General features: G+C 50.6%; 43 protein-coding genes, 1 tRNA gene and 1 riboswitch. Of the genes, 19 read left to right on the top strand and 25 right to left on the bottom strand.

Features of this window, described 5'->3' with window-relative positions; all coding sequences use genetic code 11:
* The first annotated feature begins 319 nt into the window (after positions 1–319).
* Positions 320–1300 (top strand): DNA cytosine methyltransferase, encoded by a 981-nt coding sequence (locus tag JWJ90_RS17080; protein WP_205228424.1) that lies wholly within the window; start codon positions 320–322, stop codon positions 1298–1300.
* 251 nt (positions 1301–1551) lie between these two features.
* Here the strand turns inward: JWJ90_RS17080 and JWJ90_RS17075 are convergent, their stop codons facing one another.
* Genes JWJ90_RS17075 through JWJ90_RS17065 form a run of 3 tightly spaced genes read right to left on the bottom strand, consistent with a single transcriptional unit; the run spans position 1552 to position 4945 of the window.
* Complete coding sequence (locus JWJ90_RS17075) at positions 1552–3744, bottom strand: DUF3631 domain-containing protein (RefSeq protein ID WP_205228423.1); 2193 nt, start codon at positions 3742–3744, stop codon at positions 1552–1554.
* On the bottom strand, positions 3741–4013 hold the full coding sequence (locus tag JWJ90_RS17070) for a hypothetical protein (RefSeq protein WP_205228422.1): 273 nt from the start codon (positions 4011–4013) through the stop codon (positions 3741–3743). Before JWJ90_RS17070 ends, JWJ90_RS17075 begins: the two co-directional genes overlap by 4 nt.
* Entirely contained in the window at positions 4010–4945 is a 936-nt protein-coding gene (locus tag JWJ90_RS17065; RefSeq protein ID WP_205228421.1) for a hypothetical protein, read from the bottom strand. Before JWJ90_RS17065 ends, JWJ90_RS17070 begins: the two co-directional genes overlap by 4 nt.
* A gap of 416 nt (positions 4946–5361) precedes the next feature.
* Here JWJ90_RS17065 and JWJ90_RS17060 point away from each other — a divergent pair, with 416 nt between their 5' ends.
* Positions 5362–5838, top strand: a complete 477-nt coding sequence (locus JWJ90_RS17060) for a hypothetical protein (protein ID WP_205228420.1) — start codon at positions 5362–5364, stop codon at positions 5836–5838.
* Between the two features lie 153 nt (positions 5839–5991).
* On the opposite strand, the gene JWJ90_RS17055 is transcribed toward JWJ90_RS17060, so the two are convergent.
* The 14 genes from JWJ90_RS17055 to JWJ90_RS16990 form a co-directional block, all read right to left on the bottom strand.
* On the bottom strand, positions 5992–6339 hold the full coding sequence (locus JWJ90_RS17055; RefSeq protein WP_205228419.1) for a hypothetical protein: 348 nt from the start codon (positions 6337–6339) through the stop codon (positions 5992–5994).
* A gap of 18 nt (positions 6340–6357) precedes the next feature.
* Positions 6358–8799, bottom strand: coding sequence for a tape measure protein (locus JWJ90_RS17050; RefSeq protein ID WP_205228418.1), 2442 nt, complete (start codon positions 8797–8799; stop codon positions 6358–6360).
* Between the two features lie 107 nt (positions 8800–8906).
* Positions 8907–9236: a hypothetical protein gene (locus JWJ90_RS17045; RefSeq protein WP_205228417.1), complete on the bottom strand. Its 330-nt coding sequence runs from the start codon at positions 9234–9236 to the stop codon at positions 8907–8909.
* Between the two features lie 60 nt (positions 9237–9296).
* Positions 9297–10148: a hypothetical protein gene (locus JWJ90_RS17040; protein WP_205228416.1), complete on the bottom strand. Its 852-nt coding sequence runs from the start codon at positions 10146–10148 to the stop codon at positions 9297–9299.
* Between the two features lie 75 nt (positions 10149–10223).
* Positions 10224–10613, bottom strand: coding sequence for a hypothetical protein (locus tag JWJ90_RS17035; protein WP_205228415.1), 390 nt, complete (start codon positions 10611–10613; stop codon positions 10224–10226).
* A gap of 292 nt (positions 10614–10905) precedes the next feature.
* Positions 10906–11628, bottom strand: coding sequence for a hypothetical protein (locus JWJ90_RS17030; protein WP_205228414.1), 723 nt, complete (start codon positions 11626–11628; stop codon positions 10906–10908).
* 183 nt (positions 11629–11811) lie between these two features.
* Positions 11812–11970 carry a hypothetical protein gene (locus JWJ90_RS17025; protein ID WP_205228413.1) on the bottom strand — a complete coding sequence of 53 codons (159 nt, stop codon included), beginning with the start codon at positions 11968–11970 and terminating at the stop codon, positions 11812–11814.
* Positions 11967–14657: a toprim domain-containing protein gene (locus JWJ90_RS17020; RefSeq protein ID WP_205228412.1), complete on the bottom strand. Its 2691-nt coding sequence runs from the start codon at positions 14655–14657 to the stop codon at positions 11967–11969. The genes JWJ90_RS17025 and JWJ90_RS17020 overlap by 4 nt, the downstream gene beginning before the upstream one ends.
* Positions 14658–14660: 3 nt before the next feature.
* Positions 14661–15236 (bottom strand): hypothetical protein, encoded by a 576-nt coding sequence (locus JWJ90_RS17015; protein WP_205228411.1) that lies wholly within the window; start codon positions 15234–15236, stop codon positions 14661–14663.
* Positions 15237–15249: 13 nt separating this feature from the next.
* Entirely contained in the window at positions 15250–15573 is a 324-nt protein-coding gene (locus JWJ90_RS17010; RefSeq protein WP_205228410.1) for a hypothetical protein, read from the bottom strand.
* A gap of 119 nt (positions 15574–15692) precedes the next feature.
* Positions 15693–16520 carry a hypothetical protein gene (locus JWJ90_RS17005; RefSeq protein ID WP_205228409.1) on the bottom strand — a complete coding sequence of 276 codons (828 nt, stop codon included), beginning with the start codon at positions 16518–16520 and terminating at the stop codon, positions 15693–15695.
* A 291-nt stretch (positions 16521–16811) separates the two neighbouring features.
* On the bottom strand, positions 16812–18056 hold the full coding sequence (locus JWJ90_RS17000; protein ID WP_205228408.1) for a tyrosine-type recombinase/integrase: 1245 nt from the start codon (positions 18054–18056) through the stop codon (positions 16812–16814).
* 316 nt (positions 18057–18372) lie between these two features.
* Positions 18373–19692 carry a type II toxin-antitoxin system HipA family toxin YjjJ gene (gene yjjJ, locus JWJ90_RS16995; protein ID WP_205228407.1) on the bottom strand — a complete coding sequence of 440 codons (1320 nt, stop codon included), beginning with the start codon at positions 19690–19692 and terminating at the stop codon, positions 18373–18375.
* A gap of 742 nt (positions 19693–20434) precedes the next feature.
* On the bottom strand, positions 20435–21556 hold the full coding sequence (locus tag JWJ90_RS16990) for a Fic family protein (protein ID WP_205228428.1): 1122 nt from the start codon (positions 21554–21556) through the stop codon (positions 20435–20437).
* A gap of 334 nt (positions 21557–21890) precedes the next feature.
* On the opposite strand from JWJ90_RS16990, the gene JWJ90_RS16985 reads away from it, so the two are divergent.
* Positions 21891–22259: a hypothetical protein gene (locus JWJ90_RS16985; protein WP_205228406.1), complete on the top strand. Its 369-nt coding sequence runs from the start codon at positions 21891–21893 to the stop codon at positions 22257–22259.
* Positions 22260–22325: 66 nt separating this feature from the next.
* Here JWJ90_RS16985 and JWJ90_RS16980 read toward each other — a convergent pair whose 3' ends face one another.
* On the bottom strand, positions 22326–22901 hold the full coding sequence (locus tag JWJ90_RS16980) for a hypothetical protein (RefSeq protein WP_205228405.1): 576 nt from the start codon (positions 22899–22901) through the stop codon (positions 22326–22328).
* A gap of 685 nt (positions 22902–23586) precedes the next feature.
* Entirely contained in the window at positions 23587–23769 is a 183-nt protein-coding gene (locus JWJ90_RS16975) for a hypothetical protein (protein ID WP_205228404.1), read from the bottom strand.
* Positions 23770–24069: 300 nt separating this feature from the next.
* Between JWJ90_RS16975 and JWJ90_RS16970 the strand changes: the two genes are divergently transcribed.
* Positions 24070–24483: a PaaI family thioesterase gene (locus JWJ90_RS16970; RefSeq protein WP_205228403.1), complete on the top strand. Its 414-nt coding sequence runs from the start codon at positions 24070–24072 to the stop codon at positions 24481–24483.
* A 58-nt stretch (positions 24484–24541) separates the two neighbouring features.
* Complete coding sequence (locus tag JWJ90_RS16965; RefSeq protein WP_205228402.1) at positions 24542–25168, top strand: hypothetical protein; 627 nt, start codon at positions 24542–24544, stop codon at positions 25166–25168.
* Positions 25169–25334: 166 nt separating this feature from the next.
* On the opposite strand, the gene JWJ90_RS16960 is transcribed toward JWJ90_RS16965, so the two are convergent.
* Positions 25335–25922 (bottom strand): TetR/AcrR family transcriptional regulator, encoded by a 588-nt coding sequence (locus JWJ90_RS16960; protein WP_205228401.1) that lies wholly within the window; start codon positions 25920–25922, stop codon positions 25335–25337.
* A gap of 236 nt (positions 25923–26158) precedes the next feature.
* Between JWJ90_RS16960 and JWJ90_RS16955 the strand changes: the two genes are divergently transcribed.
* Both JWJ90_RS16955 and JWJ90_RS16950 read left to right on the top strand, forming a co-directional pair.
* Entirely contained in the window at positions 26159–26500 is a 342-nt protein-coding gene (locus tag JWJ90_RS16955) for a DsrE family protein (protein WP_205228400.1), read from the top strand.
* 18 nt (positions 26501–26518) lie between these two features.
* Entirely contained in the window at positions 26519–27226 is a 708-nt protein-coding gene (locus JWJ90_RS16950) for a flavodoxin family protein (protein WP_240195004.1), read from the top strand.
* Positions 27227–27500: 274 nt separating this feature from the next.
* Here the strand turns inward: JWJ90_RS16950 and JWJ90_RS16945 are convergent, their stop codons facing one another.
* Complete coding sequence (locus JWJ90_RS16945) at positions 27501–27875, bottom strand: hypothetical protein (protein ID WP_205228399.1); 375 nt, start codon at positions 27873–27875, stop codon at positions 27501–27503.
* Between the two features lie 580 nt (positions 27876–28455).
* Between JWJ90_RS16945 and JWJ90_RS16940 the strand changes: the two genes are divergently transcribed.
* Complete coding sequence (locus tag JWJ90_RS16940) at positions 28456–29100, top strand: pentapeptide repeat-containing protein (protein ID WP_205228398.1); 645 nt, start codon at positions 28456–28458, stop codon at positions 29098–29100.
* A gap of 517 nt (positions 29101–29617) precedes the next feature.
* Here JWJ90_RS16940 and JWJ90_RS16935 read toward each other — a convergent pair.
* Positions 29618–29707: transfer RNA gene (locus tag JWJ90_RS16935), tRNA-Ser, on the bottom strand.
* 303 nt (positions 29708–30010) lie between these two features.
* Between JWJ90_RS16935 and JWJ90_RS16930 the strand changes: the two genes are divergently transcribed.
* From JWJ90_RS16930 to JWJ90_RS16900, 7 genes are all read left to right on the top strand, one after another.
* Entirely contained in the window at positions 30011–30526 is a 516-nt protein-coding gene (locus tag JWJ90_RS16930; RefSeq protein WP_205228397.1) for an LEA/WHy family protein, read from the top strand.
* Between the two features lie 193 nt (positions 30527–30719).
* Complete coding sequence (gene amrA / locus JWJ90_RS16925; protein ID WP_205228396.1) at positions 30720–31316, top strand: AmmeMemoRadiSam system protein A; 597 nt, start codon at positions 30720–30722, stop codon at positions 31314–31316.
* Between the two features lie 63 nt (positions 31317–31379).
* Entirely contained in the window at positions 31380–31991 is a 612-nt protein-coding gene (locus tag JWJ90_RS16920) for a hypothetical protein (protein WP_205228395.1), read from the top strand.
* A 45-nt stretch (positions 31992–32036) separates the two neighbouring features.
* Positions 32037–33005: a biotin synthase BioB gene (gene bioB, locus JWJ90_RS16915; RefSeq protein WP_205228394.1), complete on the top strand. Its 969-nt coding sequence runs from the start codon at positions 32037–32039 to the stop codon at positions 33003–33005.
* A 3-nt stretch (positions 33006–33008) separates the two neighbouring features.
* Entirely contained in the window at positions 33009–34289 is a 1281-nt protein-coding gene (gene bioA / locus JWJ90_RS16910) for an adenosylmethionine--8-amino-7-oxononanoate transaminase (protein WP_205228393.1), read from the top strand.
* A 15-nt stretch (positions 34290–34304) separates the two neighbouring features.
* Positions 34305–35519 (top strand): AI-2E family transporter, encoded by a 1215-nt coding sequence (locus JWJ90_RS16905; RefSeq protein WP_205228392.1) that lies wholly within the window; start codon positions 34305–34307, stop codon positions 35517–35519.
* A 128-nt stretch (positions 35520–35647) separates the two neighbouring features.
* Entirely contained in the window at positions 35648–36826 is a 1179-nt protein-coding gene (locus JWJ90_RS16900) for a citrate/2-methylcitrate synthase (protein WP_205228391.1), read from the top strand.
* 101 nt (positions 36827–36927) lie between these two features.
* Here the strand turns inward: JWJ90_RS16900 and JWJ90_RS16895 are convergent, their stop codons facing one another.
* A complete protein-coding gene (locus tag JWJ90_RS16895) occupies positions 36928–38649 on the bottom strand; it encodes a cache domain-containing protein (RefSeq protein WP_205228390.1) in 1722 nt (573 codons plus the stop codon).
* Positions 38650–39062: 413 nt separating this feature from the next.
* Positions 39063–39244, top strand: a riboswitch (cobalamin riboswitch).
* 653 nt (positions 39245–39897) lie between these two features.
* Here JWJ90_RS16895 and JWJ90_RS16890 point away from each other — a divergent pair.
* The 4 genes from JWJ90_RS16890 to JWJ90_RS16875 all read left to right on the top strand — a co-directional run bounded on the left by JWJ90_RS16890 (position 39898) and on the right by JWJ90_RS16875 (position 47452).
* Entirely contained in the window at positions 39898–41958 is a 2061-nt protein-coding gene (locus tag JWJ90_RS16890; protein ID WP_205228426.1) for a serine protein kinase PrkA, read from the top strand.
* 79 nt (positions 41959–42037) lie between these two features.
* Positions 42038–43435: a DUF444 family protein gene (locus JWJ90_RS16885; protein ID WP_205228425.1), complete on the top strand. Its 1398-nt coding sequence runs from the start codon at positions 42038–42040 to the stop codon at positions 43433–43435.
* A 31-nt stretch (positions 43436–43466) separates the two neighbouring features.
* The gene (locus JWJ90_RS16880; RefSeq protein WP_205228389.1) at positions 43467–45101 is read left to right on the top strand and encodes a SpoVR family protein; all 1635 of its coding nucleotides are present in this window, start codon (positions 43467–43469) and stop codon (positions 45099–45101) included.
* Between the two features lie 53 nt (positions 45102–45154).
* On the top strand, positions 45155–47452 hold the full coding sequence (locus JWJ90_RS16875) for a serine protein kinase PrkA (RefSeq protein WP_205228388.1): 2298 nt from the start codon (positions 45155–45157) through the stop codon (positions 47450–47452).
* 535 nt (positions 47453–47987) lie between these two features.
* Here JWJ90_RS16875 and JWJ90_RS16870 read toward each other — a convergent pair.
* On the bottom strand, positions 47988–50459 hold the full coding sequence (locus JWJ90_RS16870) for a bifunctional aconitate hydratase 2/2-methylisocitrate dehydratase (protein ID WP_205228387.1): 2472 nt from the start codon (positions 50457–50459) through the stop codon (positions 47988–47990).
* An 89-nt stretch (positions 50460–50548) separates the two neighbouring features.
* Positions 50549–51250 (bottom strand): SphA family protein, encoded by a 702-nt coding sequence (locus JWJ90_RS16865; RefSeq protein WP_205228386.1) that lies wholly within the window; start codon positions 51248–51250, stop codon positions 50549–50551.
* Between the last annotated feature and the right edge of the window lie 115 nt (positions 51251–51365).

The raw sequence follows: 51365 nt of genomic DNA, 5'->3' as shown, positions 1-51365 counted from the left end.
TCAGAAAGTTTGGTACAAAACAACAGCAGTGCTTCGGGATTTTTCCTCAGAATGGTGAAATTACCCCCGCAAGTACCGCCTCATGGCAAATTTATAAACGCAACCGGTTCAAAGCGGGCGTGGCTGTAGAGATGCGAATGGGCATTGGGTCCAGGCTGCCAAAATAGTATCAATTTTTATTGATAGGGTGAGGCTGATGTTGTTGCTCAGCGGTAGGGCTGATGAATTTGTTGACGACAGGCTCCCCCTTTATAGCGATGCTGTTTAACGGCTCAACTTTAACCCGCTGATAACGTTAAATGCCACACCGCCATCTATCATGAGCAAGTTAAAAGCTATATCATTATTCTCGGGCTGCGGAGGATTCGATTACGGCGCGTCACAAGCTGGTATCGATATTATCTGGGCCAATGACGTTGATCCCGTAGCAGCATCTACGTATCGGCAGCTAATGCCAAACACAGAATTTATATTAGGTGATGTTCGTAACGTTAAAAAATTCCCATGCGCGGACTTACTAATAGGTTGCTACCCTTGCACCGGGTTCAGTGTTGCAGCTCGAAGACGCTGGAAGCATAAAAATGACCGCAATTTGATGGAAATTGAAGGCAACTTTCTTTACATGGAGTTCCTTAGAGTTCTTGAGACTACACAGCCTCGCTATTTCTTTGTTGAAAATGTCCGGGGGATGGTGAGCGCAAAAAATGGGTGGTTTTTTGATCAGCAACTCTCCGGTTTTAGAGAACGGGGGTATGAGGTTAGCCATTCTCTCATGAACGCAATGCACTACGGTGTTGCACAGTCTCGACAACGGGTTTTCATTGTCGGGGTACGCAAAGACATTGCCAAAGATTTTGATTATGAGTTCGAGCCGCCTACTCACGGACCAAATGCGTTACCCTTAAAAACACTCAAGGACGCCATAGGGGGGATGCCCCTTGATCCTAAAGGGGAGTTTTTAGACAAAAGGTTTCATGGTCATTTCCTCACAAGAAACCGCAAGCGTTCGTGGAAGGAACAAAGCTATACAATAGTTGCCAATGCTGCCCATGTCCCCTTACACCCGGCGGGCGACCCCATGATTTTTGTATCTAAAGACAAATGGTCTTTACAAGGCGATTTTAACAGACGACTATCATGGCGGGAGTGTGCAGCAATTCAAGGATTTCCCAGGTCTATCGAACCCGAAGGTGGGCTTGAAGCTAAATATCGTGTAATCGGTAACGCAGTCCCCCCGGCCTTTGGAAAAATTTTAATGAAACCTATCGTAACCTTTGAACGGGCGGATCTTAACGCTTGAGCTATTTGTTCCCCATCTGCAAAGGTTAAAAATTCTTGTGGTTACCTTTTGGGGCACCCATCCGTAACAGCGTAACATTTTCGATAAAACAAAAAGATAAGCTAAAGACCACCCGTAACCGTTACCGTAACACTATTCTTGTTCCGTAACATTACCGCCTTGACTGATTGCCTCGCCCCTCTGTTGTTACCCTACCTTTCCGTTACGTTACGGAAGGCGTTACGCCATAAAATGCGGCAATTCCGTGATTGTTACGCTGTTACGGATAGAACCCCATAGGCCGCCGGTATATACCGGGAAAAGGCCTCATCGAATCGTCTTCTTTCATAGCCCTTGGCTGTTCCTACATGGCGGAAGCGGAGTGTGGTGCTGGTGATGCCGTACCCTTTCAGCTTGTTGGCCATCTGGCGGGGTGAGATTGATTTTCCTCGGTTATAGGTCAACCAGGGCTTTTCTTCGTCCTCGCAAAGGGCCCTGATCAGGTCGGCGGTGCTGATCCGGTCTACCTCTTTTGCTTCAAACACCTGCTTGATATCTGCCAGCAGCTCCACCCCGATGGTTTGCGTTGGGCTTTCGTTGCCAGAGAGTTTGATTGCCGCCCTGGTGCTTATCACTGGCCATTGACCGCCGGCGACCAGGGCAATGGCCAGGAGTGGTTCCCAGTTGTCCTGGGCCCGGTCGTTCAGGCAGTGTGGCAGGGGCGGCCTGGCCAGGCGCACCTCTTCGCTGTAATCCTCGGCAAATCTGGCCAATTTTGAGCGCAGGTTGTTAAACAGGTCGGGTTCGGCATAGCGGAGCCGGTCCACCTCCTCATGGGGCAGCTTGCGACGCAGCTCAAGGATTACCGCTCTATCCATGATAGTATCGGCAATGTGGCCGATACCAGCCAGGGCCTTGGCTCCCCAGGTGTTGAACTTGGCCGGGGTGAAGTTGTCACCCACGGTGCGGATAACATAGGCCGACTCCCTGGTGTGGCCACTGTTGATGATTCCGCGCAGCTCCTCATTGTCTTTCATGAAGGCGTCGGCCTCGTCTATAAGCAAGGTTGGCTGCCAGGCATCGATAGCCCGGTACAATGCAGCAGGTGAGATACTACTTGCTGTCAGCGCCCTGGCCGACAACCTCCCCAGAAGAAAAAGCAGCTGCGATTTGCCGCACCGTTTTTCCGGGGCGGTGATGACCGCCAGTGGAGCGATCTGCACCACATCGATAAACCAGGTCATGGCCGACCAGAGCGCTACGGCCTGGGCGATCTCATCTGTGCAGACAATGAACCGCTGGATGGTGGTGGCAATATCGGTCAGCAGCTCCCCAGGCTCAACCGGATCTGGCCACGGGTCCGGCTCGTTAAAGGGCAGGCTGTTTTCTTCTTTGCCTTGCCCCGCCTCTTTTACGGCTCGGTCAAGGGCTGAGGCCCGTACCCCCAGGGCCTCGGCAACTGCACGCCGTTTCTGTTCGTATTCAATGGCCGACAAACTCGCCAGATAGCGGACCATGGCTTCCGGGTCGTCTTCCTCTGGTTTGCTTGCTGTGGCGTCCTGCTGGTCGCTGACGGGCTGCGCGCACTCAAGTGCATCTTGTACAGCATTAGCCCCGTGTTTATGCCACAGATCCCAAAAATCAGCTTTTTTACCCATGTCTGGGACTGCCAGTAGCCCGCCGACAGCTTTTGCCGCAGTAGTTGCCGCCTCGATGCCTGGATTTTTCTTTGAATCTGCTTTCCGATCATCGTCGGCGCAAACAATAATTGTGCTCCCCGGGTGTCTTGCACGGATAATTTTGGCAACATGCCTGAGGTTCGATGTGGAAAAGGCCACCGCCACCGGATAACCGGTAGCGGCGTGGATTGCGGATCCCGTGGCCCAGCCCTCGGCCAGGCACACGGTTTTTGCAGTATCATTGCTTGTACCAATGGAGCAGCACAAGCCAGTAACGGGGATTCCCTTTAAAAAGAGTTTCTGGCCATTGGGGTTGATCGTCTGCAGGGAGCAGACTGCCCCCGCCTTGTTGCACATCGGGACCAGAAGCAGGTTCCCCTCTTGGCGTAGCTCCGGAGCATTGAGCCCCTTCCGGACAAGGTAGGGATGTTCCTTGCTGGCCGGTGTGGCAGCGGCCCACCGCTTGGCAGCCCTGGCCATCATTTCATCTTGATCAGGGCTGTTCTGCCTGTTTCGTTCTTTGGCCCGATTCCTGGGACCAGCCTCCTTAGCGGCGTTACCCGACGTTGGATTTTCAGGCCAGAGCCCGCGGATCCGCAAAGCGCTGATGACATCCAGCTGAGAGCAGCCAGCCCAGCACTTCACCACTACCTTGCCGTTGTCGCCCGGGTCGACCGATAAAGAAGGATTCTTGTCGTCATGGGCCGGGCAATGGCAGATCCAACCACCACCTGTTTTTTGTTTACCACCCAGGGCCTCACCGATGCGGTCAACATATTCTCTCATGGCTGAACCTCATCCTTTGACGATAACAGCTGAGCATGCAACGAATCAACGTGCTCCTGTGCTATATCAGCGAGGAAAAGAGCCGCTTCAACCGCTCGGGTGACATCCCCGGAGAAAACCTCCATGCTGTTGAAATCAGAATCAGTAGCGCCGCGTAAAACACCGAGGATGCCCCGGACCATGTAAAGCGCCTCGCTGGCCTTGCCGTAGTAATTTTTTGCGGAAGGATCTTTATGCAGTATGGAGAAACTGGGCTCATTTGTGATCATCTGTCCACCTCCTCGATTTCCATGTGTGGTATGGGCAAGGCGGTTTCTTCCGCTCCTCTGCGGGCATATCCAACCAGGGTGTTGATAAATCCGCGTTCGATGTCGGCGTTCTTCTTTTTCCCCATGGCCGCAAAAATATGATAGATCAGAGGGCTGTCTCCCTGGCCGGGTGTAAGCAGGAACTGAAGCGTCTCCACGGCATAGGCCCCTCCAATAATTTCATCTTCATATTTGTGACCGGTCGACCGCACATACCACCAGTCTATTTTTTCTCGACCGCGCTTAAGTCGGACAGTGATAAAGGGTAGGTCCAGGAGGTTTCGCTTTTCTGGTTCTATTGCCGCGTACAGGCCATAGCAGTGATCCCGGTAGCCAATGGCCCGTTGTTCAGACTCCTCAATCAGGTCAGACATAAGCATGGTCGCCCAGTTGACCTGGTTGACACTGATTGTGAATTCTTGCGTCTCTTTGTCTTGACTGGACCAGAGCAAGGTTAAAAGCGTTTTCAGCTTCTCGATAGGTTCATAGGGTTCTTTCAAGTCTTCCCCACCAATGGTCACGCCTGGATGCAGCCCCTTCATGAGCTGGGCGGTTGTGCAGGTGTTATCTTGAATGACCTTCTGCGGGCTACTCTGCTCCTGGGCGACCAGGTCGCGGTAGTCCATCAGGCGTGCGCGGGAAATGGCCAGCGCCTGGGTGATCAGCTGAGCGACGTTGTTCGGGATGCCTTCTTTACCCGCCTTCTTGGCTTTCTTGGTGCGCCGGTGATGCCGGACCCGTTCCAGGACGACATCAACCAAGGTGATGCTCTCGGAAATCTGCAGTACCTTGCGACATCCGCAAGAATGGTCAGTGGAGTTGGGGGAAAGATCGGACTGGGTGGAAAGACTGTTTTTGGGCGTGTCAGTGGAGGCACTGGTGGCGTGATGCATAGCTTACTCCTGGGGTGATGGGATATTTAGCCCCTGTTGCGCGACCAAACGCAAAAAGGGACGGACTATGTGGGTTGGTCGACCGGCCCCAGGACCGGCAGGGGTTGCCCCCTCCCACATAGCCGCCCCAAAGAGAAGACAAGCTATGTTGCGAACGCACTGCGCCTGTACTCAGGGCGCAAAAAAACCGCCGAACTGGAGTTGTGGCGGTGCGTCCGCCTGGGGTTCGGGCGACCAAGCCCGGCAGACGTTTTTTGCGCCTGCGTCCTTATCTTTGCCGGGAAGTGAGGCAGTTGTCAAGTGTTGTTTGCCCTATGCCGTTCGATGAAGATGGTGGAGTGGTACTAATCCTGCTACGATGGCACCTATTAGCTGTCAGATTGTTTAAAAGTAAAACAATAGACACAGGAGACGCCATGTTTGGATTATTTAAGACAACTAAAAAATTCCCTGTCATGAGGCTTGATATGTTCCAGCCAGCTGGGGAGCAACTGAGCAAGTGGACTGACGTAAAAAGATGCCTCATCAGCTATCTTGATCAAATTGGGTATTGCGGTAAGGAAGATGCTATTGCCCACTATGAAGAAATTCGCCATGAATTCGAGTGCCAGCTCGACGAGCTAAAATACGAAATTAGTGAAATAAAAGAAGATATTCGGGATTCAAAAAAAGAAATAACCAGCTTCCGCAAAGATTTGAGAAAATGCAGTGAGGAGCAAGAACAAAAATACATCGAACGTGACATACAGGATGAGAACGACGCTATTTCTGAAATGTTGAACCGAATCGAGAGTATCAACAAGCAGATAACTACACTTAAAGCGGATAAACGAGAACTTGTTATCAATTATGTTAACTGCATGATCCTTGGCGATAATTGGCGCTCACAATGAAAAAGCAAGAAATGTTCTGGGAGACACACCTGTCTTTAGGATCCGATGGTCCTTTTTATCTCATTTATTTTGGCCCGGAAGCAGGGCAGTTCTCAAGTATTGGTTGATAACTGCCCTGGGCGTGATCAGTTGTTCAGAGTGAGGAAAGGGGCTTTACGGAGTTGCTGGTGGAAAGTCCTCTTTGTGTTCAATAATCCCCCGTTGAGCCTCATGGGCCAACAGGTCGGAATATAGACTAAGAGCACTTAGGGCCTGGTGCAGTCCGCCAACAACTCCAGGTCCAGCAATGATGTCGTGCCATTCTCCACAGGTCTCGCAGCGTGGCCGCGCCTGCATCAAGGCGATAAAATCCAATATCCTGGTGATTGTGCCAATAGCTGCGCTGTTGTCCTGAATCTGCTCCAGGTGTTGTCTGGTCTCTTCCGGATCGATACTAAAATCGAAAAAGGCATGATAGCCGCCATGCTCTTCAGGGAGGTTGTTTGTTTCGGTCGTTTTCATAAAATCCTCTTTTTGGGGTTAACGGGAGCGCTTTCCACTGCTGTACCGCTGCATTTTTCTAATTTCACGCTCGAGCTGGTTGACATGTTCACTTCCAATTTGCATGGGTACCGCCTGGGTACTTCCTGGGAAAGTGAGGTTGACGTTGATCGTTCCACTACTGCTGTTCTTGTCATTGGTCGGCAAAGCAAGTCCACCTTGCTGAAAGCGCTGCTCCCGTACAGTGGTGGCTTGGGAAATCAGCCCACCGACACGGGCCTTAATGGTGTCGAGATTATTCAGGCGCATGCTGTTCAAGGCCTGCATGACGGCCACGCCATAGTGGGAAACGGCCTCCTTGCGAACAACGAACTCTCCTGGCTCCAGAAGGGCACGGACCCGGTCGCCGCCTCCATAACCCGGCAGTTTTCCGCCGCGAGCATAGTGTTGGACCTCGCCACCGGTCTGGTACCCATTGATCAGCCCGCCCCACCGGTTTTTCTGCACCGATTCAACATACACCTTTACGTGCCTGTTTTTGGTGAGTGCGGTTAACTGACGTTCCAGTTCCTTGATGTCCTCACTTCCTGAGGCAAGGAAAGCATCCCACACCTGATCCCAATCGCTGGTTACAGATCCGGCAGCCTTTGTGGAGCCCGATTCCATGGCAGCCCACAGCTTGCCCCAATCACCATCTTCCGGAGGCTGAAAAGCGTCGGCAAAGGCATTTTTCATCTTTTCTTTGATGCCGTCTGCGTTTTGGCCAATGCTATCTACCTGCTCTTTGATGAAGGTGATTTTTTCGCCGGCATCGTTCTTCATCTTCTCCCAACTGGTGAGCCACTGTTTCTCAGCGGCGGTCATGCCCTCGGCCAGGTTGGCAAAACCGGATTTCTCGGCGAGTGCGTTCATAGCCCCAACCGTGGCCTCTTGTTGCTGCTTGGCAATTGATACCGCCAACTCACCCGCTGACTTCACTCCGGACATGGCGGTTTGTAATGCCTGTTGCTTGGAGATCAGGACATTGTCGCCTTCTTTGACCTCTTCGTTGAGATTTTTGTAGGACTGCTTGGCGTCATTGGCGTAGCTCACGGCCTCTTTCCATTTCGCTATGGCCGTGATGGTGTCGCCAGTCGCCATGGCTGCATTCGCCTCTTTTGCCGCTTTCTTGGCCGCCTCCTCATATTCCTGGGCTTCCCTCTTCTGGTCATACCAGGCGGACGAATCAGACATACCGGAACGGGCCATATCACGCAGCTCAGCGGCAAGGGATCGCTCCATACCGCTAATCTCTTCTTGCAGCCTGCGTACTTCTTTGGCGTAGTCCCGGTACTGCTTTTTCATATCTTTGAGGGCTTCACCGGTGGCTTGTTTTTGGGTCTTAGCCGACTGCTGGGCAGCCTTTGCAACTTCTTTCCCCGCCTCCTTAGCGGCATCGCCTGTGTCTTCAAGAGCCTCGACGTTTTTCACCAGCCACTCATGCATCTCTTCAACACTGGTCATGCTGAGATACTCAAAGAAACCAAGATTCCCCTTGGCGACCTGGCCAAGTACTTCCAGCTCGGTGCCGATGCCAGCCACCTGCTTGGTTACCCATGCGCCACCCTCGATGAGGCGAGTAAACAGAGAGATAATCCCATCCCGGTTGCGGTCGATGGTTTCGGCAAGATGGACGATGGATTGAGAAACGGTCCCGGTGCCACCGGCTGCCCGGTTGGATTCATCCACGATCCGCTTGAAGCTGTTCTCCAGCATGGTCATGGCCCGGCCAATCGTTGGGGATATATTGCCGAATTCCTCATTAATTGCCTTGCCCATATTTGGGAAAGCAGAGCGTAAAACGTCAGCGGTCAGCTTTCCTTCTCTTGACATCTGGCGTAGCCCGGCAATGTTGGTACCAAGGGCTTTGGCAAGCTCTGCGGCGAAATAGCCGTTATTTTCCAACGTGGAGCGGAACTCATCACCCTGCAGCACACCAGAGCCCATGGCCTGGGCAAACTGCAGCATAAAGGCGGACGCCATGGAAGTAGTGGAACCATTGATGGTGAGTGACTTATTCACCATCTCGACGATCTCAAGGGTGTCGTCAGAGTTCCCGCCCAGGTCCTTCACCGCCCTGGCTAACTTGCTGTAGCTGTCGGCGTTACCGGCATACTCGGTACCTGTCTCCTGGCTGATTTTGAAGAGCTGCTCACGGACCTTGGTTAAATCTGCTTCATCCTCGGTGACCAGCTTAAGGCGGGAATTGAGGTTGGTGTACTCGTCGGCAATCTTCCGCACCTCGTTGGCATAGTAGGCTGCCCCACCAGCGGCCAAGCCACCTATGGCCAGCTTCATTGCCGATAAGCCCACCAGCTTGACTTTCAGGGTGTTGGCCTCTTTTTGTAGCCCCTGCAGCCCTTTTGTGGCTTTGTTGATGCCGCTGGACATGTTGGTGTCTTTCAGGGCGAGTATGGCTTCAATTTTAGTCGCGTTTGCCATGTGTTAACCTCTTACGGGTGTTTCTTTGAGAGCGGTCAGGAAAAAATTGAAACCATATTCCCAAACCCGGTGATGACCGATGGCAATCAGGAGGCAAATTGCCTTGTCTAGTTCTTGGCGGAATGAGCGATAACCTCTTGCAGGCGGTCGGCGGCCTCGATGCGCCTTCTTATCATCGAGGCCAAGGAGGGGTTTAGGGTTGTTACCTCCTGGCATAGGGGGATGAGCTCCGATGGTTTAGTGTCCTCCAGCTCGTCGAGGGGGATTCCCGTGGATTCACTGACCGCCAGGATAGGAACCGGTTGATCAAGCAGATCCTCAATAAACAGTGGCTCCCCCCTTTGCATCCGTTCAAACAACTCACGGACCTGTTTTACAGTGAGCTCCTGAACGGTTACGGTTTTCCCTTTAAAAATCGTTGTTGTGTTGTCTTGCATGGGTTGTACCTCGTTGTTGTATGGTGGCGCCTGGTGCTTGTTTTTCGCCTCAGACTGATTTTATGATTTGAGAAATTTCTTCAGGGTCTCGTTGAATATTTTCTCGAATTCTTCGTCAAAAACCCGTTGCGCTATGTGATAGAAAGGAAGCAAAGGAATAACCGGTGCACCTCGGCCTTTCAGGAAAATGGGCCTCACTCCCTGGGCACGCACAATGGATTGTAGCTGGCGGTTTTTAGGGTACACCCACCGAATGATGCGGCCTGTTCTAGGGTCGCGCACGGGAATTTTACGACGGCCTTTTTGATAGGATCCAAAGCGGGCAATGGTCCGTTTGGTTTTGTGGCCAAATCCAGTCCCTGTTTGGACCCGTTGGTACACTCCAGGGTAAAGGCGACCATGCCGATGCCTAAGGACGAAATAATCTCTGCTCCTGAAGTTTCGCCTTACTGAGGCTACTGTGAGATTAGCGCTGTAGCCAGCCGATGTTTCCGCCATACCTAAGACAGAGAGGATCTGCCTGATCTGTCCGGCACTGACGTTGCCGTAGATATTTTTCCGGATGTATTGGGTCGGATACAAGTGGCCAAGACCAATGGCCCGTTCATAGCCAGCCAATTTCCTTTCTCCCCCCTCAACCTGCGGCACCAGGTAATGCTGTGACATTCGGTCCGGCTCTTTCAACCAAACCTTGGCCTCAAGCTCCCCCTTGCGAGCAGGAGTAAGTTGCATGCTGTTCAGGGTGTATGGCGTCGGCCTTTCAAAAACCCGTTCCATTTCCTTGCGGATCTCTTCTTTGATTGCCTTACCGGTTTTGTTGAGGGCCACGTTTGCCGCGCGACGGGTTTTTCCTGGTAAGGATTTCAGCTGTTTTTCCAGCTCTTTGATGCCCTTCATCTTCAATGTGAACATGAACCGTTTCCTCGTTGGGGTGAGTAAATCGCTCTGTTTCTCACAGGCCTATCATTGTGCCTGGGTGTTACTGAGCTAGTGAATTGTTCCATGGAAAGTGGGGGCTATCGGCTGCCCTTGCTCTTCCTCATTCATGTCCTCCGCCAAGTATTCTCCAATCATAGAAACCCGTTCCAAAGCAGCGGAGAGCATATACATGCACTGAACAAGGTGATCGCGGTAATCGTATAAAATGTTCATGGTCGCAACCCACTCATCACTGATGCACGACGTGTCGCTTTTGTATGCCTCCAGCAGCGCTTCACTGTCTTTGGTTAAGGGGGTCAGCATAATCAAACGAGCGCTATCCCAATCCTGGCAATTGATAATGGTCTGGTTAAACTTCTCTTCTGAGATGGATGCCTCAAACCGGGGAGGCTTGCTCTGTTGCTGTTTCACTGTGTTTGACTTGTCGTCCTTCTTCATAGATTCGCCTCTATCTTACTGAGAATGTGTCATTAAACGTATCCAGCCTGTTATTGCCCTTTGATTCCCCGCACCCCGCTGATGCATCTGTTAGGGCCACTGGAAAGAAAAAAGGTCGGTTTAAACGGGTCCTCCTGGCGGTTTTACCAGTCACGGGTACTTCTCACCCCGCTCGTCGCGCGCGGAGAAAATTGTGATTTGGGCGGAAAAACGGAACAATAACCCCTCATGTTGTGGTGCAGTAAAAATATTGCACGATATATCGACACTGTGTTCCCTGCTAAAAAATGCATTATGTGTTGGCCTTGCCGGTACTCTGGGGCGGCCAGGCTGTCTGCTTGATCGTGCGCCCCGTAGATTGGAAGGTGAAAATGATTTCTCCATGGCGGCCAATGGAGGCTCTCAGATTTTTCCTGGACCAAACAGAAAGCCAAGCGACACCAAACCCTATGGGCCAACGATATTTTGACCTCTTGATCAGGGACGCCATGGTCCACCCTGCAGCTCTGAGTTCTTCTTTATGGGAGCTGATCCATGGCCAGGCTGCAGTGAAGTTGGTTTGCTGCTTTTCAGTTGGCTGATTCCCCCTGGGGGGCGTATTCGCTGGCTCATCGGTGTCACTATCTACCGGGAGCCGTTCAGTCTTCACGGTCGATGCCTGCCGATCCGGGCCAGTAGCTAAAACCGGATATCCTACATTCCAAGGCTGGCAGGTACGGCACTGGAAGCCAGAGCCTTCCAGGTGCATGAATTCCCGGCCTCTACAGACCGGGCATGGCTGCAGGAAGGACAGCCTTTCCGGTTTCTTCTGCAAAAGCTTTCTCCTCTCGGCAAGTGCTTCGGGATCTGCTCGCCAGATTTCAAAGGTGTTGTTGTTGCCCTGGTGGTGATCTGGTGCGTCTGGTGCTACGACCCGTGGTTGCTGCTTGAAGAAAGGTGTAGACCATCTGTTTTCATCATCGACAGTGGCGGCTGTTGCCTCGTTTTTTTCATCGATGTCGTCTAAAAATCCCATTTTGCTGTCACCAAATTGATCCTTGGTGTCACCAATTTAAGGCTTGGTGTCACCATTTAAGCATCAGCTGTCACCAGTGAAACTTTTATATATAATTGAAATTATTATATATTTATTATTTTAATTTAAATTGGTGACAGTGGTGACACCTGTTTTTTCTCGCGCGAGGCGTGTTCACCTCTTTCACGTGTTTTCAATATCTACCCCCTGCAAAATGGTGTCACCACTGTCACCACTGTCACAATTTCGCAATTTCAGATAGTTACGGTTAATTTCTGGTGTCACCATGCTGTCACCAGGTGTCACCACTTTCTGGAAAATCGGCCTGATCGCCTCTTTCACTGGTTGATGATCTCCAGAACCTCCCGGGAGTTCTCCGAAAACCAGGGGAGCCGGAACGCCCATACTCGTCTTTGGGGCTGTCGCCCTGAGGGGGCGCGTTCGCGGTCATAAGGGAACCGAAACCGCGTGGAGTTGGCTACGTAGGCCGGATGCTTTTGGAGAGATTCCAACAAATAATTGTTCACCTGAAGATTAAAACTCTTATCCCTCAAAGCGCGCTCACAGGAAGGGAGGTTGACCAGCAGGAGATCGCGCTTCTCATCGGCAAAATATGCGGAGGTGTGTTTGTCGCGCCCTTTGTCGTCTTTCAGGTCATGCTCGTCTTTGGGAACCTGGATGTGGTTAAGCATTTCGAAGAAATGGTCTGAAGCTTCAGCGTTGCGTAACGCAGAAGAAATACATTTTTTCCGGCCAATATCTGCAGTGAAATCGAGAACGGCTGGTTCTGGTGCTAGGTCAAAGCACCCACAGGTGAGAATGTAGAAAGCGTAGCAGAGTGCATGGTTACAAAGAATTCGGTGTTCCGGTATATTGTCCTCTAAGAGGCCTTTGGCCGTTTCGTATGTCTCCTTCCATTGAGACTCAAAAGCATTTCGGTTGGTCAGCACCGCCTTGATAAATCCAGCTCTAATGTGCTGATCAATTTGCATTAGCTGGTCGTATGCTTGCTTGGTTTTAGGTGTTAGATCCTCATTCCTGAAAAATAGAGAAACAATGCGCATTTTCTCGGCGCGGCTTTGAAACGGTTCCGTATTGGCTGACCAAAGCAATGTCCCCAGCATTGGGGTTTCTTTCACTCGGAGATCATTGGAAAACGCCGCGCTAACGCTGCCACCTGATGTGTTGTAGGCGGTGAGAACCAGCCCTTGATCAAAATTTTTCCCGTCCCGTGAGTTGTCCTCGATGATAGCGGAAAAGAGGTTGCTCACGCCTGATAGGGACCTCGATACCCCCTTGCGACTATTAAGAGATGAGGACGCTATTCCCTCTCCAGACCTGCCCTGCAGGCATTGCAGCAAAATAAGGACGCTCGACTTTCCGGACGCAGGAGAACCGGAAAATGCCATGTGGGGGTAAAAGTTCAACTCGGCCTTGATCTGCGTAACGAACATGGACCCAACCACCCAACCGAGAGCAAGAAGCCCACGTGACCCCCAGCCTTTTCCAATAAGTGAAAGTATTTCTCTCACCTGTTGCGGCTCAATGTCGGCTGGGTTGATACTTTTTTGTTCTGCGTGAGCGGGCGGCTTGACATACTGGCCCTCGGATCCTGGAGTAGCCGGAAAATGCCCATATTGATCAGGAACTAAAGCTTTGCCCGAAGGATCGATGCCCCATGAAGCAAAAAAGTAGCTATCAAGGTTTTGTTGGTATCCAAGCACAGGCAGGACTGTGATAATTGGCGCTTTCGCGTTAACGATTTTATCTTGCAGGGCCCTGGCTGCAGTATGGTCTCCGGAAAAAAAAGTCACCATTTTGCTGAGCAAGAACTCGTTAAGATTTGCTGCTTTGCTTAAGTTGGCTCCGGTCGCAGCTGCAGTAATTGGCTTGCGTTGCCGGTTTGCTGGTGAGAACTTCAGGTGATACTGGGTGTTGTCAGTCGTTTGATCACGATGGAAGGCGATGACATCAATGGTGCCCTGGAGAATTTTGGTGACTTCCAGGTACGGTTCTTGGTTCGAGCCTCTTGGTACTTTTTGTTGGCTGAAAAAAGTTTCACCACGAAATCGAAAGAGACCAGGCGCGGTGCCATGGAAGGACACCCAGCATTCTGCATAGTCCTTTGGCGTCTTGGCCAGGGCGAGTTGAGCGTTAAACTCGTACTCCGGACGTTTTTTACGGAAAATCTCTGCTGCCTTCTCTTTGCCATGACGAACAAGTAGGTCATTGGCATCAACTCCTTGCGGCAGGAGAATCGGTGTCGCTTGGGGGTAGGCCCGAAGCCACCGGCGCATGGCTTTTTGTCCAGCTCCGTTGCGGTCCTGGTCAAAACAGAGCACCAGTCTCTTGCATTGCTCAAAAAAGTCTTGTTTTGTCTCCGGGTTTGCAACCGCCGAAAAGACTGCAGCGCTTTGAGTTCCCATATCCCAAAGGGACATCTCTGAAATCCAGCCCTCGACAATGACCAATTCAGCGTTGAAATCTACTTCTTGGGCAACATGAATGAATTCACCGATTTTTCCTTCGGTGTGTCCCTTCTTTCCGTCTGGTGGCGTGACGAAAAAACGACCATTAGCGACTTCATTACCTGCGCTGTCGGTCCCGATCCGGAGTAATACACCACCTTGGCCCGTCCCCCTGATCGAGGAACGATAAAAAATATTTTGTCCCTCTATTACCTCGGGGGAAAGCCCGCGTTGCTGGGTGAGGTAGGCAATTGCTGGCGAGTTCTTGTTGGTGGCGCTTGGGGGATAACTTTTCTCGTAGTCGATGCTTATCCCGAAATACTCGTCAACAGAGATTCCGCCATTTCCTTTTGAGGCCTGGCACGAGCCTGACCAGCAATAGAGTCGGCCAGGATTGTCGGCATGGGCACTCGCCTTTATTTTTCCGCAGAGCGGGCACCGCAAGTTGACCCAAAAATCTCCTTGCCGCTTGGTGCTTGGTGTATGCAGTGGCCCAATTGCATCATTGCGCATGGCAGCCAATTCAGGGCTGGCAGCTGCTCTGTCAAAGCGCTTCCTCATGCCTTACCCCTCGACCATCGCTTTAAAGACCACTGTGCGCAGCGCCTTGCTGAACTCCAGGCGGGCACCAATAACAAGTCTCAGGAGTTCTTGAATTTTTCTCCTCTTTCCTTGGTTCGTAATCTGCTCTGTCAGGCTATTGATCTGCAATTCGACTTTGCTGGTCAACGCGGTGTCGAGAAAATCAGCTATCGCTAGAAAATCGATGAGATTGAAAGCGGGTTTCTTTTTTCCGTCTTGGTAAATTTTGCCGTTATACGATTTGATAAAAGCAGAAGCTAAGTCCGGATCCGCACAAACGAGGATACCGGGGGCACGGGTGGTGTGGCCGAGGGCATACCAATCACATGCCTGCGAAACGGTGAAGTCTCTGGCGGCAACTTTGTCCTGAAGAAACGCCCGCAGATCATCCAGGCGTTGCGCCAGGTTGTTTCTGCAGACGATGGCTTTTCTTTTCTCTTTATACGGACGTATCGTTGCGAGAGTATGGCCAACGAGGGGCAGCAATTGCTCTCTTGCGATAAACAGATTTTTACCCAAGAGTTCGTGCTCTGATTCTGAGAAGGTCGGGTTTGCCATGCTTCGACCTCCCTTAATTTTCGGAAGGATCGTAGATCTTGATCTCCACGCCCTGGGCGTACTCCTCAAGAAATGCAACAGTGTAGAAAACGCGGCTACCAATTTTTTTGTATTTTGGGCCCCTTCCTTGCGACCGGAATACCTCTAAGGTAGATGCAGCGATTGGAATTCCTATGGCGTGAAAGAAAGCACTGGCGTGCTTTGTGTTGAGCGCCATGGGGTGAGACGCGCCTATATCATCGAGGATTTTTTTGACTTCTGGAGAGATAGCCGGAATGGCCGTAACAGGAGGGTGGTGCAGATTTTTGCGTGATGTGGTTGTGCTGCTTGCTTTCATTTGGTTGCCTCATTAAACAGGATAAAAACGAACAGGAGCAACTCGCCCCTGCATGCCTGTTAAAAATGATAACCAGCTGAAATAAAAAGTCTTTATTGAACCTAACTTAGGTTTCGAACCTAAGTTAGGTTTGATTTTTTCAGATTACTCAACCATTCGTTGAAATTTTTTTTCGTAACTCCTAATTTTTTCAGATATTCAATTATATGAGTGTTTGACCTGTCAAGCTCCACGGCTGTAATGTCAGTGAACTTGCTGAAAGACAATGGACGGCCTCTTTTTTTATTTGCAACTTCGATGAACACTTTCATGTATTCTTGCTCTTCTCTTCCAAAAAGATCTGGCCTTTTCAATGCATTGGTAATGTTAGTGCCTGTGGTAATTTTTACGCTTTCCGCTGTTTTTTTTCTGGTTGCCACCGCTGAGTATATTTCTTCTCGAATAAAAGAAACCTCTCTGTCAATCCTCAAAATAGTAGAAACGTCATCGTTGATAGAAAGGTTCTGGCCTTCCTTTGTTCCGAATTCACGGTAAAATCGAAAAGCGCCAGCAAGGAAAAATATTTGTTCACCAAATGTTAATGTGCTCTGCCCCGTGCACTTGGTTAATGAAAGGAAATCTTGGTAAGCTTTGTCATCTGTGATCGGTGCAATAAGTGATTTGAGCTGATCGTAACTTTCAACCCATGAAAATGAAAAATGTTCATCCTCATAGTTTTTTAAAAACTGATTGAGTATATACCCCCAGAAATAATCTTGGTCTCGACCACTGATTGAATTTTTAAACGTAGGATATTTGCTGTCGTATATCTCGCATGTGGCTTTTAGTGTTTTTACAAGTTCTGCGTCAAACATATCCGCCGCATCTTGTAATGTTCTGCCAATAGTAAAAAACATTGCTTCCCTGTGACGTTCCAACTCTCGGCAAAGTTCGCTAAAATCTTCCATTATTTCCCCTTGGATCCCCTCAAAAGAAAACAAGCACGGCGGCGGCAGGGGATAATGCAGCTTTTCTATGGAGTGATCAGCTCCACAGGCCGTGCCTGAAGCTCATTTCTTGATGTCTTTGTCTCTCCCTTATTCCAGGTTGATTAACTTTTTGAATTGTGTCTCACCAAATATACACAAACCAATTTGTGGCTCATTTTTTCGATTTTATGAGCCACAAACAGGATAAGCTATATCGGTGGGGGCAAAATAGCCCTGGTGGAGTTTCCGTTGTCCTTGCCATAGCTTTGTTCATTTTTTATCGCGCAGGTTGACCACCTTTTGTTCTTCTTTCTCTCCGGCTGTCGCCGTATGGGCGGTGATGATCTCCGCTGCCCGATCTGCAGCCCGCTGCTGTGCTTCCGGCAGGAAATGGGCGTACCTCCTGGTGATATCGCTGCTTTTGTGGGTGAGCAATTGCCCGATCTGGTCTAGGTTGAATTCACCGGAGCTGGCCAGGAGAACGGCGTAATGGTGGCGGAGCCCGTGAAAAGGTCGGAACTGTTTGGGGAGGTCGGCTGCTTCCTTGATTCGGTCGATGGCGCCGCACTCAACCCGCTGATTCCCCCGGACTCCTGGAAAAACATAGCCGTGATCTTCCCAGGCCGGGGCGGGGCGGGTTGTGTTTCGGTATCGCTTTTTCCGACGGTCCTGTTCATCTTCCAGGAAGGTGAGCTGCTGTTCAAGCAGCTCCCGCACCGGTGGCGACATGGGAATAGTGACATCCTTGCCGCCCTTAGGCCCGGCAATGGTTATCAGGCTATGGTGAAAATCAAGATGCTCCAGCTTCAGCCGAAAGAGTTCACCGCGCCGCAATCCGGAGAACATGGCCAGCTTGACCATACGGGCTATGTCCTGCCTGGGCCAGCTGTTCAGGATATCGAGTAGGCGGGTAGCCTCATCAGGGGTAAGAAACTCGGTTTTGACGTTGTTGACTTTGGGAAATTTGATTTTGAAGGCAAGCGCTGGACAAAGGTTGTGGTCTGCACCATAGTTTACCACCCTTCGAAGCAGTCGTAAGGCATGGTCAGTGGTGGCCGGGGCTAAGCCCTTTTCTTTCATAGAGCGTTTTATTCGCTCGATGTCGAGTTGGGACAGCTCCTTGACGCTCTTGCCTTCAAGACTGGTCAAGTAGAGTTCCCACCTGCGTATATCTGTTTGCCGCCCTTTGAGTGCAAGCCCCCTGGTGCTGTTGAAGTAATGTTCCTTTACTTCTTTCAAGCTGCGATTGCTTTTTCGTTGTTCAGCCCGAATATCCCGGCTGGTTTTGACTTCACCCTGGTGGCGGGCGTCTCTAAGGCGTTTTGCTCTTAACTCAGAAGCAAGCTGTGGCGTGTAACCTTCGGAAGCCCATCCCACCTTTTCGGTTTTGTTTTTCCCATCAACGGTGACAACAAAATAATAACAAACGTCAGGCTTCCCATTGAATCGATTGGATGTAGAGTCGTAGCCATAGACGCCTTGATATTTTTTAATACGGTATTTTTTCCCCGCCACAATGACTCTCCCAACGGGGCCAAGAATTGCCCGAAGAATGATTTTTGTGAAGCTATTGTGAAGTTGAGCCGCAAAAAACGTAAAATCTCATAGGCTCTACAGGAAATATGGTAAACCGTAAGTTATGAAAAAACAATGAAATAAAAAGGCGTTAAACGCTATAAAACTCTATAGGCGATTAAAAACACAGGGCCTTCTAAGCCGTAGGTCGCAGGTTCGAATCCTGCCTGGCGTGCCATTAATATCAGCCACTTAGCAACTTTTCGCTAAGTGGCTTTTTTTGTTTTGAGCCCCAAGTCCACTCAAAAACAACAGATCACTTTATAAGATCAATAGGGTTGCCACCCTGTAAATAAGTTTTGAATTCGTCAGAAATTCGGCTATCTGAAGCAACCCTATCCCAAAAATCCCATGCCATTTTCAGGATCGATACTTTTACATCTTCACCAAGGAACGGAATCTCAAGATCAATAGGGCTAAAGGCATAAGGCTGAACTTCTCCTCCACTTTTGGGAGCAAAGCCCATCGAGCACATATCATATAGCGGCAGAAGCCGAAATACGCCTCCCTCTATAGCCATGCTCAAATTCCCCAAGTGCATATCGGTATTATTTATCAATAGTCCAAAATGCCATAAAAATGTTGCGTCATAAACATGCTGCCAACTCACTAATTTTTGTTCAAACAATGCGTGCATTACTTGTGGCCAATTTCTCCCTAAACCGGTGAATTCAGCATCAATTGATGCCAAAGAAATCATTGACATTCGGCCATATTCACCCGTTCTGTCGAACCGCTGTGATTCTAAAAAAAATCTTCCGTCTAATTCTATCAACCTAGTTTCGGCGGCAGGGAAATTCTGCGCGTGAATTGCCTCAGTTGCATGGAACTCAGTTATCAGAATATCTCTCCACCTTTTAGCAATATCACTTGTCCCTTTAGGAGAAAATTTGACAATGACATGTGCAGATCGTTGTCCACAAAAAGCTGTGAATTTGGGCTGCTCACCACCCGCTGAAGAACCTGGAATTTCACCACTCATAACACCATCGGCTAAATCCGGATAATCACCCTCGGATGTCACGGCTGGACTTCGCCTAACACGTAGCAACGCTTGCTCCCCAAATTTAAAATTACCGGGAAGATCCTCACCATTGGAAACAAGATATCGCCCTATATGACTTGTACTCCATCGCCTAGGATCTGAAGGGAAATCGCTATTCTGACTTGCCATAGCCTCAGCTATCTGCCTCCCTAGAAATCCTTGTGGGCATAAATCCGCTAAAAAATAAGGCAAATCATCGTAAATTCCCTTTCCGCTTTCACCTAACAACAAAGAGGGCATTCCTGTTTCCGGCTCTACAAAAAAACCACCATGGGCTAATGGCCTGATATATGCTGCTAAAACAGTATTTCCATGGGCATCCATCATGCACAAGGGGAGCTTATCATTACCTCCAAAGGCATTGCGAGTTAGGGCATAACTTGGAGTCCGGCCATTCTGAAATCTAATAACGCTTTCACCCAAATTTTTGAGTTGCCGGGAAACAGCAGCCTGGCTCGAGCCGGTATGAAGTTGTATTTCTTTGGATGTTGCCGGGCCACGCTTTAAGTATTCTGTGATTGATTGTGGCATAATAAGTTATGTCGATGTATGAATAGAATTCTGAATAGAATAAAGCAACCGAAATGGACGAACAAAGCATGAATATACAAAGAGTTGCATCGAACATTCACATGAATATGAATAGAATTCTGAATAGAATATTCTAACCAGAAATGGCTTAAAAGCAAACGGTAGAATCTAAGAAAACTAAATTGAATATGTCGTACCGTACGAGTACGGTTAAGCCTAAAAATTAAAATTTGGGAGCAGATCCCATACTGACTGTTGCCTTGGCTTTTACCTCAAGGGGATCTCCACGGGTGATTTTCAGGAAGCTCTCCAAGCTCTTCCTTACCGGTAGATGTGGCCGTGTGGTCGGTAATAATCTCAGATGCTCGGCCCCCCGCTGCCCGATCTGGTCAAAATTAAATTCTCCAGAGCTGGGGCTAGGAGAACAGCATAATTATACCGGAGCCCATGAAAAAGTCGGAAATGTTTGGGGAGATGGCAGCTTTCTTAATTCGGTCGATGGCATCACACCCAACCCGCTGATGCCCTCGGACTCCAGGAAAAACATGGCCGTGTTCTTCTAAACCGTAGGCCGCAGGTTCGCCCCCTGCCTGGTGTGCCAGTAATATCAGCAAATTAGCACATTTTCTCCAAGTGGCTTTTTTATTTTGAATTGTGTCTCACCAAATATACACAAACCTATTTGTGACTCATTTTTTCGATTCTATGAGTCACAAATAGGTTTAATCCTCATCTATAATCCTTAAAAAGCCTTTCGCCCTTCAGCTATATTTAAAAGCGCAGGATATGCTAGCACTGCAGCTCTATTGCCGCTGCTTTCTATCATGGTGCTTAAAATGTCATTAGCTTTCAGTACGTTCAATATTCTTTGAGCTGTTGGCTTTGGGATCATCGAAGAGTTGACAAAGTCCGAGCTTTTGAACATGGGCCGTTCAAATATCCAATCAAGAGCATGGATGGCATACTGAGAATGGGACAGCTCAACGAATCGGGTCTTCTCCTGATTGTACCGATCCAGAATCGCTCCTGCTTTTTTCAGGTTTTCTTCTGCCTGCTGTTGAACTGCAGAGAGAAAAAAAACGCACCAGCCCGTCCAGTTGTCGTCTCGGGACACTGCCAGTAGCTTATCATAATAGGCGTCACGGTTGGCTTCGAGATAGGCACTTATATAGAACATGGGCTGCTGTATAAGTCCGGCCTGGTGCATAAACAATGGAATGAGCATGCGGCCAAGACGTCCATTTCCGTCAAGGAATGGGTGTAGAGCCTCAAATTCTGCATGGAGAATAGCGAGCTGAACCAATCGATCCGGAGCGGAGGCGTGCAAATAGCGCTCCCAGGTAGACATGGCTTCGGGAAGTGCATCTGCACCGATAGGGACAAAGCGGGCCTCTTCGATGCTGCATCCATGTGGGCCGATCCAGTTTGGGATGCGCCGGTATTCTCCAGGTGACTTGCCGTGCCCACGAACGCCGGAAAGTAAAATCTTGTGGGTTTCACGAATAACACGCTGCGACAGAGGAAGTTCTTGCAGCATGCTTTCCGCAGCTCGCATAGCTTTTCGGTAATTGAGAACCTCCCATATATCAGCCTCTTTGGCCGTAGCTGGAGTTTTATTTTCCCCCTTGGCCTCGTACTCCAGGACCTCGCCCATGGTGGCTTGTGTTCCTTCGATCCGAGAAGAAAGTACCGCTTCCTGTGTAGTAAGGGGGCTCATCAATACCGCGGCATTCGGAATGGCAGCCAGTAACCCATCATACCTGGCGACAGCGGCATTAGCTGATCCAATGAGGGTTATGAGCTGTTGCCAATCCAGCGTATCCGGCGGAAAGTTTCCTTGATGATAGTGGACGGTTGTGGACATCATTTGGTCTCTTTGGGCTTCAGAAATTTATTTGTTTCTTCTCCAGCTGCCGCCGCGTGTGCGCGGTAAAAATCTCCGCTGCACGATCTGCAGCCCGCTGCTGGGCTTCCGGTAGAAAGTGGTCGTCGGTGTTATGCTTGTCAGGCCAATTGAAAAAAGAATAGTTTATTTTTATCGAAATTGATAAGCAAATAGAATACGCAGCCCCCCAAAAAAAGAGCGGTTTCCGCTGAACTCTTCATTCTCGACGCCGGCATCGCCGAAAATAGCGGAGGGACTTCGTCAAGCAGCGAGATTAACAGAATAGAGCACTGAGGCTTGTAAAGGTCGTGGCATGGAATGGGACATTGTAATACATGATGAGGATGGGTACGTCGAAGTCATTACAAGCGGCCTTGCTGATAAAGACGGCTCGCTGAATATGGCCCATGCGATAAAGGATACAATGCGGTCCCATCGAATTATGAAAGTTCTAATCGACCACAGAAACATTGAAGACGTGGCTGGTGATTCCTTCGATATCTATGATCGGCCAAAAATATTCCGACTAATCGGGGTAATCCTGAGAATCAGGATTGCAGAAATCATCAAGCCGGAACATTTGGATCACTTTGTTTTTTTTGAAACTGTATGCCGCAATCAGGGGTTTAAATTATCTGTATTCCAAGACAAGGACAAAGCCTTAGCCTGGCTACTTTCATAGGAAAGTGTCAGCGAGATTTGACGATGCGAATGAGATAGTGCCCATCCAGAAATTTCTTCCAGACTTCTAACACCTCTGATGAGCTGTAATACGATACCCTGAACCAACCTTCTCCACTGTCCAGCTCCCCTTGGAGCCATAAACTGTCCATTTATCCCTGCCGGAGGACTGCACTCTCCATAAAGAACTGTTCACCGGCGGAGGTGTTGGGCATTGCCTCAAAATCTGGGTTGATTCCGTTCTGGTTACTGTTTTATAGCCAAATCCATAGCCGCCGGTTCCACGACACTTGCCTGCGTTTGGATTTCTTTTTCCGATTGGATCGAAGTCATCATCTTGCTGGCTGCAAGGCATTTGCTTTGTCACTGGTCGCTGTTCAAAAGTCGTATATTTTTTTCCAATCAAATGTTGGTAGACGGCCGTTATTACATCAGCATTTGATGATGATGAACCGCTGCCTCCGGGGGGGTGAGGCTTTGGTTTGTTTCCTATTGGGCAATCAATCTGCCCAGTGATACAGAGAGCACCAACAATTAATGCGCCCAAGACACCTACCCCGAGAACAAAACGCCAAAGTTTCACGATGAGAAAAAGAGCTATTCCACCCGCGGCGATTGCAATAATTAATTCAACTCCGTTCATGTATTGCGCCCCCTATTTTAAATTCTCTAAAAAAGATGAGTGAATATGAGGTTACGTCTGATAAAGAACAGCAGATTCATGATGCAGCCGCCTTTCGGTAGCGTCAGTTGACACTGCTCATGGATTCAGAATTGAGATATGATGCTACCTTCATGTCCATCGCACAATCTCAGGTATAGTTCTTGTCTGTGGCCGATTTTGTTCGCTTTTTGGTGGTTTATTTACCGATCAATCATTTGGCATAATGTGTTTCTTCCTTAAAAGAAACGTATTTCTGAAGTTATAGTCGGCCTGTTCATTTTTGTTTGACCAAAAGGAAGCGTAGTGCTGATTACTGGTCATTGAACACCGATTCCCAATGCAATGGCCAGCAGGAGGCTTTAAGCATTCCCAGGCATGGTCGTTCAGGCAGGATGGGAGGGATGGTCTGGCCAGCTTTAAGCGCAGGTTGTTCAACAGGTAAGGTTCGTTGTCTCAACGTTCCTGGATCTTGCCCGGATAAAAAAAATCCCCCGCCGGTAAACCGAGCGGGGGAAATGACATTGCACACAAGCAGGAGGGGAAGCCTAAAGCCTGAAGCCGTGACGGCGGGTGGTCACTGAACAGCGTATTCTATGATTGATTCATTTGTTGTTCAGCTTCGCCTGACGCACCGATAACTGCTCACGAATTCAGGTAAAATATCTTATTCTTCATAACAGGGGCAAAGTGGGTTGGAGGAAACACCACCATCTTCACAACAGCTACAGAGAAGATCAGGGACTCCTTTACTGCCGCCCTGAGGACCTTTGGCCATTACCGGTGCAGCAAAGAGCATTACGATTCCAGCGATGAGAAGGGACTTACCGAGATTTTTCAAAATAGACATATCGTTTCTCCGTTTGATTACCAGTACAGGTGGAGCAGGATATCCGCTCACAAACAATGACCTGTTCTGTGGTGAAAACGGAAAACGTCCGTGAGGGTTACAAAAAATTCGTCTTTTTTTTTGTGACCATTGAGGCTATAGAAATCACACTGTTTATTTGATAGGTGACAGGGAGGGATTGCCAAGATTGCCTGTAAGGAGAAAAGAAGGAGGCGTCATGCCGTCCAGCAGCTCTCCCCTGATCAAAACTGAAGAGAGAAGTCCATTCTTTTCAAACAAAACAACGAACACTGCAATTGTATGGATACCGATACCGCAAAAAAAATATTTACCCATGATCGATATGCAGCACTCACAGGGGTGGAGATTGTTGAGGTGAAAGCTGGCTATTGTAAGGCCCGGCTTGTCATTGAAGACAAACACATGAACGCCGCAAATGTCGTTCAGGGCGGAGCTATTTTCACGCTTGCCGATCTGGCATTTGCGGTTGCATCAAACTCCCATGGTCAGCTCAGCCTCGCTATTAATGTCAATATCTCCTTTTTGAAAGGCGCAACCGCAGGCACACTCTATGCCGTGGCAACAGAAGTGACAGAACCCGGCAGACTTGGTGCCTATGATGTGTTGGTGAGCGACGAGGCAGGTGAGATCATCGCCCGATTCAACGGAATGGTCTACCGGAAAAATCAACAGATTCCAGGGCTTCCATCTTGATCCAATCAAACAGGCTATCCCCAGTGTCATGCTAAGGCATTGTCTAGGTTACGGAATATTGGCAGTCCTCCTGCTCGTCCAGGCAGGTCCATGTCATGCAGGGACAACCTTCACCTCCAGTCGGTCGTGGAGCAGTTCGATTACCACGAGGAGCTATTCCACCTCCTCGCAACGAAGAATTGCACCGGCGCATATCGCCCGAAAAAAATCGGTCACCTCTTCTCCAACCACACGCAATGGTTCTGCTGCCCATTCCGTTATTAAAAAAGTTGGCAATGGTAAAAACGATAATAACTGCGTGTTGTTTTTACGACAGCAACGAGGCCTACACCTACCGAGAATCAATCTCACCACCTTTGCAGCGAAACTCTCGATCATTAACGCCCGTTTTCCTCGCCCACACAGCGTTGCCATTATTCGAACCCCTGGGGCAAACGCAGGTATTGGTCACCTTGCAGAGGTGATCGATGTCGAGCAGAAAAACGGCAGGGTGAGCTTACGGCTCTACGAGGCAAACAATCCCAGACGTGGATATTATGTGCGGACCATAAGAGGAAGAAGCGTCAGAGAAATTGAAAAAACAGCAAACATAGCCGGGTATTACGTCGAACCTTCCCTCCCTCACAGTATGCAACGCAGGCCCATCACCATCACCGAAAAACCATACTCCCGGGTGCGCCCATAACTGTTCAAGACGTTCCCCGTTCTCTTCATCAAAGCAAGACATGAACAAAATTAGGCTCTAGACTACGTGATTCATGTTTTGCCGCTAAGCCCCACGTAACCAGGCGAACCTGGCTTCTCCAAGATCCAGCAGCCTCCATTCATCCCCCCCAACTAGCTGACCCAATTTATTCTTTTTTCTGCATGTCGTGCTGATCCCATGGCAACCATGGCAGCCCCTGTCGAAGAGCAAGGCGCATCCGTTCTTCCGGGAGTCTTTGATAGCCATAGACCCGTAAGCCAAAACTATGCAGCATAATGCTTGCCGCTCTGCTGCAACTCAGCTCGGCATCATATTCACGTTCCAGAAAGGTTTGAAACAAGGACTCTATTTCTGCAAGTTTGCGTACCGCATGGGCATATAACTCGTTGCCCTCTCCGGCCAGTTCAAGCTGAGTTTTGACAAGAAAACAGCTTTTAAAATCATTATGGCCAGCCTCTTCCACGAATTGATCCAGATGCCTGCAGATCCCCTCCCCCACGCTTGGCGCGCTCTCAAGCGTTTTGCGAATTCGACTGAGCCCTTTTTGGGCATACCTCTCCAGCGCCTGCTTGAACAGCGCCTCTTTATTTCCAAAAGAATAGTAAAGGGAGCCGGGCTTTAACCCCGTTACAGCAACAACGAGCTGCATGGACGCCCCGCTGAATCCACGACTCCAGAAAAGATCAATGGCCTTGTCGATTATTTCTTCCCTGTCAAATTGAGCCTTTGCCATTCTTCATCCTTGTGCTTTTCCTTTAATCTTACACTAACCGAAAGCAAAAACAATTTTTCGCCCCAGAACTTGAACAATCATTCAAAATATTATTGACACCTTCGCTTTCACCCTGTAACTTTAATGACCGTTCAAGTTAAAAACAAGCTGATTAAGCACACTTCAATCGTTTTGACCCATGCTATGCCCCTCACAACGATGTAGACTCACCAATTCAAATCCCATGAGGAAAGACAATGCACGAAGATAGATTGAATATTCTTTGGACCAACAGCGACCCGGTGACCTCGGAATTAATGGTCCTGATGTATGCCCATAACGCTCTGCTCCATAAATGTTGGAAACAGGTCAGGGTCATTCTCTGGGGAGCGGCAACGAAATTGGTAGCCGAAGATACACACATTCAGCACCTCATAAAGGCGGCCCAAAAAGAAGGCGTCTGTTTCAGTGCGTGTATTGCCTGCGCCAAGCAACTCAATGTGAAGAACGAGCTTGAACGACTCTCTATTGAGGTCAAGTCGTGGGGAATCCCGCTGACCGAGCTGATCAAAAACGATGAAAAACTGATCACTATTTAGGCGGAGCAAACCTTGCTTATGCACGGACTAGATCAAATCAAATCAGTCAAGAAAAACACTGCAGCGCACACGGTACCAAAAATGAAACAGTTGGTGGTCGGTATTTCCGGAAGCCCCGTTCAAAACTCCAATACAGACCGGCTGGTCCAAAAGGTATTGCAGCACACCGGTTTGGAGAACGTATTTTTCAAATTATCCGATAACACTATACAGCCCTGTAGGGCCTGTCTTGGTTGCGTGCGCGATAATGAGTGCAAAGTGCGGGACGATTTCCAAAAGCTCGCGGCTCAAATTAAAGTTGCCGGGGCTCTCGTTGTTGGCGGCTATCCGCCCTACGGATCATTGGACGCATTTACCAAAGCCTTTTTGGAACGCATGTTTTCTCTACGACATTGCAAAGGACTGAATCGGGGCAAGCTGGCTGTTACAGTTATAACAGGCAACGGCAGAGGAACGCCTGGAGTTGATATAGCCAGCACACAGCTGCAAACAGCGTTAACCCACGAAGGGATGGAAGTCATTGGCCAGCTCAAAGCAACAGGGAACGTGAAATGCGTCTCCTGTGGCCAACTGACCACCTGCCCCATGAGCGCCTTGTCACGAATTTTTAATAACAATCCAGAGTCTGCCCCCACCGACTACTGTCGGGTGGAAAACCAAGTAGAGACATGGCAAAAGGCTCAGGATCTTGGGGAGGAAATAGGTCGCAGACTTCTACGGCAATAAATGCAAACTGTGGTCCTGCTTCAGGAGACACCGGTTGAGCGCCAATTTTACGAGTACCACGAGAAACTTTTGCACTGCCGCGAGGAGTGGAGCGGAACAACAAATGAATTAATTAAAAAATCTTTGTCTCATTAAGAGCATACGCTGTTCAGTGACCACCCGCCGTCACGGATTCAGATGTATGACAAAGCCTGATCATAGAGGGAGACGTATCGCTTCGACTTTCGCCCCCCTCTTTTAAATAAAGTGCGCCACCAGAAACCCCCCGCGTTGCTCATCTCCCAGAATCGACCACATCATACATGATCATGGCGGCGATCACGGTCCAGCCGACAGTATGAAACATTATGTTCCCCACCGGATCAAGAACATCAGCAATGGTATTGAGTACAGCACTCACCAAAAACACGGTACCTAAAAGCATTAACATACTAAGCACATGGGTCGCGATGATCAGTGCTCTGCTGTCGAGTTCATTGTAACTGTACGAGGTCCAGAACTGGCAGATGCAGGTCCAGACCACCGGAATAGCCACAAAAAAAAGCAAGAGATTCTCTTCATCAGGAAGCCGGTAATTGAGATGAAACTCAAAAACCCAAACCCCAAGGAAAAAAATCAGCAGATCTCGGACAACGACAAATTTTCTCATAATTTATTGCTCAGACGCAGTTTGCTCTCAAGGTTGGGTAGAGGTGTCGACTTCGACGCATATTCCGGACCTGACAACCCCAGGAGATATTTGTCCCCTACAGCTTTGTCCGTTTCCGTATAACAAGGGATCAATCCTCCCCCACTCTCCCAAACTGGCATTCTCAAAACATTCCTTTCGATTTTATCAGGACCGGGGAAAAATTAACTGTCGTTCTTTTCATCTGGCGCCCACGACTCGGCCCTCTGGGCGCCCAACTTCTTGCATCAGGCTACAGAATGCACAATTTTTTTCGGAACCGCCCTCGCTCATCTGATGTCACACTTTCGACAATTTCGTCCTTCTTTTTTGTCATTCCTCCCTCAAGGGCTATCTTTTACAGAGCAAGCCCCAAAGAGTAATTTTAAATATAACTAATATTACGAGTCAGTTACTCTATTTTTTATAAAAAATAGCGACTGGCATCTATATTGTTTAAACTATACCGAAAGGGAATCGTCGTTTCTCCAAGGATACTATTCGATAATTCAAGATTCCCAAAAGAGCATCATGCTCCCAAATTTCTCCCCAAGAGGTGCCCATGGTCACAATGCAACGTAAAAAAGAATCCAATCGTCAATCTTTTAACCAGGAACAGTATAATCTACTCATGGAGTGTTCTGCAAAACACGACATGACAGCATGGAATACGTTTCGAGCAGAGAACCCGGAACAGCCAATTTTACTCCGCAATGCATGTCTGGAAAAAGCCTATCTTCGAGGAGCGGATCTGCATAAAGCAGATTTGAGCGGTGCAAGCCTACGTGGGACGGATCTAAGCGGAGAAAAACGCGCTGATTTCAGCCGCAAGTGGGCTGATTTAAGTGAGGCCGATATGAGCAGAGCTGATCTCTGCGGAACAGATTTCCGCGGAGCAAATCTCAGTGGAGCAAATTTCTCCCAGGCATACCTCTTTTACACCAATCTCAGCTGGACGAACCTCAGCGGAGCAAATTTCAACAAAGCGGATCTCTGGGCGATGCTCTATGAGGCCACTCTGGTGTCCGTTGATCTTGACCAGGCACATCGACGGTTGTACCAATTCACCAGAGTGGGCTCCAAGTATGAAAACCAAAAACTCGCCGCCCCTATTTTGCGTGTCCTCCGTCCTAACAGTGGAGAAAAATTCATGCCTAAACAACAGAGCGATATTACCCCAGAGACAGCTCTAACGCTCGCTGTCTGAGAGTTGTCACCTCCGCCCCGCACTATCCGGCCTGAAGGAGCTACAGACAGCCAGTAAGGTTCCCTTGACCAACACACTTCAAAGCGCAGCACCCGCTTGAAGAATATTGTGCACACCATGAAGTAACGGTGCTCGTCAACCACACAAGCAATACATACGCGCTGAATGAAGCGTACACTCTGTGTAGAGTGGAACGCTTTTTAAGCGCGTCCCTTTTTTTCAGGGTACGTTGAACCGTGAGCATCCATCGGGGCGGCGGGGTGAAACTGGATAAAAAAACATTCTTTTCAATAAATCCCTGTTTACTCAAGAGGATAAACCTCCAGCATGCACAAGCCGTCACGAATACAGGTACTGGTTATGGCTCGATAGCACTATTGCATCGACCACCTCCGACCCCAGCGTCCCGAACGCTGTGCTTTTTGCTGATTCAGCAACGTACCAAACAGCACCCCATACGCACCAAGCAAAAAAAAAGTCCTCGCACCTCATTGAGGCTACAAGGACTTTTGAAATTTGGCGGAGAAACAGGGATTCGAACCCTGGGTGGAGTTGCCCCCACAACGGTTTTCGAGACCGTCCCGTTCAACCACTCCGGCACTTCTCCGTGTGGCGTTATTGATACCGTTTTCCGTGGCATGCGTCAACACTTCCATGAGCAAACACCTGAATCCGTGACGGCGGATGGGCACTGATGAATGCTCACGGATTCAGGAAACAATCAACAGAGGAAGAGCCTACTATGTGAGCAACCTGTTTATGGAGAGGGTCACTCCAGAGGACGATGCCTTGTTCCCTCCTTGATCGCCTCCTTTCCATGGAGCTGTTGACTTTGTTCCAGCGGCTGGGTAAGAATGAGCATTCAGCATTTCACCTGATTCACGGATTCAGGTTTTTTCAAGGAGCAACCATGTTTTTCAACGGCTTGCAGTCAAAATGTCTCTCTTTCTTCGTCCTCATCCTCGCAATTTTCTGCCTGACTGGCTGCAGTGGCCTCTACGGGTTGAAGGAGGATCCCAAAATTTCCCTTGCCGACATTCGTATCCAGGAAGTCAAGGCGCTGGAGGGAATTTTCCTCATCAAGCTGCGCATTCTCAATCCCAATGATGTGGCCATTGACCTGCGCGGGGTTAACTGTGATCTCGAAATTAACAAACGTCATTTTGCAAGCGGCGTAGGTGACAGCAGCCAGACGGTGCCTGCCTATGGCACTGCTATCATCCCGGTTGAAGTCTACGCCTCGGTGCTGGATCTGATTTCATCCGTATCTGATCTTATGCATTCCGCTGGCAAGCTCCCCAGTAAAGACCACCCCCTCCCCTACACCCTCCGAGGTTTTGTTCGCGTCGGACTCCACGGTTTCAGTAAAGAAATCCCCTTCACCTCAACAGGCGAACTCTCGCTTAAGGGGCTCAATAAAAGTTAAACACCCCTTTCTTCGAATCGTCAGGTCCGGAAGGCCGGAAGAGCGCCCCATAACCCGTGCGCATTCATTGGTGCTTTAGTTTCGTTGTTCGTAGCACGCCATCACGGATGCAGGTACACCATATTTGTATTGACAGGTTCAGAGGTTGCAATAGAGTACAGCCCTTTATGATCAGATTTGTGGAGGCATTACCATGTTGAGCGCGCAACAGGGACGTACACTGGTTCGCTTGGCCAGGCAGAGCATTGAGCAGCATTTGGGAAAGACTCCAAGCCATCCCGTCAGTGACGAAGAACTCAATCAGCCCGCATTTACAGAAAAACAGGGAGTGTTCGTCACCCTGCACAAGGGGGACAACCTCCGTGGCTGTATAGGCAGCCTGATTGGGGTGGAATCCATTGTCGATGGCATCAAACGCAATGCCCTGAATGCCGCCTTTCATGACTTCCGTTTCTCTCCGCTCACGGAAGAGGAGTTGCCTCTACTCCATGTGGAAATTTCGGTGCTGACAGAGCCCGCGCCGCTTCCCTACGAGCGGGCTGAGGATCTCCTCACTCTGCTCACTCCCCATCAGGACGGGGTGATTTTGGAGGGGCCGGGACAGGCACGCGCGACCTTTCTTCCCCAGGTCTGGCAGCAATTACCCGGTGTTGAGCAGTTTCTTGAGCATCTCTGCCGCAAAGCGGGCCTGGATGCGTTCAATTGGCGCAGAGGAGAAGTACGCATATCAACCTATCAGGTGCAATCCTTTGAAGAGCCGCCTGAATCCGTAACGGCTAATGATCATTGAACAATACAACTTGTGCCTCTCCAGAAACGATGTTCTTGGACAGACACTAACGAACCAATATCTATGAAAGAACTGTTTTTGCCCCCGGAACTCTCCTGTGAGATTGGGGAAATATACGAATCCATGGTCGCTGATTACGATGAGGTCGCCCAAGCTATTGGCCTCACCTGTATGGGATGCCCCGACAACTGCTGTGACTCCTACTTTCTCCACTATACCTACTGCGAATGGGCATATCTCTGGGAGGGTATCCGCAAGCTCGACGATGCCCAGATCGATCGTATTGTCAAACGCTCCCGAGATTATGTGGAACAAAGCCGTGCCATGATCGCCCGGCAGGAACGACCGCAAATCATGTGCCCTCTTTGCGATGATGGGCTCTGCTCGGTGTACAGTCATCGTCTGCTGGTTTGCCGTACCCACGGCGTACCTGCAACCCTGACCCGCCCGGATGGCAAACAGATGCGTTTTCCCGGCTGTTTCAGATGCCAGGAAATCGTCCAGGAAAAATATAAGCAGGAAACCGATGCTCCGGCCATGGAACGCACTGTCCTCTTTCAGCGATTAGCGCAACTGGAAGCACGTTTTCTAGGTGACCGACGGGGAAAAGTGCCCCGTATCAAGCAGACCATCGCCGAAATGATCGTCAATGGGCCACCCAAGGATATTAAATAACACATAAAGACCGACGGGGAATGATCCCCAAAAAACAGATACATTATGGATACCACCGTACAGCAGGCTCTTACGACCATTCTTGACGGCGGCCAGATCGATTGGGCCACAGCAACCGCTTTGCTCTCAGCTGACAAGAACGATCTTTATCAGGCAGCGGATCAGATCCGCAGCCATTTCCATGGCAATCATTTTGATCTCTGTTCCATCATTAACGCCAAAAGCGGCAACTGCACCGAAAACTGTCGGTTCTGTGCGCAATCCGCTCGCCATCACACCGGCGTTGACACCTACACCGCCATCCCTGAAGAGGAAGCCCTGGCCCAGGCCAAGGACAACGACCAGCACGGGGTGCATCGGCTCTCGCTGGTGACCAGTGGCCGCAGTCTTTCGCCTGAAACAGTGGCAGAGCTGACCCATCTCTATAAAAAAATCGAGGAGTCGACCTCCCTGGTGTTCTGCGCCTCAGCCGGTTTTCTTGATGAGCAGATTGTCTCAGCCCTTTATGCCGCAGGCGTGCGCCGCTACCATTGCAATCTGGAGGCATCAAAAAATTACTTTCCCAAGGTCTGCACCACCCATACCTGGGAAGAAAAAGTCGAGACCCTGAAACTGGCCCGGGCTACAGGCATGAGTCTCTGCTCAGGCGGTATTATCGGTATGGGCGAGGCCATGGAAGACCGATTGGATATGGCCTTTGAGCTGCGCGAACTTGAGGTGCTCTCCATTCCGATCAACATTCTCACCGCCATCGAAGGGACACCGCTAGCCGAACTCAAACCACTGACCACCGATGAGGTGCTAACCACAGTGGCGCTCTATCGATTCATTAATCCCCTGGCCGTGATTCGTATGGCAGGTGGGCGCCAGCAACTGGGTCAGGATCAGTACCGCTGTTTCGCCTCCGGGGCGAACGGCGCCATTGTCGGGAACTATCTCACCACCAGCGGCTCGGGTATTAAAGGTGATCTGGAACAGCTCAGCGCACTTGGTTACACCTTTGAGCGGAGCTGAGCCATGAGCACAGAAGATCTGCTCCAGTTCGACCGGGACCATCTCTGGCATCCCTACACCTCCACCACGCAACCGCTGCCGGTCTATCCGGTGGCCTCGGCATCCGGAGTCCGTTTTACCCTCGCCGATGGCCGAGAGCTGATTGACGGCATGTCCTCCTGGTGGTGCGCGGTTCACGGCTACAGCCATCCCAAAATAGTGGCGGCGATTCGGGAACAGGGCGAGCGCATGGCCCATATCATGTTTGGCGGTATCACCCACCAACCCGCGGTGGAGCTGGGTCGCTTGCTGGTTGAGCTCTCTCCAGAACCGCTTGATAAGGTCTTTCTCTGCGACTCCGGCTCGGTCTCGGTGGAGGTGGCATTAAAGATGGCCCTCCAGTTCCAGCAGGCCGCAGGCCGCCCGAAAAAGCACCGGCTGCTCACCGTACGTGGTGGCTACCACGGGGATACGTACCACGCCATGTCCGTCTGCGACCCGGTTACCGGAATGCACACCCTCTTTGAAGGATCGCTGCCCAGCCAGTTTTTTGCGCCCCGCCCCAACTGCCGCTTTCACGAAACCTGGGATCCCACAGACCTGGATGCTGTCCGGACGATCCTTGAAGAGAACCACGAAGAGATCGCCGCCTTCATCATCGAGCCCATTGTCCAGGGTGCCGGGGGGATGTGGTTTTACCACCCCGAGTATCTGCGGGGCCTACGGAGGATCTGTGATCAGTACCAAATCCTGCTCATCTTTGACGAGATTGCCACCGGCTTTGGCCGTACCGGCAAACTCTTTGCCGCAGAGCATGCCGGAACTTCACCGGATATCATGTGTGTGGGCAAAGCCATCACCGGCGGCACCATGACCTTGGCCGCCACCCTGGCAACCACCGAGGTGGCCACCACCATCTCCAATGCACCTCCCGGTGTATTCATGCACGGGCCCACCTTTATGGGTAATCCTCTGGCCTGCCATGTGGGCTGTGCCTCGATCAAGCTGCTTTTGGAAAACAACTGGCAACAGCGGGTGGAGACAATCAGTGCTCAGCTTCAAAGAGAGCTGGAACCCGCTCACGAGCTTTTTAATGTGGCCGATGTCCGTGTTTTAGGGGCCATTGGTGTCATTGAAACCAAAGAACCGGTGGATATGGCTGTGATGCAACGGTTCTTTGTTGAACAGGGAGTCTGGATTCGTCCCTTTGGCCGCATGCTCTATGTGATGCCGCCTTTTATCATCGAGCCCGAAGACCTCTCCCGCCTAACGAGCGCCCTGATTCAGGCGGCTGATATGGTTTAAGTCAAGGTCTTGCCAATGAAACGGGAACTGATCAATAAATCTGTGCTTCTTGTATTGGTGCTGAGTATCTCGGCCCTGTTTCTGGACATGATCCGTCAGTTCCTGATGCCCATGTTCATGGCGGGTATTTTTTCCGCCATGCTCCGCCCGACACATCGATGGCTGACGTGTAAAGTCGGCGGGCGGCACAACCTGGCCTCCATCCTCGTTTTACTGGGTATGATCATTCTGGTTTTAGCCCCCCTCTCTCTTTTGATCGGGGTAGTGGTCAGCCAGGCGCTCAGCGTCAGTCAGTCTGTGACGCCCTGGGTGCAGACCTTTATCAATGAACCCACGTCCCTCTCCACCTACCTGGAAAAGCTGCCGTTCTATGATCAAATCCTGCCCTATCGGGCGGTGATTATAGAACGAGCCGGTCAGGTGGTGGGCAACATCTCCACCTTTTTAATCAACAGTCTCTCCTCGGTGACCAAGCTCACTGTCAACGCTGTCTTCAGCAGCGTGATTATGCTCTATGTGATGTTTTACTTTCTCACCATGGGGGAGATTCTGCTGACCAAAATTCTCTATTTCCTCCCCCTCCATGATAGGGATGAACGCTTGCTGTTGCGGCGCTTCACCTCGGTCACCAAGGCGACCTTAAAGGGGACACTGATTATTGGCGCCCTTCAGGGCTCGATTTGTGGTATCGCCTTTGCCCTGGCTGGGATCCAGGGACCGGTCTTCTGGGGCACGATCATGGCAGTCATGTCCATTATCCCTGCCTTTGGGACCGCCATCGTCTGGGGCCCGGCACTGATTATTCTGCTGCTCAAGGGAAATTTTGTCGGGGTGGGCATTCTTGGTGTTCTCTGCGGTGGCGTAGCCGGCAACCTCGACAACCTGATTCGACCACGGTTGGTGGGGAAAGATACAGAGATGCACGATCTTTTTGTCCTCTTCGGCACGCTTGGTGGCATCTCCATGTTTGGTATTTTGGGCATCATCATCGGACCAATAGTGGCGGCGCTTTTTATCACCATCTGGGAAATTTATGGCAAGGCCTTCGAGGCCTATCTTCCCGATGTCGGCCCCTTATTCTCACACCCTGAAAATAAGGAAGAGAAGGAAACATTTCTCCCGGATCCCGACCTTGACTCCTCACCTGCTCCTTCTTCCCCATCCCAGGAGCCTCCACAAAAGCCAAAACAGTCCCACCAATCCGAGGAAGCGGAAGGGAAAAAAAGTTGAACTTCAGTTTTTTCTTCAGTAAAACGGGGTGATTGACATACACCTAGTCAGATGACTTCCAGGCTCTACCTTTCTGTTCGAGCCTGAGCAAATCTTCTTATTTTTTATATTCTCTTCCTGGAGGCACGATGAGCGAAGAAACTCGACTGAAAAACACCGGTCTGCGCGGTGTCACCGTTGCCGATTCTGCGATTAGTTTTATTGACGGCGAAAAAGGCGTGTTGATTTACCGGGGCTATCGAATCGAAGATCTGGCCGACCGCTCCTCCTTCATGGAAACCGCTTTTCTTCTCCTCTTTGGAACCCTGCCATCAAACGAACAGTTGGCGGGTTTCACCCAAGAGGTCAAAGACAACCGCACAGTGCCTGATTTTATTATCGAAAGCATGCAACAATGGCCCAAAGATGCGCGGCCTATGGATGTACTGCAAGCGACAGTGCCCATGCTGGCCATGGCCGACAGCCAATCCGATGTCTTGGACCGTGATCTCTGCCTGAAAAAATCCATCGCTCTGATTGCCAAGCTACCGACACTGGTGGCGGCCTGGCACCGGATTCGTCACGATCAGCCTGTCCTGGCACCGGATCCTGAGCTTGATCACGCAGGCAACTTTCTCTGGATGTTGCATGGTGAAAAGCCGACCGAGGCTACCGCTCGTGATCTGGATGTCTGCCTGATTCTCCACGCCGACCATACCTTCAATGCCTCCACCTTTGCCGCCCGCGAGGTGGTCTCCACCCGAGCAAGCCTCTATTCCGGTGTAGCTGCGGGGTTGGGTGCCCTTTCCGGTAGCCTGCACGGTGGTGCCAATGCCAAAGTTATGGAAATGCTTTTGAAACTGGAAAATGAAGCCGATGTGGAAGGCTGGGTGAAAAAACAGCTGAGCGATGGAGACCGCATCATGGGCATGGGCCATGCCATTTATAAAACCGGCGACCCCAGAGCGGCCTATCTCAAGAAAATGGGGCAACGACTGGGGGAGGAAACCGGCGGTAAATGGGCCTCAATTTCCAAACGGATCGAAGAAACAGCCCTGGCGATCTTTGCCAAACGTGGCAAGACCACCATTTTACCCAATGTCGATTTCAACTCTGCTCCGGTCTACTACCTCATGGGCATTCCCACCGACCTGATGACCCCGATTTTCGCTATTTCCCGCGTCTCCGGCTGGTGTGCCCATATTATTGAAGAGCAATTTGCCGATGCGCAAGGGAAACCGGCCCTTTACCGCCCGCAAGCCCAGTATGTGGGCGAGTATTGCGGACTCATGGGCTGTGAGTATTCTCCCATGGACTCAAGAAAGTAAACATTGCTCAATCACTGGCTGCTTATCATCGATTGCGGACTGGAAAAAAGAGAGGCTTTGGCCGGGATGGAATCCATCCTTGCCAAAGCCTTTTTTATTGATTACCAGGCCACCGCGCTCAGATCCACCTTCTTCTCGGCAATCAATCGTAAACAGGCATCCACACTCTCGGAATGATAGAGTACTCCGCGTCCGGAACGGATCTCTTCAAGCGCCGTATCCATACCAAGGGAGGGCCTGTACGGTCGATGGGAACTCATGGCCTCAACCACATCGGCAACCGTCAGAATCTTGGCTTCCAAAAGGATATCTTTATCTGTCAGACCACGTGGGTAGCCTGACCCATCAAGATGCTCATGGTGCTGATAGACGATATCGGCAACCGGCCAGGGGAAGGGTATATCTTTGAGTATCTCATACCCGACCTCCGTATGGCACCTGATAATAGCTCGCTCCTGGGCAGAAAGCCGAGACGGTTTGGCCAGATACTCCGAAGGAAGCGAGATCTTGCCGATATCATGAAGCAGAGCCGCAAAATGGAGTCCCTCGATTTGTTTTTCCGGCAACCCCAGTTCTCTGGCAATGGCACAGGCCAGCATATCTACCCGCAACTGGTGTCCCGCGGTATAGGGATCTCGTTTTTCAGCAGCCAGAGCCAGAGATTTGACCGTCTCTTCCAGGCTGGTGTGCAGCTCATCCCGGCTTTTTTCCAAGGCCTGAATGGCCTCCTTACGATCGGAGATATCCCGGGCAATACCACGATAGCCCATGAACTCTTTCTGATCATTAAAGACCGGCACCCCGTTTTTCTCAATAACTACCACATGTCCGTCTGAGGTCTGGCAGACGGTTTCAAAACTTTTAAACGGTTTACGAGAACCGATCAGTTTTTGAAAAAGACGGCTGGTTCGCTCGACCTCTTTGACTGTGACCAGATCTTCCAGGTGTTTACCAATAATCTCCTCCGCCTCAAAGCCCAACAACTCCTTCACCTTAGGGCTACAGTAAATATAGGCTCCATCCTTATCTATCTCCCAGATCCAGTCACTGGTGGTCTCAACCAACGAACGAAAACGGGCGTTGCTCTCCTCAAGGGCAGTGAGGAGCCGCTCCCGCTCCTCCCAGATGATACGCCGTACTCGATCTGCGAGCACAGTGTGGCGAATGATATAAAAGGCGAGAAAAGCATTGATCAGAAGAATAACCGAGGCAATGGCGTTAAGCTGTTTGGCTATGACCCCAATCTCTACATTGACATCCTCAATATACAGCCCGGTGCCGATGACCCACCCCCAGGGCGAGAACCCTTTGACATACGATATTTTGGGCACGATCTTTTGCGGATCATCCTGCCACTGAAAAAGATATTCCACATAACCAGCCCCCTGCTCCTTAACAACCCGGACAAACTCATCAAGCAGGTTCTTGCCGGTGGGATAGCGAAAATCCGGAACAATATCCCCTCGCAGATCAGGACGATAGGGATGAATCACAATCAACCCCTGCATGTCGTTGATCCAAAAATAATCTTTGTTCCCCGAGCCATAGCGCAACGAGCCAATAATGCGTAGGGCTTCTTTTTTTGCTTTGGTTTCTGTAATTTCCCCAGCCTGGGCCATCTGCTCATAGGTGGTGACCAGATCATAGACGATCTCCACCATTTCCCGGAGCATATCCCGCTTCTTGGCAAGTAAATTTTCTTTAAACGAAGGGAGAATGATGACAAAGATGGCCGTGACAAAGAGGAGAATGGTCAGCAAGGCCGGCAAGGCGATTCTGATGGAGATGGCGTGGGCGTATTTACGTTTTTTTTGCTTCTCCACGAAGACTCCGCACACTATGAAGGTAGGCTCGCCCGAATAATAGAAGCTCAGACGGATGTACACGTTGAAAACGCTTTCTTTTTCTCACCTTAACTGCTTGGCAGTTGATGAGCAAGGGGTCTTAGAGAAAACATCCTGCTGAACCGCTGAAAAATCTTGGTATTTTTCGAAGATATTGTTCCTCGCCACGTGCTCCTGTATCCTCTTCTCGTGGCAGTTTGTATACGCCCCCCGTGATTTTCCATCTATCGGAAACGACTTTCTCGCGAGATGCAACAGGGTGATTTTTCGCTTGACTTTCGCTATTCAATCTTGTTCTTTTACATATATTCTGCTTCAACACTTGTACAATCTGAGTTGATGCAGACATACACCTTGTAGCCCATGCACACTCGCACCAGCATCGTGGAGTACAAGGTGAACATATTTCAGGTTCCTCTTTGAGGACGAACAGGGAACTCCGTGAGAATCGGAGACGGGCCCGCCGCTGTAACCGGGGACAAAGGCCACAGCAACGTCACTGACATACTGTTGGGAAGACGTGGCCAGCGAATGAACCGGAAGTCAGAATACCTGCCTGAAATGCTACTACCGCTCCCCGCGGATCCGGGAGCAGGTAACGATACGTGGATAGACCAGGGCATCCCCGGATCATAGCATGATATGATCCGGGGATTTTTTTTTGGACTGCACACACCTGCATGTTCCCGGATCAACGCTAGCCCGGATTTCTCATGAACAAACTGAGGAGAAATCAGGGCTAGGGGAAGCCGGTGCACTGACACTGCTCCGATTTCCCAGGAAGAACAGCCCCTGCCCCAGCAGGGTGCAGTGGCAGCCTCTGCCACAGGATCTTTTTGCCATGTCCGGGCTCGTGGCGGTAATACCGTTTGCCGGCGATATTACCGTCCCAGGCCTCTCCCATCTCCCCCGCCATCTCCTCTCGTCCTAAAAAAGACTGCGGCCCCCCTCTTGATGAAACGGTGCACTTTTTTCAGCCAAAAAATTTCTTTTCTCCGATGGTGGCTGCTCACTCTTTCTCATCCTGTCCTGAATCTCTTCTGAGAAGCGTACCAGTAAGGAAAAAGGTATTGATTCTCGATTCAATACGGGAAACAATTTGAACAATGTTTCGTTCATTACATTTTTGGATTATTCGAATAACTACTTGAATTTCTATAATGAGAACGCAATAATACATTCAAATCTGCTGACTCACCTACCCCTACCTCGTTAAGGAGGAGCATGATGACCGACCCCAAGACCACAACACTTAGTCACCACATTCAGGCTGTCAAAAAAGGTGAGCGTGTTTTTGAGAACGCCTTTCAGAGCGTCAGCCGAATGATATTGGAAAAGGACATCAACAAGGTCACGGTCAACGGCAAAACCACCTTCGATTTCACCATCTTTCGAGAGGGCAAAAAGCATATCATCGGCATGTACGATGAAATCAACTCCTTTGTCTCCTTTGTCAAGGATGCCTCCCAAGGCGGCTCCTCCAAGGAGATGGCTTTTGTCCTTGTTGGCGAGCCGGGAAACGGAAAGACCTTTTTGGTGGAGTACCTCTGCAACCTCTACCGCAACTTTCTTGCCCAGCCCAAAAATCGCAAATACACCATCCGCTTTAAGGGCCTTGATCAGATAGGGACCTACGGCGCTATCAAAACCATTGAGTCGCAGACCTATGAAGACCCCATGGTGCTGGCGCTGAACCTCTTTGAAACCAAGGAAGAGTCCCTGCAGTACCTGGCCAAAAAGTTCAAGGTCAGCGACGCCATGGCGGAGGAGTGGATGGAGAACTACCGTCCCCTTGGCGCCTGCTCCGCCTATATCTGGAACGATCTGCGGGAGCTAGCTGGCGGCAAGGTCGAGGATATGCTCAAAAACATCGAGATCGTCCCGGTTCCCCTGGTGGAGAGCCTGGGCACGGTGACGGGCAAGTATCCGGCCAAGGACAAAATTACCAGTTCTGCGGTGGATCTTCTGGGTGAAGAGTCGATTCAACGGCTTTTGCATATCACCGACACCAACAACCCCTACCGATTCGATCTTCGACGCGGTGCCCTGGCTCGCGTAGCGGGCGGTGGTATCCACTTCAGCGATGAGATCTATAAAAACAAGAAAGATCTGGTACAGGTCTACCTGGGCATTATTCAGAACAGGACCATTGAGATCGATGGCTATCGCTGGCCCATTGACAGTCTGATCATTGCCACCAGCAACAACTCCGAGTTCAACCGCTTTCTGGCGGAGAAGGAAGAGGCACCGATCATCGACCGTTGTCGTATCTGCTATGTTTCCCATAACACAGATTACAAGCAGCAGTACGACCTGACCGCCTACGCCATCGGTAATGAGTCCAAAACCACCCTTACCGGCAACGTCATGCATCAGGACCCCAACCTTGTTTATGCAGCCTCGGTTGGTGTGGTTCTGACTCGTCTGCCTCGCTCAGAGAAGCTGACCCCGGTGGAGACCATGAAGCTGGCAGCAGGTGAAGTGGCCGGTGAAAAGAGTCTCAAAACCCTCTCCGAGGTCATTGACACGCTAAATCAAGAGCATGATATTACCAAACGCTTTGGCCAAAAGGGACTGGGCCAGCGAAATCTGGGGCGAACCATTCAGCTTATGCTGGAAAGTTCAGAGACCAACGAAGGCAAATGCATGTTTGCCTACGATGTCTTCACCGCCCTGGAACGGGTTATTCTTGACTATGTCTCGGAGGCAGGTGACCGGGCCAAGTTTCTCGATGATCTCAAGATTGCCAAGGGCTTGTACCGTGAACGGATCATGACCGAGATGTTCAACGCCTACATGGATGAACCCCTGGCTATCCGCAAAGACGTGCTCAACTACGTTAACATGATTATTGGCATCGATGCGGAGAATCTGGGCGTGGATCGTATGTGGAAATATAAAAATCCACAAACCGGAGAGTTGGTGGCCCTGAAGATAGACGAGCGCTACATCGATTCGGTGGAGGCCTGCCTGGGGCTGAAGGTACGCGAGCAGAAAGACTCCTTCCGCACCTCGATCCGTAAGATCTATGGCCAGAAGATATCGCTGGATCCGGATTACGATTTCATGGACAATCTGGAACTCGTCAAGGCGGTCACCGATGTACGGTTGAAATCGGATATCGCCGGCGCAGGCAGCCTGATTGGCGCCCTGGCCAACCGCACCAACGAGGAGAATCAAAAGCTCTATGACCGCATGGTCGACACCATGCTCAACAAACTGGGCTACTGCGTGACCTGTGCACAAAAGACTATTGAATACTTCTGCACCCAGGTGGATGAAAACTAATCCGTGTCCATCCAGTAACGGTTGTATTGTTTAAGCACGGTCAAGACCTCCAAAAAGCTCGCATGAGCGCGGAGCAATGATGAAAAAGTTGCGACAACTTTATAAACAGTTGCAAGCCAAGGGGCTTTCTGAGGAGCAACGGCGGGTCATCGAGCACGAGATGGCGCTCGCTGAGTTCACCGGAGCCCCGCACCAGGCGCACAGGATGCGCCCCTCCATGCCCTTAACCCGCTCACTCTACAGCTACGCTGACGCCGAAATACTGAGCCAGGCCATGGCTTCACCGCTGATGTCCATGGTGGCTGCCCAGTCTCTGGATCATCTTCTCCAGCGGGATCTGCAACGGGAAAAGGACGGATTTCCCCGAAAAATCAGGGTGGGTAAACTGGTCAAGCCAGGCCGGGACGGCGATGACAAAGTGGTGGTCATCCCCACCACCGTAGAAGAAAAGCTGATCCACGATAAGATCAACGAAGAAGAGGAAGAGGGGGAAGGAGGCGAAGGCCAGGAGCAGGGAGAAGGCGGTTCCGGAGAAGGCGAGGAAGGAGAGGTTATCGGCGAGCAGCCGGTTCGTGAAGAACAGGCCGGAGGAGGCTCAGGCCCTGGGCAGGGGAAGGGGGGCGCCCATGAACTGGAGTCCACCGTCTATGACCTTGGCCGGGTACTCACTGAGCAGTTTGCCCTGCCCAACCTGCGGGACAAGGGCAAAAAACGCTCACTCACCCGCTATGCCTATGACCTTACCGATAAGAACCGTGGTTTTGGCCAAATCCTGGATAAAAAGGCGACTCTCAAACAGGTCATCCAGACCAACATTGCCCTGGGGAAAATTCAGGCAGGCTCCCTGCCCGATGCCCAGTCTCTGATGGTGACGCCCAAGGACCGTGTCTTTCGCATTCTTTCCAAGGAGCTTGATTACGAGGCCCAGGCAGTGGTCTTTTTTGTCCGGGACTACTCAGGTTCCATGGCGGGCAAGCCAACCGAGATTGTGGTCAACCAGCACGTGCTGATTTACGCCTGGCTCACCTACCAGTACCAGAATCAGGTGGAAACACGATTTATTCTCCATGATACCGAAGCCCGTGAGGTGGAAAATTTCCAGCACTATTACCAGATGCAGGTCGCTGGAGGGACTCAGGTGAGCTCTGCCTACCAGCTGGTCAACAAGATTGTGAAAGAGGAGGAGTTGGACCGGGATTATTCCATCTATATCTTTCATGGCACCGATGGAGACGACTGGGACACCTACGGCGAAGAATCCCTTCCCGAGCTGGAAAAAATGCTGGGGTATGCCAGCCGTATCGGCGTGACCATTGCCGAAAATGGCCTGGATGGCAGCCGTCGGACCGAGGTGGAAAAATACCTGACCAAATCGGGGCTGCTGGAGTCCAAGAAAGACCTGCTGCGGCTGGACGTTATGTCCAAAGATAGCAATGAGGCGCGGCTTATAGAAGGTATCAAATATTTAATATCGTAACAGGGGCGGACCTCCTGATAGATGGTGGACTATGGAACTGATCAGTCAGCATGCCAAACGCATCATGGAGGGGTGCAAGGACCGGGCTCGCCAGGCCGGGTTGCGCTTCGAAGACGAGACCCTCGAGTATGTCGTCACCAACCGGGACATGCTCGAACTCGGCCCCAAGGTCATGATTCCCACCCTGTATGATTACTGGGTGCAGGAGGTCGAGATCTTACGGGAACAGGGTCGCTATGAACTCTACCCCAGCAATCCCTATGAAACGGTGATTAACACCAGACCACCGATTTCCTACTATAACGACAACAATCCCGACTGGTTGAACGTGATGATTTTTTATCATGTTATCGGCCACATCGATTTTTTTCAGAACAATCTTTTTTTCCGCCACACCTGGGATTACGACTTCACGGGCCGAGCCCTGGCCGATAAACGACTTATTGCCAAGCTGCGTTCGGAGCATGGCCGCTGGGTCGACTACGTGATCGAATTTGCCCGCACCATCGATAACCTGGTAGGCTACTTTGATATCCTTGAAGAAAGCGGCAAAAAGAGCAAAAAAGAGCAGCCGAGTCTGCTCGATTATTACTTTGATGTCTTTCTCCAACATGGTGCTCGATCGGCAGTCTCCAGTTACTCACGTGAGATAGAGCGTTACAACAAACTTTTGCGGGAGCACCCCGAAGATGGTGAGCTGCGTTTTCTGAAACGCATTACCGAAAAATACAGCGAGCTTGAATCCCTTTACGCTCGGAGTCTCAAGGAAACAAAACCCGTTGGCCGTACCGATCTCCTTGAATTTCTCATGGAGTACTCTCCCTTTCTTAAAACCGAAAAAAACCGTTGGATGCTCATGGTGCTTGAGGTTATCCGCTCAACCTCACTCTATTTCCAGCCCCAGATACGCACAAAAATCCTCAACGAAGGCTGGGCCTCCTACTGGCATGATACGCTCTTTCTTCAGGATGATCGGATCAAAGGGCATGAGGTGGATTATGCCATTGTCAACGCCAAGGTGACTTCCATGCCGCGGGTAGGCCTGAACCCCTATGCCCTGGGGATGCGGCTTTTTCAGTATCTGGAAAACAAGGCGGAAAAGGGCCGCACCGGGCTTGAGTACTTCATGACCCAGGATCGGGAACAACGCAAAAATTACGATGAGGCCACTGGTAAGGGGCGGGAGTATATCTATCACATCCGCGAGAACTACTGTGATTCGATGTATATCAACGCTTTTATTGATCAGGATTTCGTTGATCAACATAAACTCTTTGTGGTGGGCAAGCGGCTCAACAAGGAACGAATGAGCTGGGAGTATTACGTCAAAAGCCGTAAGGCCGAAGCGTACAAAGCCATGGTGGCCGACAGCCTCTATCACCCTCCCCGCATTGAAGTGACCGTGGCGGAAAACAACGCCCTGGTGCTCAATCATATTTTTGAAGGCAAGCCACTGTTGAAAGATTTTATTCAGGGCGTTTTGCTTGGGGTGGAATACCTCTGGGGTGAAGAGGTCCATCTGTATACCTCGGTACCGATTCCGATGAAGGCAAGCCGAGATATCGATGGTCAGTTACGGGAAGAGACCCCAAAACGAACCATTCAATGGAAGCGATTTCGTTACACCATGAAAGACAGGACCCTGTCGCGAACGCTGGTGGAATAATCCTGCATTGAATTCAGCAATAGACTGCGGCAACCAGAACCAGGAAGGTGATCATGGGCGAATTGACCAAAGCCTTGAATACCCTGCAACAACATAAGGGCGATTGTTTTCGCCAGGCGGAACTGTCGTTTGATGAATTTTTAGGCGAGGTGATCAAGCGACCGGAACGCAACATTCGCAATGTTATCCAGGTCTATGCCGACATGATCCATCATTATGTTCAAGATGGTCATGACGAATACAGCAATGACCCGGAATCCATCAACTACCTCAATTACGACTGTAGCAAGCTCTTTGTCGAGGGCTCAGATCGTCCTTTTTTTGCTGACCGCCTCTTTGCCAACCGCCTTCTGCGCCACGTGGAATCACTGTTGGTCGGCGATCAGCAGAATAAGATCTATATTTTTGACGGCCCCCACGGAAGCGGCAAATCGACCTTTCTCAATAATTTCCTGAGAAAATTTGAAGAGTACGCGAACACTCCAGAAGGATCACGCTATGAGGTAGTCTGGCGCCTGCGTGCACCGGATCTGGTTGGTGGGGTGCACTCTATGGCCGGTCTTGCCGGAAAAATCTCCCAACTTCTCAGTGAAGAGGTCAACAGCGAGGTGGAAGGCAGTCTCACCGCCTCTGAGGGGAAGGACCACTGGCTAACCCTGCCCTGCCCAAGTCATGACCATCCACTTTTGCTCATTCCCAAAGAGATCCGTCGCCAATTTCTTAATGAGCTCTTGGATAATGCGGTCTTTAAAGATCAACTCTTTAACGAAAAAAAATATGAATGGGTCTTTCGCGACGAACCCTGCACCATCTGCGCGGCCCTCTATCAGGAACTTTTAAAAAAATCCGGAGATCCGCTGGAGGTACTCAAATCCGTTTTTGCCCGCCCCTATCGGTTTAACCGCCGCCTGGGAACAGGGATCTCTGTGTTTAATCCCGGCGATCGACGCTCACAGCGCAATATCCGTACCGACGATACTGTACAGCGTACCCTTAACGCACTCTTTGCGCCCTCAGGTAAGGTGCCCTTCCTTTATTCGGGCTATGCCAAGGTCAACAACGGCATCTATGCACTCATGGATGTCAAATCACACAACACAGAACGCCTCATGGACCTGCACAACATCATCAGTGATGGGGTGCACAAGGTCGATCATATTGAGGAACGGGTTAACTCCCTCTTTGTCGCCCTGATGAATCCCGAGGATAAGAAAGTGCTGACCAACCTGGCTGCCTTCTCGGATCGGATTGAGTATATCAACACGCCCTATGTTCTTGATATCAAGACCGAGGTTGAAATTTATCGGGAGGTATTCGGCAAGCACATCGATGAATCCTTTCTCCCCAGGGTGCTGCACAACTTTGCCCGGGTCATCATCGCCACACGCCTGCGCATCAAGTCAGATGCCATGCTTGAATGGATCCAGGATCCGGAAAAATACGAAATTTACTGCGACGCCAATCTGCAGCTGCTGAAGATGGAAATCTATACCGGCTACATTCCCGCCTGGCTTGAGGAGGAGGACGTGGAGCGGTTTAACTCGAAAAGACGTCTAAAAATCATCGCCGAGTCGGAACAGGATGGCTGGCAGGGGTTGTCCGGTCGGGATTCCATTCGCATGTTCAACGAGTTTTATTCCATGTATGCCCGGGATGACAAACTCATTGATATGTCCATGCTGGGGATATTTTTCCGCAAGTACTGCAAAAAGGATAAGACCATCCTGCCTATGGGGTTCCTGGACTCTCTCCTGCGCATGTACAACTATACCGTCTTGCAGTCGGTCAAAGAGTCCCTCTATTACTACAACGAGGAGCAAATCAGCCGAGACATCCAAAATTATATGTTCGCGGTCAACTTTGAGGTGGGCACCTCGGAGATCTGCCGTTTCACCGGCCAACGGCTGGAAATAAGCGAGGCCTATTTTGAACGTATCGAGTCACGCCTTATGGTCTCCCCGTACGATGCATCCTCTTTTCGCGCTTCGGTGCAGCGGGCCTATACCAGCTCCACCCTGACTCAGGAGATTCTGCGTGATGAGGTCCCGGTCACAAAAACCGCGCTCTACCTGCAACTCCGTGAGCGCTATATTCACAACCTCAAAGAAAAGGTGCTTGATCCCTTCCTGGATAATGAAAACTTCCGGCGGGCGGTCAAAGAATTTGATCAGGAATCGTTTAAAACCTACGACCAGAAGATTCAAAGCGATGTCCGCTTTATGATGAAAAACCTGCAGAAAAAATTCGGCTATACCCGTCAAGGAGCCAAAGAAATCTGCATCTACGTGATCGATAACAACCTGGCACGGATATTCACTGACCAGCTTCAGATTGGTCAATTTACGCCATAATCCGGAATCCGTGAGTTGCGCGGTGGGGAAAGGACCACACGGCGGATTCGTTTTTTGGGCAAGCAAAAAATGAATGCCGCTCCGGCGAGGAGACCAAAGTTTAATGGGAATCTTGAATAATTGCTTTTTCTGCCAATCTCTGCGTTATGCGAAAAATTTTATCCTCGGAGGTAAGCGAAGACTCCGATATCATGTATATGCCTGCGGTAAAATTTTTTGTATGCCTTGACCTTGATTGAAAAATCTAATTATTCAAGACACCCTAATGTGATTACCACCGAAGCTCAGCTCCAGTATTTGTTGCTGATCATGGCCGCGAAAAGACGCACTGTTCCTGGTAGGGTGGGCACGTTTTTTTGTGCCCACCGAAAGCCTTATCCTCTACAGAAGAGATCAAGCATAAAGCCATGAACCGGTAGGCAGAAAACAGCGCTCTGCCCACCCTACAGCAAGCGCATCGCCTTTATCTGGTTTTGGGATTTATGCTGAGCTGAGGTTTGGTGATAATCATAAAAAGAGGAGATATGCACTTGCGTTACTGACAAACGCCCTTCTTCTCCAAGAAAGCAAAATACTCCTCAACCGTTGGCAGCTTACCCAGAAGAGCAGTCAACGCGGTCAGCTCGGACGAACCAAGAAAGACTTGGGCCCCATCACCAAGGCGGTTGTCAAAATTCCTGGTCGAGGTGGACATGACCGTGGCCCCTGGCTGCACCCGTGCCTGGTTGCCCATACAGAGGCTGCAGCCGGGAATCTCCACCCGTCCGCCCACCTGGGCAAAGACACTCAAGCCTCCCTCTTTCTGCATCGCATCCCGATCCATCCGGGTCGAAGGTGCCAGCCATAACCGACTCACCGCGTAGGACTCACCCTGCAAGAGCTTGGATGCTGCCTGTAGATGGGAGAGATGGGTCATGCAGGAACCGATAAAAGCCTCATCAATGGCGGTACCCGCCACTTCACTCAGCGGTTTGACATCATCGGGATCGTTGGGACAGGCCAGCAGTGGTTCGCGCATCTCGGAGAGATCGATATCAATGACCGCCTTGTAGCTGGCCCCTTCATCCGCTTCAAGCAAGCTGGGGTTGCTCAACCAGGCTTTCAAGGCCGCCACCCTGCGCTCCAGCGCATCTTTATCTGCATAGCCGTCAGCAATCAACGATTCCAGAAGGGCCAGGTTCTCTTGCACATTGGCCACCACTTTCTCCACCGAGAGTTTCAGAGTACAGGCCGCGGCACTGCGTTCTGCAGAGGCATCGGAAAGCTCAAAGGCCTCCTCCACCCGCAGATCATCCACACCCTCGATTTCAAGGATGGTCCCGGCAAAAACGTTCTTTTTGCCCTTCTTGGCCACGGTAAGTAAGCCCTCTTTGATGGCAGCGTAGGGAATGGCATTCACCATATCGCGCACGGTTATGCCTGGGCGGCGTTTCCCGTGGAAACGAACCAGGACCGACTCCGGCATCTCCAGAGGCATAAAGCCAAGGGCTCCGGCAAAGGCGACCAGGCCGGAACCGGCGGGAAAAGAGATGCCCAAGGGAAAACGGGTATGCGAGTCACCGCCCGTGCCCACAGTATCCGGTACCAGCATCTTGTTGAGCCAGGAGTGAATAACTCCATCACCAGGTTTTAAGGCAACCCCACCACAGTCTGTGGAGGTCTCAGTCATGGTCTGCCAGCGGCCCAGGTCTGAGGCCTTGGGATAAGCAGCAGTATGACAAAACGACTGCATGAAGAGATCCGCCTTAAAACGTAGACAGGCCAGCTCGGCAATTTCCTGCATGGTCATTGGCCCGGTGGTATCCTGCGAGCCGACGGTGGTCATCTTGGGTTCACAGACCGTCCCAGGCAGCACACCTTTAAGCCCACAGGCCTGGCCAACCATTTTCTGAGCCAGAGTGTATGGTTGATCAGGTTTTGGCTCAGGATTCACCACTTCTTTAAAAATGGCAGGAAAGGACTTATTCAATGCGTCGCAGGCCCATTGAGTCAGCTTACGACCAATGATCAGGTTGAGCCGCCCTCCGGCACGATACTCATCAAGCAGGGTCAGAGGGGCAGGTTTAAGCTCAATGGCTGTTCCCTGCTCTGTTTGTAACGTCCATTGCTGCAAATCCAGGATCAAGCGCTCACCGGTGTTGATGGCCGTTACATCGGCTTCAATCGCCAGTACACCGGCATCCCGGGCCGTGGCATAAAAGATGGGCGCAATGATCCCCCCTAGAACCAAACCACCACGACGTTTGTTGGGGACGTTGGCAATGTCATCCCCCAGTAGCCAGCTCACGGAGTTAATGGCGGATTTACGTGAGGATCCGGTACCGACCACATCTCCGACAAAACCGACAGTCTCGCCTTTGGCCCGAAAATCGCTGATGGTCTCTCGCCCCTGAGGAAAGCGGGTCTTCCCAAAAAAGGTGGCATGCAGAGGAATATCCGCCCGGGACTGGGCCTGGTTGCCGGGAGAGAAATCGTCGGTATTAATCTCTCCTTCCACCTTGAAGGCGGTAAATGTCATCGTCGCCGGCAGCTCCGGGCTCCCCGTGAACCACTCGGCCCCGGCCCAGGACTCAAGCACTTCCTGAGCGGCAGGGTTGCTCTTGGCCAGCTTCACAACCTCATCAAAGGCTTCGTAAATTTTGGTCAACCCTTTCAATGCGTCTGCAGCCTGCCGGGCGAGGCCGGGTACCTGCAACAAACGAATGAGCGAGGTTACATTATAGCCGCCCCCCATCTGAGCGAGCATGGTCACCGCCTCTTCAGGCGAACATGCGGAGAGGCTCACCCGGCCCATTGCCACCTCTTCCAACCAGGCGGCTTTGACCTCGGCGGACTTGCTTACCCCGGGCTCGACACGATCGGCAAGAAGGGTCAGCAACTCAGCCGGGTCACCGCTGTCCTGCCCCAGAAGATTGATGATGTCTTTGGTTTGCTCTGCTGTCAGTGGCAGGGGGGGAATCCCCAGGAGGCTTCGTTCTTCAACGTCTTTCCGATACATCTCCAGCATGATTTGTCCTCTCTTTTACACGGGGGCCGATAAAAAATGGGCCGGTCGCCTTTGAAAAAAGCAGAACCGGCCCGTCAACTACCAAACAATTAGAAGGATTTGGTCAGTGTCGCCACAAAACGGCTGCCCTCGGGGCCATTCTCAACGCCATACTCCTGCAGATAACGTAGATTCACCTGGAACAGCATGGGCAAATAGAAAAAGTTTACCTCGGCACCGATGGTGTGTGCTTCCTTGTGCTGATCTGCGATAATATTTGCAGATGGCAAGTCATCACTGTCATCGGATAACTGCCAGTAGGAAGTGCCGGTAATACCGGGACGAATCATCCAGTTGTTGGGCCGAAATTCCTTACCGATACCCCACTCAACGATAAGTTCCGAACCTGGGGTGATATCGGTGTCTTCTTGCTCACCATTCACCAGCGTTCGCGTAAGGACACTGGCAGACCAGGATTTCTGCTCATCAAAGTAGTAGGAGGCTCCCAAGGTCATGAGACCGGACCAGTAACCAAGGCCGGGTGAAGCCGGTTCGTCGCTCTCATAATGGCCGGTGGGCATGACAAAGCCCAGGCCAAAGGTCACATCCCAGCGGGAGAGATGCCAGCCCAGAACAAAGGGTTCGACAATGATATCCCCCAGAGAAAATGAGTGAGAGTCGGACAAACCGATGACTGAAAAATCCTGATCAATCAGAGGAATGAGCACATCATAAAGATAGTCGGCGCCAAGAATTTTAATATCCGTTACATGAATAATCCGCTGCACGGAGGCAAAGACGTCTAGTACCATGTAACATTTAAAGTTTCGTAATTTTTAATCAGGTTGTATCATCATGGCAATCAAAGGAGGTTGCCATGGCACCGAGATATCGAGTCACCCTGACAGACGAGGAACGTAAGAATCT

The organism is Desulfobulbus rhabdoformis (assembly GCF_016919065.1).
Lineage (GTDB): Bacteria > Desulfobacterota > Desulfobulbia > Desulfobulbales > Desulfobulbaceae > Desulfobulbus > Desulfobulbus rhabdoformis.
The sequence above is the reverse complement of the archived record's forward strand: the minus strand, read 5'-3'. Positions and strand labels throughout refer to the sequence as shown.

Excerpts from the sequence above, each read along its gene's own strand:
- JWJ90_RS17080 (WP_205228424.1), top strand. The coding sequence starts at position 320 with ATGAGCAAGTTAAAAGCTATATCATTATTCTCGGGCTGCGGAGGATTC.
- JWJ90_RS17075 (WP_205228423.1), bottom strand. The coding sequence starts at position 3,744 with ATGAGAGAATATGTTGACCGCATCGGTGAGGCCCTGGGTGGTAAACAA.
- JWJ90_RS17070 (WP_205228422.1), bottom strand. The coding sequence starts at position 4,013 with ATGATCACAAATGAGCCCAGTTTCTCCATACTGCATAAAGATCCTTCC.
- JWJ90_RS17065 (WP_205228421.1), bottom strand. The coding sequence starts at position 4,945 with ATGCATCACGCCACCAGTGCCTCCACTGACACGCCCAAAAACAGTCTT.
- JWJ90_RS17060 (WP_205228420.1), top strand. The coding sequence starts at position 5,362 with ATGTTTGGATTATTTAAGACAACTAAAAAATTCCCTGTCATGAGGCTT.
- JWJ90_RS17055 (WP_205228419.1), bottom strand. The coding sequence starts at position 6,339 with ATGAAAACGACCGAAACAAACAACCTCCCTGAAGAGCATGGCGGCTAT.
- JWJ90_RS17050 (WP_205228418.1), bottom strand. The coding sequence starts at position 8,799 with ATGGCAAACGCGACTAAAATTGAAGCCATACTCGCCCTGAAAGACACC.
- JWJ90_RS17045 (WP_205228417.1), bottom strand. The coding sequence starts at position 9,236 with ATGCAAGACAACACAACAACGATTTTTAAAGGGAAAACCGTAACCGTT.
- JWJ90_RS17040 (WP_205228416.1), bottom strand. The coding sequence starts at position 10,148 with ATGTTCACATTGAAGATGAAGGGCATCAAAGAGCTGGAAAAACAGCTG.
- JWJ90_RS17035 (WP_205228415.1), bottom strand. The coding sequence starts at position 10,613 with ATGAAGAAGGACGACAAGTCAAACACAGTGAAACAGCAACAGAGCAAG.
- JWJ90_RS17030 (WP_205228414.1), bottom strand. The coding sequence starts at position 11,628 with ATGGGATTTTTAGACGACATCGATGAAAAAAACGAGGCAACAGCCGCC.
- JWJ90_RS17020 (WP_205228412.1), bottom strand. The coding sequence starts at position 14,657 with ATGAGGAAGCGCTTTGACAGAGCAGCTGCCAGCCCTGAATTGGCTGCC.
- JWJ90_RS17015 (WP_205228411.1), bottom strand. The coding sequence starts at position 15,236 with ATGGCAAACCCGACCTTCTCAGAATCAGAGCACGAACTCTTGGGTAAA.
- JWJ90_RS17010 (WP_205228410.1), bottom strand. The coding sequence starts at position 15,573 with ATGAAAGCAAGCAGCACAACCACATCACGCAAAAATCTGCACCACCCT.
- JWJ90_RS17005 (WP_205228409.1), bottom strand. The coding sequence starts at position 16,520 with ATGGAAGATTTTAGCGAACTTTGCCGAGAGTTGGAACGTCACAGGGAA.
- yjjJ (WP_205228407.1), bottom strand. The coding sequence starts at position 19,692 with ATGCCACAATCAATCACAGAATACTTAAAGCGTGGCCCGGCAACATCC.
- JWJ90_RS16990 (WP_205228428.1), bottom strand. The coding sequence starts at position 21,556 with ATGTCCACAACCGTCCACTATCATCAAGGAAACTTTCCGCCGGATACG.
- JWJ90_RS16985 (WP_205228406.1), top strand. The coding sequence starts at position 21,891 with ATGGAATGGGACATTGTAATACATGATGAGGATGGGTACGTCGAAGTC.
- JWJ90_RS16980 (WP_205228405.1), bottom strand. The coding sequence starts at position 22,901 with ATGAACGGAGTTGAATTAATTATTGCAATCGCCGCGGGTGGAATAGCT.
- JWJ90_RS16975 (WP_205228404.1), bottom strand. The coding sequence starts at position 23,769 with ATGTCTATTTTGAAAAATCTCGGTAAGTCCCTTCTCATCGCTGGAATC.
- JWJ90_RS16970 (WP_205228403.1), top strand. The coding sequence starts at position 24,070 with ATGGATACCGATACCGCAAAAAAAATATTTACCCATGATCGATATGCA.
- JWJ90_RS16960 (WP_205228401.1), bottom strand. The coding sequence starts at position 25,922 with ATGGCAAAGGCTCAATTTGACAGGGAAGAAATAATCGACAAGGCCATT.
- JWJ90_RS16955 (WP_205228400.1), top strand. The coding sequence starts at position 26,159 with ATGCACGAAGATAGATTGAATATTCTTTGGACCAACAGCGACCCGGTG.
- JWJ90_RS16950 (WP_240195004.1), top strand. The coding sequence starts at position 26,519 with ATGCACGGACTAGATCAAATCAAATCAGTCAAGAAAAACACTGCAGCG.
- JWJ90_RS16945 (WP_205228399.1), bottom strand. The coding sequence starts at position 27,875 with ATGAGAAAATTTGTCGTTGTCCGAGATCTGCTGATTTTTTTCCTTGGG.
- JWJ90_RS16940 (WP_205228398.1), top strand. The coding sequence starts at position 28,456 with ATGGTCACAATGCAACGTAAAAAAGAATCCAATCGTCAATCTTTTAAC.
- JWJ90_RS16930 (WP_205228397.1), top strand. The coding sequence starts at position 30,011 with ATGTTTTTCAACGGCTTGCAGTCAAAATGTCTCTCTTTCTTCGTCCTC.
- amrA (WP_205228396.1), top strand. The coding sequence starts at position 30,720 with ATGTTGAGCGCGCAACAGGGACGTACACTGGTTCGCTTGGCCAGGCAG.
- JWJ90_RS16920 (WP_205228395.1), top strand. The coding sequence starts at position 31,380 with ATGAAAGAACTGTTTTTGCCCCCGGAACTCTCCTGTGAGATTGGGGAA.
- bioB (WP_205228394.1), top strand. The coding sequence starts at position 32,037 with ATGGATACCACCGTACAGCAGGCTCTTACGACCATTCTTGACGGCGGC.
- bioA (WP_205228393.1), top strand. The coding sequence starts at position 33,009 with ATGAGCACAGAAGATCTGCTCCAGTTCGACCGGGACCATCTCTGGCAT.
- JWJ90_RS16905 (WP_205228392.1), top strand. The coding sequence starts at position 34,305 with ATGAAACGGGAACTGATCAATAAATCTGTGCTTCTTGTATTGGTGCTG.
- JWJ90_RS16900 (WP_205228391.1), top strand. The coding sequence starts at position 35,648 with ATGAGCGAAGAAACTCGACTGAAAAACACCGGTCTGCGCGGTGTCACC.
- JWJ90_RS16890 (WP_205228426.1), top strand. The coding sequence starts at position 39,898 with ATGACCGACCCCAAGACCACAACACTTAGTCACCACATTCAGGCTGTC.
- JWJ90_RS16885 (WP_205228425.1), top strand. The coding sequence starts at position 42,038 with ATGAAAAAGTTGCGACAACTTTATAAACAGTTGCAAGCCAAGGGGCTT.
- JWJ90_RS16880 (WP_205228389.1), top strand. The coding sequence starts at position 43,467 with ATGGAACTGATCAGTCAGCATGCCAAACGCATCATGGAGGGGTGCAAG.
- JWJ90_RS16875 (WP_205228388.1), top strand. The coding sequence starts at position 45,155 with ATGGGCGAATTGACCAAAGCCTTGAATACCCTGCAACAACATAAGGGC.
- JWJ90_RS16870 (WP_205228387.1), bottom strand. The coding sequence starts at position 50,459 with ATGCTGGAGATGTATCGGAAAGACGTTGAAGAACGAAGCCTCCTGGGG.
- JWJ90_RS16865 (WP_205228386.1), bottom strand. The coding sequence starts at position 51,250 with ATGGTACTAGACGTCTTTGCCTCCGTGCAGCGGATTATTCATGTAACG.